Annotated in this window: 57 protein-coding genes, 2 tRNA genes and 2 pseudogenes (2 of these 61 cut by a window edge); 29 read left to right on the plus strand and 32 right to left on the minus strand. The window is 63.8% G+C overall.

Features of this window, described 5'->3' with window-relative positions:
• From ACO1XS_RS16255 to ACO1XS_RS16265, 3 genes are all read right to left on the minus strand, one after another.
• A protein-coding gene (locus ACO1XS_RS16255; protein WP_486391174.1) for a MerR family transcriptional regulator crosses the window boundary here: on the minus strand, positions 1–338 show its 5' portion. Its footprint begins 163 nt before the window's first position; the window shows 338 of its 501 coding nt (coding positions 1–338); its start codon is at positions 336–338; its stop codon lies beyond the left edge, outside the window.
• A 125-nt stretch (positions 339–463) separates the two neighbouring features.
• On the minus strand, positions 464–3,061 hold the full coding sequence (clpB, locus tag ACO1XS_RS16260) for an ATP-dependent chaperone ClpB (protein WP_331569837.1): 2,598 nt from the start codon (positions 3,059–3,061) through the stop codon (positions 464–466).
• A gap of 71 nt (positions 3,062–3,132) precedes the next feature.
• Positions 3,133–3,645 carry an Rrf2 family transcriptional regulator gene (locus ACO1XS_RS16265; protein WP_331569839.1) on the minus strand — a complete coding sequence of 171 codons (513 nt, stop codon included), beginning with the start codon at positions 3,643–3,645 and terminating at the stop codon, positions 3,133–3,135.
• A 209-nt stretch (positions 3,646–3,854) separates the two neighbouring features.
• Between ACO1XS_RS16265 and ACO1XS_RS16270 the strand changes: the two genes are divergently transcribed.
• Positions 3,855–4,436, plus strand: coding sequence for a group III truncated hemoglobin (locus ACO1XS_RS16270; RefSeq protein WP_331569841.1), 582 nt, complete (start codon positions 3,855–3,857; stop codon positions 4,434–4,436).
• Here the strand turns inward: ACO1XS_RS16270 and moaE are convergent.
• From moaE to ACO1XS_RS16300, 6 genes are all read right to left on the minus strand, one after another.
• The gene (gene moaE, locus ACO1XS_RS16275; protein ID WP_486391175.1) at positions 4,433–4,960 is read right to left on the minus strand and encodes a molybdopterin synthase catalytic subunit MoaE; all 528 of its coding nucleotides are present in this window, start codon (positions 4,958–4,960) and stop codon (positions 4,433–4,435) included. The genes ACO1XS_RS16270 and moaE overlap by 4 nt on opposite strands.
• 27 nt (positions 4,961–4,987) lie before the next feature.
• Complete coding sequence (moaD, locus tag ACO1XS_RS16280) at positions 4,988–5,245, minus strand: molybdopterin converting factor subunit 1 (RefSeq protein ID WP_331569845.1); 258 nt, start codon at positions 5,243–5,245, stop codon at positions 4,988–4,990.
• Between the two features lie 31 nt (positions 5,246–5,276).
• Positions 5,277–6,569, minus strand: coding sequence for a molybdopterin molybdotransferase MoeA (locus tag ACO1XS_RS16285; RefSeq protein WP_331569847.1), 1,293 nt, complete (start codon positions 6,567–6,569; stop codon positions 5,277–5,279).
• A gap of 98 nt (positions 6,570–6,667) precedes the next feature.
• Positions 6,668–8,119: a threonine synthase gene (gene thrC / locus ACO1XS_RS16290; protein ID WP_331569849.1), complete on the minus strand. Its 1,452-nt coding sequence runs from the start codon at positions 8,117–8,119 to the stop codon at positions 6,668–6,670.
• An 18-nt stretch (positions 8,120–8,137) separates the two neighbouring features.
• The gene (locus ACO1XS_RS16295) at positions 8,138–9,463 is read right to left on the minus strand and encodes a homoserine dehydrogenase (protein WP_331569851.1); all 1,326 of its coding nucleotides are present in this window, start codon (positions 9,461–9,463) and stop codon (positions 8,138–8,140) included.
• A 65-nt stretch (positions 9,464–9,528) separates the two neighbouring features.
• Positions 9,529–10,767, minus strand: a complete 1,239-nt coding sequence (locus tag ACO1XS_RS16300; RefSeq protein ID WP_331569853.1) for a pyridoxal phosphate-dependent aminotransferase — start codon at positions 10,765–10,767, stop codon at positions 9,529–9,531.
• Positions 10,768–11,064: 297 nt separating this feature from the next.
• On the opposite strand from ACO1XS_RS16300, the gene ACO1XS_RS16305 reads away from it, so the two are divergent.
• The 11 genes from ACO1XS_RS16305 to ACO1XS_RS16355 all read left to right on the plus strand — a co-directional run bounded on the left by ACO1XS_RS16305 (position 11,065) and on the right by ACO1XS_RS16355 (position 22,734).
• Entirely contained in the window at positions 11,065–11,439 is a 375-nt protein-coding gene (locus ACO1XS_RS16305) for an Mth938-like domain-containing protein (protein WP_331569855.1), read from the plus strand.
• A gap of 151 nt (positions 11,440–11,590) precedes the next feature.
• On the plus strand, positions 11,591–13,339 hold the full coding sequence (locus ACO1XS_RS16310) for a glycosyltransferase family 39 protein (protein WP_331569857.1): 1,749 nt from the start codon (positions 11,591–11,593) through the stop codon (positions 13,337–13,339).
• 64 nt (positions 13,340–13,403) lie between these two features.
• The gene (locus ACO1XS_RS16315) at positions 13,404–13,775 is read left to right on the plus strand and encodes an SMR family transporter (protein WP_331569859.1); all 372 of its coding nucleotides are present in this window, start codon (positions 13,404–13,406) and stop codon (positions 13,773–13,775) included.
• Between the two features lie 50 nt (positions 13,776–13,825).
• On the plus strand, positions 13,826–14,980 hold the full coding sequence (locus tag ACO1XS_RS16320; RefSeq protein WP_331569861.1) for a DegT/DnrJ/EryC1/StrS family aminotransferase: 1,155 nt from the start codon (positions 13,826–13,828) through the stop codon (positions 14,978–14,980).
• 6 nt (positions 14,981–14,986) lie between these two features.
• Positions 14,987–16,024: a glycosyltransferase gene (locus tag ACO1XS_RS16325; protein ID WP_331569863.1), complete on the plus strand. Its 1,038-nt coding sequence runs from the start codon at positions 14,987–14,989 to the stop codon at positions 16,022–16,024.
• Entirely contained in the window at positions 16,021–16,977 is a 957-nt protein-coding gene (locus ACO1XS_RS16330) for a formyltransferase (protein ID WP_331569865.1), read from the plus strand. The genes ACO1XS_RS16325 and ACO1XS_RS16330 overlap by 4 nt, the downstream gene beginning before the upstream one ends.
• Positions 16,974–18,041 (plus strand): bifunctional UDP-4-keto-pentose/UDP-xylose synthase, encoded by a 1,068-nt coding sequence (locus ACO1XS_RS16335; RefSeq protein WP_440562362.1) that lies wholly within the window; start codon positions 16,974–16,976, stop codon positions 18,039–18,041. Before ACO1XS_RS16330 ends, ACO1XS_RS16335 begins: the two co-directional genes overlap by 4 nt.
• Positions 18,042–18,056: 15 nt before the next feature.
• Complete coding sequence (locus ACO1XS_RS16340; protein WP_331569870.1) at positions 18,057–18,953, plus strand: polysaccharide deacetylase family protein; 897 nt, start codon at positions 18,057–18,059, stop codon at positions 18,951–18,953.
• Between the two features lie 70 nt (positions 18,954–19,023).
• Positions 19,024–19,515 carry a peroxiredoxin gene (locus tag ACO1XS_RS16345; protein WP_414720242.1) on the plus strand — a complete coding sequence of 164 codons (492 nt, stop codon included), beginning with the start codon at positions 19,024–19,026 and terminating at the stop codon, positions 19,513–19,515.
• Between the two features lie 315 nt (positions 19,516–19,830).
• A complete protein-coding gene (locus ACO1XS_RS16350) occupies positions 19,831–21,657 on the plus strand; it encodes a PhoH family protein (RefSeq protein WP_486391176.1) in 1,827 nt (608 codons plus the stop codon).
• 285 nt (positions 21,658–21,942) lie between these two features.
• Positions 21,943–22,734: a C40 family peptidase gene (locus ACO1XS_RS16355; RefSeq protein ID WP_486391177.1), complete on the plus strand. Its 792-nt coding sequence runs from the start codon at positions 21,943–21,945 to the stop codon at positions 22,732–22,734.
• Positions 22,735–22,755: 21 nt separating this feature from the next.
• On the opposite strand, the gene ACO1XS_RS16360 is transcribed toward ACO1XS_RS16355, so the two are convergent.
• From ACO1XS_RS16360 to ACO1XS_RS16395, 8 genes are all read right to left on the minus strand, one after another.
• Complete coding sequence (locus ACO1XS_RS16360) at positions 22,756–23,766, minus strand: inorganic phosphate transporter (protein ID WP_331569876.1); 1,011 nt, start codon at positions 23,764–23,766, stop codon at positions 22,756–22,758.
• A gap of 22 nt (positions 23,767–23,788) precedes the next feature.
• A complete protein-coding gene (locus ACO1XS_RS16365; RefSeq protein ID WP_331569878.1) occupies positions 23,789–24,415 on the minus strand; it encodes a DUF47 domain-containing protein in 627 nt (208 codons plus the stop codon).
• Positions 24,416–24,547: 132 nt separating this feature from the next.
• The gene (locus ACO1XS_RS16370) at positions 24,548–25,936 is read right to left on the minus strand and encodes a replicative DNA helicase (RefSeq protein WP_440562367.1); all 1,389 of its coding nucleotides are present in this window, start codon (positions 25,934–25,936) and stop codon (positions 24,548–24,550) included.
• Positions 25,937–26,058: 122 nt separating this feature from the next.
• Positions 26,059–26,511, minus strand: coding sequence for a 50S ribosomal protein L9 (gene rplI / locus ACO1XS_RS16375; protein ID WP_331569882.1), 453 nt, complete (start codon positions 26,509–26,511; stop codon positions 26,059–26,061).
• Positions 26,512–26,538: 27 nt separating this feature from the next.
• Positions 26,539–26,814 (minus strand): 30S ribosomal protein S18, encoded by a 276-nt coding sequence (gene rpsR / locus ACO1XS_RS16380; RefSeq protein WP_018442035.1) that lies wholly within the window; start codon positions 26,812–26,814, stop codon positions 26,539–26,541.
• A gap of 2 nt (positions 26,815–26,816) precedes the next feature.
• A complete protein-coding gene (gene priB, locus ACO1XS_RS16385; protein WP_486391178.1) occupies positions 26,817–27,116 on the minus strand; it encodes a primosomal replication protein N in 300 nt (99 codons plus the stop codon).
• 50 nt (positions 27,117–27,166) lie between these two features.
• Positions 27,167–27,544 (minus strand): 30S ribosomal protein S6, encoded by a 378-nt coding sequence (rpsF, locus tag ACO1XS_RS16390; RefSeq protein WP_173256132.1) that lies wholly within the window; start codon positions 27,542–27,544, stop codon positions 27,167–27,169.
• A 159-nt stretch (positions 27,545–27,703) separates the two neighbouring features.
• On the minus strand, positions 27,704–28,633 hold the full coding sequence (locus ACO1XS_RS16395; protein WP_486391179.1) for a LysR family transcriptional regulator: 930 nt from the start codon (positions 28,631–28,633) through the stop codon (positions 27,704–27,706).
• A gap of 179 nt (positions 28,634–28,812) precedes the next feature.
• On the opposite strand from ACO1XS_RS16395, the gene gcl reads away from it, so the two are divergent.
• The 3 genes and pseudogenes from gcl to ACO1XS_RS16410 form a co-directional block, all read left to right on the plus strand.
• A complete protein-coding gene (gcl, locus tag ACO1XS_RS16400; RefSeq protein WP_331569888.1) occupies positions 28,813–30,588 on the plus strand; it encodes a glyoxylate carboligase in 1,776 nt (591 codons plus the stop codon).
• 62 nt (positions 30,589–30,650) lie between these two features.
• Positions 30,651–31,433, plus strand: a complete 783-nt coding sequence (gene hyi / locus ACO1XS_RS16405) for a hydroxypyruvate isomerase (protein WP_331569890.1) — start codon at positions 30,651–30,653, stop codon at positions 31,431–31,433.
• 18 nt (positions 31,434–31,451) lie between these two features.
• Positions 31,452–32,441: pseudogene (locus ACO1XS_RS16410) on the plus strand (2-hydroxy-3-oxopropionate reductase); the annotation flags it as partial.
• Positions 32,442–32,788: 347 nt separating this feature from the next.
• Here the strand turns inward: ACO1XS_RS16410 and ACO1XS_RS16415 are convergent.
• The 6 genes and pseudogenes from ACO1XS_RS16415 to ACO1XS_RS16440 all read right to left on the minus strand — a co-directional run bounded on the left by ACO1XS_RS16415 (position 32,789) and on the right by ACO1XS_RS16440 (position 38,562).
• Positions 32,789–33,820, minus strand: coding sequence for an asparaginase (locus ACO1XS_RS16415; RefSeq protein ID WP_331569892.1), 1,032 nt, complete (start codon positions 33,818–33,820; stop codon positions 32,789–32,791).
• Positions 33,821–33,913: 93 nt separating this feature from the next.
• Positions 33,914–34,840 (minus strand): CysB family HTH-type transcriptional regulator, encoded by a 927-nt coding sequence (locus ACO1XS_RS16420; protein WP_440560356.1) that lies wholly within the window; start codon positions 34,838–34,840, stop codon positions 33,914–33,916.
• Between the two features lie 63 nt (positions 34,841–34,903).
• Positions 34,904–35,623: pseudogene (locus tag ACO1XS_RS16425) on the minus strand (sulfate/molybdate ABC transporter ATP-binding protein); the annotation flags it as partial.
• 10 nt (positions 35,624–35,633) lie between these two features.
• Positions 35,634–36,608 carry a sulfate ABC transporter permease subunit CysW gene (cysW, locus tag ACO1XS_RS16430; protein ID WP_331569896.1) on the minus strand — a complete coding sequence of 325 codons (975 nt, stop codon included), beginning with the start codon at positions 36,606–36,608 and terminating at the stop codon, positions 35,634–35,636.
• Complete coding sequence (cysT, locus tag ACO1XS_RS16435; protein WP_486391180.1) at positions 36,605–37,498, minus strand: sulfate ABC transporter permease subunit CysT; 894 nt, start codon at positions 37,496–37,498, stop codon at positions 36,605–36,607. Before cysT ends, cysW begins: the two co-directional genes overlap by 4 nt.
• Before the next feature lie 26 nt (positions 37,499–37,524).
• The gene (locus ACO1XS_RS16440) at positions 37,525–38,562 is read right to left on the minus strand and encodes a sulfate ABC transporter substrate-binding protein (RefSeq protein ID WP_331569900.1); all 1,038 of its coding nucleotides are present in this window, start codon (positions 38,560–38,562) and stop codon (positions 37,525–37,527) included.
• 211 nt (positions 38,563–38,773) lie between these two features.
• Between ACO1XS_RS16440 and lexA the strand changes: the two genes are divergently transcribed.
• The 3 genes from lexA to ACO1XS_RS16455 all read left to right on the plus strand — a co-directional run bounded on the left by lexA (position 38,774) and on the right by ACO1XS_RS16455 (position 40,559).
• Complete coding sequence (gene lexA / locus ACO1XS_RS16445) at positions 38,774–39,421, plus strand: transcriptional repressor LexA (protein WP_486391181.1); 648 nt, start codon at positions 38,774–38,776, stop codon at positions 39,419–39,421.
• A 23-nt stretch (positions 39,422–39,444) separates the two neighbouring features.
• Positions 39,445–39,789 (plus strand): hypothetical protein, encoded by a 345-nt coding sequence (locus ACO1XS_RS16450; protein WP_331569902.1) that lies wholly within the window; start codon positions 39,445–39,447, stop codon positions 39,787–39,789.
• Positions 39,790–39,926: 137 nt separating this feature from the next.
• Entirely contained in the window at positions 39,927–40,559 is a 633-nt protein-coding gene (locus tag ACO1XS_RS16455) for a DUF2939 domain-containing protein (RefSeq protein WP_486391182.1), read from the plus strand.
• 22 nt (positions 40,560–40,581) lie between these two features.
• On the opposite strand, the gene ACO1XS_RS16460 is transcribed toward ACO1XS_RS16455, so the two are convergent.
• On the minus strand, positions 40,582–41,079 hold the full coding sequence (locus ACO1XS_RS16460) for a universal stress protein (protein WP_440560360.1): 498 nt from the start codon (positions 41,077–41,079) through the stop codon (positions 40,582–40,584).
• Between the two features lie 199 nt (positions 41,080–41,278).
• Between ACO1XS_RS16460 and nodI the strand changes: the two genes are divergently transcribed.
• Positions 41,279–42,193 (plus strand): nodulation factor ABC transporter ATP-binding protein NodI, encoded by a 915-nt coding sequence (gene nodI, locus ACO1XS_RS16465; protein WP_331569908.1) that lies wholly within the window; start codon positions 41,279–41,281, stop codon positions 42,191–42,193.
• Between the two features lie 31 nt (positions 42,194–42,224).
• The gene (locus tag ACO1XS_RS16470) at positions 42,225–43,070 is read left to right on the plus strand and encodes an ABC transporter permease (protein WP_414720243.1); all 846 of its coding nucleotides are present in this window, start codon (positions 42,225–42,227) and stop codon (positions 43,068–43,070) included.
• 17 nt (positions 43,071–43,087) lie between these two features.
• On the opposite strand, the gene ACO1XS_RS16475 is transcribed toward ACO1XS_RS16470, so the two are convergent.
• Positions 43,088–43,513: a hypothetical protein gene (locus ACO1XS_RS16475; RefSeq protein ID WP_173256117.1), complete on the minus strand. Its 426-nt coding sequence runs from the start codon at positions 43,511–43,513 to the stop codon at positions 43,088–43,090.
• A 378-nt stretch (positions 43,514–43,891) separates the two neighbouring features.
• Between ACO1XS_RS16475 and ACO1XS_RS16480 the strand changes: the two genes are divergently transcribed.
• Positions 43,892–44,602, plus strand: a complete 711-nt coding sequence (locus ACO1XS_RS16480; protein ID WP_440560362.1) for a thioesterase family protein — start codon at positions 43,892–43,894, stop codon at positions 44,600–44,602.
• Between the two features lie 107 nt (positions 44,603–44,709).
• On the opposite strand, the gene ACO1XS_RS16485 is transcribed toward ACO1XS_RS16480, so the two are convergent.
• Together ACO1XS_RS16485 and dusA are read right to left on the minus strand one after the other, a co-directional pair.
• Positions 44,710–44,785, minus strand: a tRNA-His gene (locus ACO1XS_RS16485).
• A gap of 89 nt (positions 44,786–44,874) precedes the next feature.
• Positions 44,875–45,894: a tRNA dihydrouridine(20/20a) synthase DusA gene (gene dusA, locus ACO1XS_RS16490; protein ID WP_486391183.1), complete on the minus strand. Its 1,020-nt coding sequence runs from the start codon at positions 45,892–45,894 to the stop codon at positions 44,875–44,877.
• 181 nt (positions 45,895–46,075) lie between these two features.
• Between dusA and ACO1XS_RS16495 the strand changes: the two genes are divergently transcribed.
• The gene (locus ACO1XS_RS16495) at positions 46,076–47,074 is read left to right on the plus strand and encodes a PRC-barrel domain containing protein (RefSeq protein ID WP_331567766.1); all 999 of its coding nucleotides are present in this window, start codon (positions 46,076–46,078) and stop codon (positions 47,072–47,074) included.
• Positions 47,075–47,085: 11 nt separating this feature from the next.
• Positions 47,086–48,342 (plus strand): MFS transporter, encoded by a 1,257-nt coding sequence (locus ACO1XS_RS16500; RefSeq protein ID WP_331567768.1) that lies wholly within the window; start codon positions 47,086–47,088, stop codon positions 48,340–48,342.
• A 32-nt stretch (positions 48,343–48,374) separates the two neighbouring features.
• Here ACO1XS_RS16500 and ACO1XS_RS16505 read toward each other — a convergent pair whose 3' ends face one another.
• Both ACO1XS_RS16505 and ACO1XS_RS16510 read right to left on the minus strand, forming a co-directional pair.
• The gene (locus ACO1XS_RS16505) at positions 48,375–48,617 is read right to left on the minus strand and encodes a DUF6566 family protein (RefSeq protein WP_331567770.1); all 243 of its coding nucleotides are present in this window, start codon (positions 48,615–48,617) and stop codon (positions 48,375–48,377) included.
• A gap of 56 nt (positions 48,618–48,673) precedes the next feature.
• Positions 48,674–48,871, minus strand: coding sequence for a hypothetical protein (locus ACO1XS_RS16510; protein ID WP_486391184.1), 198 nt, complete (start codon positions 48,869–48,871; stop codon positions 48,674–48,676).
• Between the two features lie 227 nt (positions 48,872–49,098).
• Between ACO1XS_RS16510 and ACO1XS_RS16515 the strand changes: the two genes are divergently transcribed.
• Positions 49,099–49,530, plus strand: coding sequence for a hypothetical protein (locus ACO1XS_RS16515; protein ID WP_331567774.1), 432 nt, complete (start codon positions 49,099–49,101; stop codon positions 49,528–49,530).
• Between the two features lie 46 nt (positions 49,531–49,576).
• Here the strand turns inward: ACO1XS_RS16515 and ACO1XS_RS16520 are convergent, their stop codons facing one another.
• The 3 genes from ACO1XS_RS16520 to ACO1XS_RS16530 form a co-directional block, all read right to left on the minus strand.
• A complete protein-coding gene (locus ACO1XS_RS16520; RefSeq protein ID WP_486391185.1) occupies positions 49,577–50,722 on the minus strand; it encodes an enoyl-CoA hydratase/isomerase family protein in 1,146 nt (381 codons plus the stop codon).
• Between the two features lie 79 nt (positions 50,723–50,801).
• The gene (locus tag ACO1XS_RS16525; RefSeq protein ID WP_331567776.1) at positions 50,802–51,149 is read right to left on the minus strand and encodes a DMT family transporter; all 348 of its coding nucleotides are present in this window, start codon (positions 51,147–51,149) and stop codon (positions 50,802–50,804) included.
• Between the two features lie 5 nt (positions 51,150–51,154).
• Positions 51,155–51,652, minus strand: a complete 498-nt coding sequence (locus tag ACO1XS_RS16530; protein ID WP_486391186.1) for a heme-degrading domain-containing protein — start codon at positions 51,650–51,652, stop codon at positions 51,155–51,157.
• Positions 51,653–51,862: 210 nt separating this feature from the next.
• Here ACO1XS_RS16530 and ACO1XS_RS16535 point away from each other — a divergent pair.
• The 5 genes from ACO1XS_RS16535 to aat form a co-directional block, all read left to right on the plus strand.
• Positions 51,863–51,939: transfer RNA gene (locus tag ACO1XS_RS16535), tRNA-Met, on the plus strand.
• 340 nt (positions 51,940–52,279) lie between these two features.
• A complete protein-coding gene (locus tag ACO1XS_RS16540; protein WP_331567780.1) occupies positions 52,280–53,677 on the plus strand; it encodes an L-lactate MFS transporter in 1,398 nt (465 codons plus the stop codon).
• 11 nt (positions 53,678–53,688) lie between these two features.
• A complete protein-coding gene (locus ACO1XS_RS16545; protein ID WP_331567782.1) occupies positions 53,689–53,820 on the plus strand; it encodes an MFS transporter small subunit in 132 nt (43 codons plus the stop codon).
• A gap of 206 nt (positions 53,821–54,026) precedes the next feature.
• Positions 54,027–54,572, plus strand: coding sequence for an NUDIX hydrolase (locus tag ACO1XS_RS16550; protein ID WP_440560678.1), 546 nt, complete (start codon positions 54,027–54,029; stop codon positions 54,570–54,572).
• Positions 54,573–54,588: 16 nt separating this feature from the next.
• Positions 54,589–55,020, plus strand: partial view of a leucyl/phenylalanyl-tRNA--protein transferase gene (aat, locus tag ACO1XS_RS16555; protein WP_331567786.1) — the 5' portion only. Its footprint extends 333 nt past the window's final position; 432 of the gene's 765 nt are visible here — the first part of the coding sequence; the start codon lies at positions 54,589–54,591; its stop codon lies beyond the right edge, outside the window.

Here is a 55,020-nt window from a genome sequence, read left to right on the forward strand (position 1 = left end):
ATCTTCTCGTCGATCGCCGTGAGGTTCGTCTGCAACTGTGCAAGCTGATCGAGCACGCTCTGGCGGTGCTCGATCAGCAGCGCGAGCCGCTCTTGCGCCGTTTCGTCGCCGCGGGCACGCAATGCCGCAAAAGCCTGCATGCCGGCAATCGACATGCCGGTCGCCTTCAGTCGCATCACGAATCGCAGCCAGTCGATATCGGTGCGCGCATAAAGCCTGTGACCCGCGTCGGTACGCGAGACCGGCAACAGCAGGCCGGCCTGCTCGTAGTAGCGCAGCGTATGCGTCGATACGCCGAGCTCGGCGGCCATGCGTCCGATCGTGAGCGCTTCTGACATGACATCCTCAACGTTAAGACTTCGAGTGCACACGAAGTCAAGCACCCGTTACACCGAAACACAATAAAAAAAACGGCCGAGCATCATGGGCTCGGCCGCCGCTGCGCCGCATGATCTGCGGCGAATCAGTGAACGACTCGCTCGAACACGAACTTGCCGTCTTGCAGGTCCACAGGAATCACGTCCTTCGGGCCGAACCTGCCCGCGAGAATCAGCTTGGCGACCGGGTTCTCGATCTCCTGCTGGATCGCGCGCTTCAATGGCCGCGCCCCGAAGAGCGGGTCGTATCCGACCTTCCCGATCTGCTCCAGCGCTTCATCGGAAACGACGAGCTGCATTTCGAGCTTCGCGAGCCGGTCGTGCAACCGCTCCAGCTGGATCTTCGCGATCGATTCGATGTTCTTGCGATCGAGCGCATGGAACACGACGACCTCGTCGATCCGATTCAGGAACTCGGGACGGAAGTGCTGCTTGACCTCGGTCCACACCGCATCCTTGATCGCTTCCTGCGGCTCGCCCGACATCGCTTGAATCATTTGCGAGCCGAGATTCGACGTCATGACGATCACCGTATTCTTGAAGTCCACGGTACGTCCCTGACCGTCGGTCATGCGGCCGTCGTCGAGCACCTGCAACAGCACATTGAAGACATCGGGGTGCGCCTTTTCGATTTCATCGAGCAAGATGACACTGTACGGCTTGCGACGCACGGCCTCGGTCAGATAGCCGCCCTCTTCATAGCCTATATAGCCGGGCGGCGCGCCGATGAGACGGGCGACGCTGTGCTTTTCCATGAACTCGCTCATATCGATGCGAATGAGGTGCTCCTCCGAATCGAACAAGAACGACGCGAGCGCCTTGCACAGTTCGGTCTTGCCGACCCCCGTCGGGCCCAGGAACAGGAACGAGCCGTATGGCCGGTTCGGATCCGCGAGCCCCGCGCGCGAGCGGCGAATCGCGTCCGCCACGGCGCTGATTGCCTCGTCCTGACCCACGACACGCTCGTGCAGCTTGCCCTCGATCTGCAACAGTTTTTCCCGCTCGCCTTGCATCATGCGCGACACCGGAATGCCCGTTGCACGCGATACCACTTCGGCGATTTCCTCGGCGCCCACTTGCGTGCGCAACAGACGCGGACGCTCGGGATTGTGCTGCTCCTTCGCCTCGGCTTGCGTGACTTGCTTCAAGCGCGCCTCGAGCTCCGGCAGCTTGCCGTATTGCAGCTCCGCGACCTTTTCGAGCTTGCCCTCGCGCTGCAATCGCGTGATTTCGGCGCGCGTTTTCTCGATCTCTTCCTTCAGCTGCGCGCTACCTTGAACGGCCGCCTTTTCGGCCGTCCAGATCTGCTCGAGGTCCGAGTACTCGCGGTTGAGCCGCTCGATCTCCTCCTCGATCAATTGCAGCCGCTTTTGCGATGCCTCGTCCTTTTCCTTTTTCACTGCCTCGCGCTCGATCTTGAGCTGGATCAGCCGCCGGTCGAGACGGTCCATCGCTTCGGGCTTCGAATCGATTTCCATCTTGATCTTCGAAGCGGCTTCGTCGATGAGGTCGATGGCCTTGTCAGGCAGGAAGCGATCGGTGATATAGCGGTGCGACAACTCGGCCGCGGCCACGATCGCGGGATCCGTGATCTCCACGCCGTGGTGGAGCTCGTAGCGTTCCTGCAGACCCCGCAATATGGCGATCGTCGCCTCGACGGACGGTTCCTCGACGAGCACTTTCTGAAAGCGCCGCTCGAGCGCGGCATCTTTTTCGATGTACTTGCGATACTCGTCGAGCGTCGTCGCGCCGATGCAGTGCAACTCGCCTCGCGAGAGCGCCGGCTTGAGCATGTTGCCCGCGTCGATCGCACCTTCCGCCTTGCCGGCGCCCACCATCGTATGGATTTCGTCGATGAAGACGATCGTCTGCCCTTCGTCGCGCGCGATATCGTGCAACACCGCCTTGAGGCGCTCCTCGAACTCGCCTCGGTATTTGGCACCGGCAAGCAGGCCGGCCATGTCGAGCGACAGAACGCGCTTGTTCTTGAGCGATTCCGGCACCTCGCCGTTGACGATGCGCTGCGCAAGCCCTTCGACGATCGCGGTCTTCCCGACGCCGGGCTCGCCGATCAGTACCGGGTTGTTCTTGGTGCGGCGCTGAAGAATCTGGATGGAACGGCGAATTTCGTCGTCGCGCCCGATCACCGGGTCGAGCTTGCCGGCGCGCGCGCGCTCGGTCAGGTCGATCGTGTACTTTTTGAGCGCCTCGCGCTGGCTCTCGGCCTCGGCGCTATGCACCTGGGCTCCACCGCGCACAGCGGCGATCGCCGTCTCGAGCGCGCGGCGCGTCAGACCATGCTCGCGCAGCAGCTTGCCGGCCTCGCCCTTGTCGTCGGCCACGGCAAGCAGGAACATCTCGCTCGCGATGAACGTATCGCTCAGTTGCTGCGCTTCCTTGTCGGCCTGATTCAAAAGACCGTTGAGCTCGCGGCTCAGCTGGATGTTGCCATCGGTTCCCTGCACCTGCGGCAGGCGCGCAATCGCTTCGTTGACAGCCGTTTGCAAAGCCTGGATATGCACGCCGGCACGGGAGAGCAGCGAGCGCGAGGAGCCGTCTTCCTGCGCGATCAGGGCCGCCAGGACGTGTACGGGCTCGAGATACTGGTTGCCTCGGCCGACGGCAATGCTTTGCGCGTCGGCCAGCGCTTCCTGAAATTTGGTGGTGAACTTGTCGATTCTCATGAAGAGACCTCCAATTTTGACTACCACCAACATGAGGGGCGAGCCGCGCGTTTCAAGCGTGCCCGATCAAATCAGGTGTCGCCGCCATCGGCGACGGCGATTGGTACGATCGTCCTTCCGCCGGCATCGGGTGCCGCGACGAGCGGCACGCCGAGCAGTGCGGCAAGCGGCGCCCCCTGTCCGACGAGATCGGCGAGCGTGTGCCGGTCCAGCTCCGCAAGGAATGCGCCACGCGCTGCCTCGAAAATGTGTCTGAGCCGGCATTGCGGCTCGATGACGCACTGTCGGGCCTCGCCGCCGCCGCGTTCGAAACAACCGACGAGCGCAAAATCGGTCTCGGTCGCCCGGACCACCTCGCCGATCGTCAGCGCAAGCGACCGGTCATTGAGCCGCAGGCCGCCATGGCGGCCCCGTATCGTGTCGATCCACCCGCGCTCGCCGAGCTGCTGCACGACCTTCATCAAATGGTTCTTCGAGATTCCATAGGCATCCGAGATGTCCTGAATCGTCGACAGGCCGTCGCGGCGGACGGCCAGATACAGCATCACGCGCAACGCGTAGTCGGTGTAGTCGGTCAATCTCATGGCTTGGTTCGCATCGGCATTTGGGGGTACGAGCGCCCGGGCGGGCAAAAACCGTGTCCAGCGAAGGGTTGTCTACACGGCGTGTTGACCATAACATGCGTTGCCGGGATGGGTTCACGCAGTGCGGCATCGGAATTGCCCATCTCGATAAGGAATGAAGTATGGCGCGCCGTTTCGCCGCATGCCAGCGCGCTCCCTCGGAAATTGCGATGACTACCCCACCCCGTCCCGGCGGACAGACGCCCGGCGCCTGCCCCGCAGCCCCCGCTCGCGAGAGCGCACCGACCGAAGCGAACATCCGCGAGCTCGTCTACGCGTTTTACGACCGCGTACGGGCCGATGCGCTGCTCGGGCCGGTTTTCGATGCCGTACTGCACGGCCGCTGGGACGAGCACCTGCCGAAGATGTGCCTCTTCTGGGGCGCGCTGGTGCTTGGCGACAAGCGCTACCGCGGCAACGTCCAGTCGGCGCACCAACCGATCGAGGGGCTCGAACCCGGGCATTTCAGCCGCTGGCTGCACCTTTTTCTCGATACCGTCTGCGATCGCTACGAGCCCGCGGCGGCCGTACGATTCATGGAGCCCGCGCTGCGCATTGCGCAAAGCTTGCAGCTCTCGCGCTTCGGTTGGGACTACGAGGTCCCGCCGGAACAGCAAGCTCTGCTCGAGCGCATCGCGCCGAGGCGGCCCGCCGAAGATACATCGGCGGTTTCGCCCAACGGCAGACGGCGCGCACCGGCGGAGCCATTTCCGGCCAAAATCATCGGCCGCGGCAACGACGAGGTTTCCTAGCGGTCTCCGGGCTCCGTGCCTGCGTCGCTCGACGCAATGGTGGCATTGGGGGCGTTGGTGGCATTGGTGGCCTCGATACCCCAGCGCGCCAGTGCGGCGTCGTCGGTCACGCGCGCATCCACCCAACGCGAACCGGCCGGCGTCGTCTCCTTCTTCCAGAATGGCGCCTGAGTCTTGAGGTAGTCCATCACGAACTCGCACGCCGAGAACGCGTCGCCACGGTGAGCCGCCGTGGCGCCCGCCAGTACGATCTGATCGAGCGGATACAGCTTGCCCACGCGGTGCACGATGAGCACGTCCGAGCCGGGCCAACGCCGCCGGGCTTCGTCGACGATCGACTCCAGCGCTTTTTCGGTCATGCCCGGGTAATGCTCGAGCTCCATGGCGACGACGTCGTCGCCGTCGTTCATATCGCGTACCGTTCCGACGAAGCACGCCACCGCGCCCACTTTGGGGTTATGCGCACGCAGCGCAGCCACCTCGGTGCTCAAATCGAAGTCGGCGGTCTGAACACGCACAGTCATAAGCCCCTCCTCGTTCGCGGCTCGCGCTCACCCACCCGTCACAGGCGGAAAAAACGCGACTTCGCAGCCGTCGGTCAGCCGCGCGGCCGCATCGGTCATCGTCTGATTGCAGGCCATGCGCAAGGCGCGCCCCTCGGCGAGCGCCTCGCTCCAGGCGCCGCCGCGCGCGCGCAGCCACGCTCGCAGGTCGCCGATGGTGCTGATGCCCTCGGGCAATTCGACCGACTCGTGCGCGAGGCCCAGCGATTCCCGCACGCTTGCGAAATACCTCAGTTCGATTTTCATTCGATGCCAATTCGCCGTTCGGTACCGCCCGTCAGCCGAGCAGCTCCGAAAAAGGAAGAAAACGTACGGTCTCCCCCGCGCTGATCGCGTGATTGGGCGGATTGTCGATGAGGCCATCCCCCCATACGGTCGAGGTCAGCACGGCCGAACTCTGATTCGGGAAGAGCTCGAGCCCGCCTGCCGCATTGATGCGCGCGCGCAGGAACTCGTTGCGACGATCGGCCTTTGCTTGCGTAAAGTCCGCGCGCAGCGATATGGCGCGCGGCGCCACGTCGTGAGCGCCCCCGAGCCGCAGCAGGAACGGACGGACGAACAGCAAAAAGGTCACGAAGCTGGAAACCGGGTTGCCGGGCAGACCGACGAAAAAGGTCTCAGCCTCCATCGCGGACGAACCTTCGCTCGGAGCGGACGCCTGAGCGCGGCTCGCCGCCTGGCTGCGCACCGCACCGAACGCGAGCGGCTTGCCGGGCTTCATCGCGATCTGCCAGAGGGAAAGGCGGCCCAGCGCTTCGAGCGCAGGTCTGACGTGATCTTCTTCGCCGACGGATACGCCGCCGGACGTCAGAATCAGATCATGCTCCCGCGCGGCCGTGGCCAGCGCCTCGCGGGTGGCGTCGAGCCGATCCGGTACGATGCCATAGTCGGTGACGGTGCAACCGAGCCGCTCCAGCAGCCCGCGCAACGTGAACCGGTTCGAGTTGTAGATTCGCCCGGGCGCGAGCGGCTCGCCCGGCATCGTCAACTCGTCGCCCGTGAAAAACACCGCGACCTTCACCCGGCGCGTCACCGTCAGCGCGGCGCACCCGATGGAGGCCGCGAGGCCCAGCGCCTGCGGTGTCAAGCGGGTGCCGGCCGGCAATATCACCGCGCCGCGCCGGATATCGGCGCCCTGCATCGTGATCCACTCGCCCGGCCGCGGGGTATGCAAAATTTGCACGCTATCGCCCGACGCCTCGGTCTGCTCCTGCATAACCACCGCATCGGCGCCCGGCGGAACCGGGGCGCCCGTGAAGATGCGCGCCGCGGTCCCGGCCGCAAGCGGAGCAGCCTGTTGACCGGCGGCAATCCGCTGCGAAACCGGCAGCGCCCGTTCTCCATGGAGCAACTCCGCGCTGCGAACGGCGTAGCCGTCCATTGCGCTCGTGTTCATGGGCGGAACGTCGATGGCGGACACCACGTCGGCGGCCAGGACGCGCCCGAGCGCCTCGACGGTCGGCACTGTTTCGGTGCCGGAGACGGGCCGTGCGGCCGCGAGCAGCGCGGCGAGCGCGTCGGCCGTCGACATGAGCGGTGGGCGGGTTGATGTTGCGCTTGGCGTGGACATCGGTCTGACGGGCGAGTCTGAAGGCGAGACTCTCATTGTAGCGACGTGCGCCGCGTACGGTGCGCCGCCGTTGCCGACAGCTCGCCGGGACGCCGGCCTCAAAGCCCGGTATGGGTCGTGATGAACTCCTTCACGCGGCCCGCATCGGCCGGCAGCACCTCGAAGCGCTGCGGCAGCGACTCGATCCCCTCGAACCCGGCCGGCCGTTCGGGGTCGCGTCCGAGCGCCTCGCGAATCGTTTCGCCGAACTTGATGGGCTGCGCCGTCTCCAGCACCACCATCGGCACGCCGGGCTCGAGATGCTCTCGGGCCACCTTGACGCCGTCGGCGGTATGCGTGTCGATCATCGTGCCGTAGCGGGAGAAGACATCGCGGATCGTCGCGACACGGTCCGCATGCGTGCTGCGTCCCGAAACGAAGCCGAATTCGCGCACGCGGGCAAAATCGCCGCTCGCGGCCAGATCGAAGCCGCCCTTTTCCTCGACGTCGCGAAAGAGCTGCAGTACACGCGACGGATCGCGGCCCAGCAGATCGAAGACGAAACGCTCGAAATTCGACGCCTTCGAGATGTCCATGCTCGGGCTGCTCGTATGGAACGTCTGAGCCGCGCCGCGCACGCGATAGACGCCGGTACGGAAGAATTCGTCGAGTACGTCGTTTTCGTTGGTGGCGACGACGAGTTTGGCGATCGGCAACCCCATCATGCGTGCGATGTGCCCCGCGCAGACATTGCCGAAGTTGCCGGAGGGCACCGTGAACGACACGCGCTCGTCGTTCGAGCGTGTCGCCGCGAAATAACCCTTGAAGTAATAGACGACCTGAGCCACCACGCGCGCCCAGTTGATCGAATTGACCGTGCCGATATGCTGCCGCGATTTGAACGCGTGATCGTTCGACACCGCCTTCACGATGTCCTGACAGTCGTCGAAGACGCCTTCGACGGCAATGTTGAAGATGTTCGGCTCTTGCAGGCTGTACATCTGCGCCGTCTGGAACGCACTCATCTTGCGATGCGGCGAAAGCATGAAAACGCGCACGCCGGCCTTGCCTCGCATCGCATATTCAGCCGCGCTGCCCGTGTCGCCCGATGTGGCGCCGAGGATGTTCAGCGTCTGCCCATGCTTCGCGAGCGCATACTCGAACAGATTGCCGAGCAGTTGCATCGCCATGTCCTTGAACGCAAGCGTCGGACCGTTCGACAGCTCGACGAGTGCGAGCGGCGCGCCGTTCTCCACCCCGAGCTGCCTCACTGGCGTGATCGCCTCGGCGTCGTCGCCCGAGCGCGCGTTGCAATAGACGTCGGCGCGGTAGGTGCGCCGCGTCAGCGCGCGCAGATCGTCGGCCGGGATGTCGTCGGTGAACTTCGACAGGACTTCGAAGGCGAGGTCGGCATAAGGCAGAGCGCGCCAGCGCGCGAGTTCCTCGGTCGAGACACGAGGGTATTCAGCCGGCAGGTACAGACCGCCGTCCTTCGCGAGACCACCCAGCAAGATGTCGGAGAACGTATGGCGCTCGCCGATGCCGGCGCCACGCGTCGAAATGTAGTTCATAAGGAATCTCTCTTCGGCTCAGGCAAGCGCTTCGATGCGCAGTTTCGTGACGTTCGAGACGACGGTCGCGAGCGCCTCGATCCGAGCGATGGCCGCATTGACGTTTTTCTCGAGCGTCTCGTGCGTGATGATGACGACGTCCGTCTGCCCGTCCCCGGCGACCTGCTCCGCTTCGCGTTGCAGCATGGCATCGATGGAGATGCCCGCGTCGGCAAGCAGGCGCGTGACATCGGCAAGCACGCCTGTCACATCCGCCACGCGCAGGCGCAGGTAATAGCCGCTCGTGACCTCTTCGATCGGCAGCACCGGCGTGTCCGACAGGCTTTGCGGCTGGAACGCGAGGTGCGGCACGCGATGCTCGGGATCCGCCGTATGCAGGCGGGTCACATCGACGAGATCGGCGACGACGGCCGATGCCGTCGGTTCCGCGCCCGCGCCCTTGCCGTAGTAAAGCGTCGCGCCGACAGCATCGCCATGCACTTCGACCGCGTTCATGGCGCCTTCGACGCTCGCGATGAGGCGCTTGGCCGGAATGAGCGTAGGGTGCACGCGCAACTCGATGCCGCGCGCCGTGCGCCGCGTGATGCCAAGCAGCTTGATGCGATAACCGAGGTCTTCGGCGTACTTGAGATCGGTGGCATCGAGCTTCGAGATGCCTTCGACGTAGGCGCGATCGAATTGCATCGGCACGCCGAACGCGATGGCGCTCATGATCGTGAGTTTATGCGCGGCGTCGATGCCTTCCACATCGAAGGTCGGGTCCGCTTCGGCATAGCCGAGTGCCTGCGCGCCCGCAAGCGCTGTCGCGAAGTCGACCCCGCGTTCGCGCATCTCCGAAAGAATGTAATTCGTCGTTCCGTTGATGATGCCCGCAATGTACTGAATGCGATTGGCCGTCAGGCCCTCGCGCAGTGCCTTGATGATCGGAATACCGCCCGCCACCGCCGCCTCGAACGCCACCATGACGCCTTTCTCGCGCGCCGCCGCGAAAATCTCGGTGCCATGCACGGCCAGGAGCGCCTTGTTCGCAGTGACGACATGTTTGCCGTTGGCGATGGCACGCAGCACGAGTTCGCGTGCGATACCGCTGCCGCCGATCATCTCGGCCACGATGCCGATCGCCGGATCGTCCACGACGGCGTTGAAATCGGCACCGACTTGCACATCGCTCGCGGCCTCGCCCAGGGCGGCAAGCGCCTTGGCCGGGTTGCGCACGGCGATGCGAGCGATTTCGATGCCGCGTCCGGCGCGGCGTTTGATTTCTTCCTGATTGCGCCGCAGCACCGTGAAGGTGCCGCTTCCTACCGTGCCGAAGCCCAACAGGCCAACTTTGATCGGTTCCATGCAGCGTCTGAGTCGATTGGATAATGCGTTGATGAGTGTGTCCTGCGCCCGCGCCTCGCGTAGCGTCACATGCTGTGACGTTTGCGGTAGCCCTCGAGAAACCGCGCGATGCGGTTGATCGAATCGGTCAGATCGTCGGCGTTCGGCAGGAACACGACCCGGAAGTGATCGGGACTCGGCCAGTTGAAACCCGTGCCTTGCACGAGCAACACACGCTCTTCGAGCAGCAGATCGAGCACGAACTGCTGATCGTCCTGGATCGGATAGACCTTCGGGTCGAGCCGCGGAAACATGTACAGCGCGGCCTCGGGCTTCACGCAGCTGACGCCCGGGATCGCATTGAGCATCTCGTAGGCAATCTGGCGCTGCTTGTGCAGCCGCCCGCCCGGCATGATGAGATCGTCGATGCTCTGATAGCCGCCCAGCGCGGTCTGAATGGCGTACTGTCCCGGCACATTGGGGCAAAGGCGCATCGAGGCGAGGATGCCGAGCCCCTCGAAGTAGTCTTTTGCACGCCGGCGGTTCTCGCCTGTCAACCCCGAGACGTACATCCAGCCGGCGCGGTAGCCGCACGAACGGTAGCTCTTCGAGAGGCTGTTGAAGGTAACCGTCAGCACGTCCTCGGACAATGCGGCGACCGACGTGTGCTTCTTGCCGTCGTAGACGATCTTGTCGTAGACCTCGTCGGCGAAAATGACGAGGCCGTGCTGGCGCGCGATCTCAAGCAAATCGAGCAGCAATTCGTCCGAGTAGAGCGCACCCGTCGGATTGTTCGGGTTGATGATGATGAGCGCACGCGTGTTCGGCGTGATTTTCGCGCGCACATCGTCGAGATCGGGCATCCAGCCGTTCGATTCGTCGCACAGATAGTGCACGGGCGTGCCGCCGGACAGACTCACCGCGGCCGTCCACAGCGGATAGTCGGGCGCCGGCAGCAGGACTTCATCGCCGTCGTTGAGCAAGCCCTGCATGGCCATCACGATCAGTTCGGACGCGCCGTTGCCGATGTAAATGTCGTCGAGCTCGACCCCCGCCACGCCCTTTTGCTGCGTGTAGTGCATGATCGCCTTGCGCGCCGCGAACACGCCCTTCGAATCCGAATAACCCGACGAAGCGGGCAGATTGCGGATCATGTCCTGGACGATTTCCTCGGGCGCATCGAAGCCGAACGGGGCGAGATTGCCGATGTTGAGCTTGATGATCTTGTGGCCTTCGTCCTCGAGGCGCTTGGCGTGCTCGAGCACGGGCCCGCGGATGTCGTAGCAGACATTCAACAGCTTGTTCGATTTGAGAATCGGTTTCACGGCGACACTGTTCCTCGGGAAAGGCCTGAAGGGGCGAAAGCGCTGGCAGCCGAGGCGCCGGACGCGCCAGGACGGTGCCGGGCGCGGCGGCGAATTCACCGGGTGGGGGAGCACGCGAGGCGGGCCAACGCGTCAGCGCTTTTGGCGCTCGTTGCCAGACTCCCCGCGCGGCAATCGCGATGCAAAGGGCGCCGCCAGGCGGCTAAAAAGTTATAATTTAGCGGATTTCGGCCAACTTTCGCAATGCACAATCGCTAGGAGCCGAAAGCCAGCCGGGAAACTACGGAAAAAACGGATTTGAAATTACACCAGGATTCGAGCGGCGCCCTGAACACGGTCACCGGTTACGGCGCCCACTATGTGGAGATCAATCTCCAGCGCCACGAAAGCAGCGTCGTCGTGGTGCCGGACGCGCCCGTCGTCGACTGGCCCGTCTCGTCGTTCGACATGCTGAGCGTGGAACACTTCGAGATCGTGCTGGCCACCGAGCCGGAGGTGGTCGTCTTCGGCACGGGCGCACGCCTGCGGTTTGCACATCCGCGTCTGACGGCCGCGCTCACGGCGCGACGCATTGGCGTCGAATCGATGGATTTCATGGCCGCCTGCCGGACTTACAACATTCTGATGGCCGAAGGCCGCCGGGTCGCCGCGGCGCTGCTCATCGAGCGATGACGGTTCGCCGCGCGTGCCGTGCCGCGTCCGGGAGCGCAGTCGTAGCGGCGGCGCTCTCAGCGGTACGAGGAGCCGGCCGTGCGCCGGCGGCGCGCCGTGCCGTCCATACCCATTGGCCGCTTCCGCGGCTTCGCTAAACGGATTCCGACTCATGCCGCTTCAACGTTACTCCCGCTCCGCCGGCGCCAGTCCGGCAGACGGCCATGCCCCGTACGGCGCGGGCCTCGCGCAGCAGTTGCCGGCGGGCCGCGTCGCCATCGCCTTGCTCGTCCTTGCGCTGGCCATCATCTGGTTCGCGCCGCTCGGCTTGCGGCATCTCGTGCCGAGCGACGAAGGCCGCTACGCCGAAATGGCCCGCGAGATGCTCGTCACGGGCGACTGGATCACGCCGCGCTACAACGGCTACAAATACTTCGAAAAGCCGCCGCTGCAGACCTGGGCCAACGCCCTGACGTTCGCCTGGTTCGGCATCGGCGAGTGGCAAGCCCGGCTCTACACGGCATTGACAGGCTTCGCCGGCGTATTGCTGGCCGGCTTCACGGCCCGGCGGCTCGTGAGCCCCGCCGCGGGTTTCGCCACGGCGCTGGTGCTGGCGAGCGCGCCCTACTGGAACCTGATGGGGCACTTCGACACGCTCGACATGGGCCTCTCGTTCTGGATGGAATGCGCGCTGTGCACGTTGCTGCTCGCCCAGCGCGCCGACGCCGCCAAGCGCGAGCGCCGCGCGTGGATGTGGGCATGCTGGGCGGCCATGGCGCTGGCGGTCCTCTCGAAAGGCCTCGTCGGGCTCATCCTGCCCGGTGCCACGCTCGTCTTTTACACGCTGATCGAGCGCGACTGGGCGATCTGGAAGCGCCTTCATCTCGCGAGCGGGCTCGTCGTCTTCTTCGCCATTGCCGCGCCCTGGTTCGTGCTCGTTCAGCTGCGCAACCCGGAATTCTTCAATTTCTTCTTCGTCGTCCAGCAATTCGAGCGCTACCTCACGCCCGACCAGCACCGCCCTGGGCCGATCCACTATTTCGTCTGGGTCGTCCTCGTCGGTTTCCTCCCGTGGCTGTCGATCGCGGCGCAAAGCCTGCGTCACGCGGCACGCGCGCCGCGCGAGGCGAACGGCTTCAGGCCCGCGATGCTGCTGTTCGTCTGGACGGCCTTCATCTTCGTCTTTTTCAGCGTATCGCATTCGAAGCTCGTTTCGTATGTGCTGCCGATCGCCCCTGCGCTGGCCCTCGTCATCGGCGCCTATTTGCCGCATGTTTCGCGCGATGCATGGCGCCGCCATCTGCTCGGCTATCTCGCCCTGCTGGCGATCGTCGCCGTCGGGGCCATCTTCATCGGCCGCTTCGGCGATGCCCGCACGCCGAACGCGCTTTATCTGGAATTTCGCAACTGGGTGTTCGCGGCGGTGGGCGTCGCCGCCGCGCTCACGCTGCTGGCGCTCTGGATCAACCGGCGCGCGCAGGCTTCGGTGCTGCCTTCGGCAACCGCATTCGCCGCGGCGTGGCTGATGCTGGCGACCATCGCGGGCACGGGCCACGAAGCATTCGGCCGGTATAGTTCCGGTGCGCTTCTCGCACCGGCCGTCAAAGCGGCACTTGCGCGGCTGCCGGCCGACGCACCGTTCTACTCCGTCGGCCTGCTCGATCACACGTTGCCGTTTTACGTCGGCCATACGACGATCATGGTCCAGGACGCGAACGAACTGACGTTCGGCGTCCACCAGGAACCGCAAAAATGGGTCCCGACCATCGCCGAATGGATCGAGCGCTGGAAGGCCGCGCCGTACGGGCTGGCGGTCATGACCCTCTCGCGCTACGACGAACTGGCGGCCGCCCATGTGCCGATGCGCGTCATTGCTCGTGACACGCGCCGCGTGGTCGTGGAGAAACCCGGCGCCCCATGAAGCTGCATCTGAATCCGAACCCGAACCTGTCGGCGCCGCGCGTGCGGCGCCTCCGCGATTTCCAATGAACCCAATTTCGCTATTTTGCATTCTGGCTGGCGTGACACTGAACGCCGGCGCGCAGTTGCTGCTCAAGGCCGGCGTGAACGCCGTTGGACACTTCGAATTCACCCGTGCGAACATTGTGCCCATTGGCCTGAAACTCGCCACCCAGGTGCCGATCGTCGGCGGTCTGGCCTGCTACGTCGTCAGCGTGGCTGTCTGGGTCGTCGGGCTATCGCGCGTCGACGTGTCGGTTGCCTATCCGATGCTTTCGCTCGGCTACGTCGTCAACGCATTTGCAGCCTGGTATTTGTTCGGCGAAGCGCTGTCGGTACACCGGCTGGCAGGCATTGCCATTATTCTGGTCGGCGTCGTGGTCCTCGCGCGCAGCTGAGCCTCACCGGCTGCCCCGTTCTTTTTATCCATGCACAGCATTCATCATTCATGACCCAGCAAGCCCTCCCCTTTTTGCCGTTCGTGCGGCCCGAGATCGACGAGGACACGATTCAGGGCGTAGCCGACGTGCTGCGCTCCGGCTGGATCACCACCGGCCCTCAGAACACGGCTTTCGAGAAACAATTGTCCGAGTTCTGTGGGGGCCGTCCCGTGCGCACGTTCAATTCGGGCACGGCCACGCTCGAAATCGGCTTGCGCATCGCGGGGGTCGGCCCCGGCGACGAGGTCATCACGTCGCCCATTTCATGGGTCGCGACAGCGAACGTCATCCTCGAGGTCGGGGCGACACCGGTTTTCGTCGATATCGATCCGCTCACCCGCAATCTCGATCTGAATCTCATCGAACAGGCCATCACGCCGCGCACGAAGGCGATCATTCCGGTCTATCTTGCGGGGCTGCCCGTCGACATGGACCGGCTCTACGAGATCGCGCGCGCCTACAAGCTGCGTGTCGTCGAGGACGCAGCGCAGGCGATCGGCGCCACCTGGGGCGGCGAGCGCATCGGCAAGCTCGGTGACCTCGTCTCGTTCAGCTTTCACGCGAACAAGAATCTGACCTCCATCGAAGGGGGCGCGCTCGTGCTCAACGACGAACACGAAGCCGAGCTCGCGCGCAAGTACCGGTTGCAAGGCATCACCCGCACGGGCTACGACGGCATGGACTGCGATCTGCTTGGCGGCAAGTACAACCTGACCGACGTGGCGGCGCGCGTGGGGCTCGGGCAATTGGCGCGGCTCGAGCGCTTCGTCGCGCAACGCAAGACGCTGGCGCGGGCATATTTCGAAGGGTTCGAAAACGGCGCCGCGAGCGCGCTCGGTACCGGGCTGCCCGTGCGCGACTTCGAAAACGGCAATTGGCACATGTTCCAGATCGCCCTACCGCTCGCGCGGCTCACGATCGATCGCGCCGGCTTCATGCAGAAGATGCATGACACATACGGCATTGGCACGGGCGTGCATTACCCCGCCATCCATCTGTTCACGCTTTATCGCGCGCGCGGCTTCGCACCGGGCATGTTCCCCCACGCCGAGCGCTACGGCGCGTCTACGCTCACGCTGCCGCTTTTCACGCAAATGACCGAAGCCGATGTGGCTCGCGTCACCGCCGCCGTCAATGAAATCTGCGAACATCACGGGAAATAAGCGGACATGACTTATACGGAATATCGTTCGACGCATCCTGAAGTGTCGGTGATCATCCCGGTCTACAACGAAGAAGCCGGCCTCAAGGCGCTTTTCGCGCGTCTGTATCCCGCGCTCGACGCGCTGCGCACAACCTATGAAGTCATCTTCGTCAATGACGGCAGCCGCGACAAATCGGCTGCAATGCTCGCCGAGCAGTTTCGCGCGCGCCCCGACACCACACGCGTCGTTCTGTTGAACGGCAATTACGGGCAGCACATGGCGATTCTCGCGGGTTTCGAGCAATCGCGGGGGGCGATCGTGCTGACGCTCGATGCCGATTTGCAAAACCCGCCCGAGGAGATCGGCAAGCTCGTGGAGAAGATGCGCGAGGGCTATGACTACGTCGGCTCGATCCGGCGCGAGCGGCAAGATACGCTCTGGCGGCGCAAGGCTTCTCGTGCAATGAACCGCCTGCGCGAACGGATCACGCACATCCGCATGACCGACCAAGGCTGCATGCTGCGCGCCTACAGCCGGCAGATCATCGATACGATCAACCGCTGCGGCGAGGTCAACACGTTCATTCCCGCGCTCGCCTATACATTCGCGCAAAACCCGATCGAAATCGAAGTCGCTCACGAGGAACGCTTTGCGGGCGAATCGAAGTACTCGTTTTACAGCCTCATCCGGCTGAATTTCGACCTTGTAACGGGCTTTTCGGTCGTCCCGCTGCAGTGGCTGTCGTTCATCGGTGTGATCCTTTCGATGGGTTCGGCCGGGCTGTTCCTGCTGCTCGTCATTCGCCGCTTCGTCATCGGTGCGGAAGTCCAGGGTGTGTTCACGCTGTTCGCCATCACGTTCTTCATGCTCGGCGTCATCATCTTCGCGCTAGGGCTGCTCGGCGAGTATATCGGCCGGATCTACCAGCAGGTGCGCGACCGCCCGCGCTATCTGATCCAGACCGTGCTCGAGGCACGAGAGGCACTGCCGACGCCCTTCGCAGCGGTCACGACGCCCGCTCCCTCGGGCGAACACATCGCGCAGGGAGACTCGCATCGATGAAACCACGCGCCGTCGTTTTCGCCTACCACAACGTCGGTGCCCGCTGCCTGCGGGTGCTGCTGGCGCGCGGGGTCGATGTCGCACTCGTCGTGACGCACGAGGACAACCCGCTCGAAAACATCTGGTTCGAAAGCGTGGCGGCCGTGGCCGCCGAGTATGGAATCGAGACGATCACGCCGCGCGAGCCGGCCGGCGACATCTTGCGCGACGCGGTACGCCGCGCTCAGCCTGAGTTCATTTTCTCGTTCTACTACCGGCACATGCTGCCGATCGATGTGCTCGCGCTCGCGCCGCGCGGCGCCTACAACATGCACGGATCGCTGCTGCCCAAATATCGCGGGCGAGTGCCGACGAACTGGGCGGTGCTGAACGGAGAGACGGAAACCGGCGCAACGCTGCACGAAATGAGCGTCAAGCCCGATGCAGGCGCCATCGTCGGCCAGACGAGCGTGCCGATCTTGCCCGACGACACGGCGCAGCAGGTGTTCGACAAGGTGACGGTCGCAGCCGAGCAGACGCTTTGGCGCGTGCTTCCCGCGCTGCTTGCCGGCGAGGCCCCGCATCTGCCGAACGACATCGCAAACGGCAGCTACTACGGCGGGCGCAAGCCCGAAGACGGCCGCATCGATTGGTCGTTGCCGGCCGAGCGTGTCTACAACCTCGTGCGAGCCGTCGCGCCGCCCTACCCGGGCGCATTCACCGATATCGGTGGCGAACGCTTCATCGTGGCCCGGGCCCGGCTCGCGCCGATCGGGGACGCACGTGTTGCCGCCCTCGCGAATTTGCCCCCGGGTCTGCACGTAAGCGATAATGCGCTTTTCGGCCTGTGCGGCAATGCACGCGCCATCGCCATCTCGGAGTTGTGGCACGCGCACGACGGCAAAACGGTCGTGGTCACCCCTGCCCAATTCACCCAGCTCACTGAGCTCACTCACCGCATCCGTCATTCATGAAAACCGAAGGTTCCGCTAAAAAAGTCCTGATTCTCGGCGTCAATGGCTTCATCGGCCATCACCTGTCCAAGCGAATCCTCGAAACGACCGACTGGGAAGTCTTCGGCATGGATATGCAGACGGACCGGCTCGGCGAGCTCGCGAACCATGAGAGGATGCACTTCTTCGAAGGCGACATCACGATCAACAAGGAGTGGGTCGAGTATCACGTCAAAAAGTGCGACGTGATCCTGCCCCTCGTTGCGATCGCCACGCCGGCCACCTACGTGCAGCAGCCCCTGCGCGTGTTCGAGCTCGACTTCGAAGCGAATCTTCCGATCGTCCGCTCGGCGGTGAAGTACCGCAAGCACCTCGTTTTCCCGTCGACATCCGAGGTCTACGGCATGTGCGCCGATGAAGAGTTCGATCCGGCCGCCTCGCCGCTCACCTATGGCCCGATCAACAAGCCGCGCTGGATCTACGCCTGCTCGAAGCAGTTGATGGACCGCGTGATCTGGGGTTACGGCATGCAGGAGGGGCTCGATTTCACGCTCTTCAGGCCGTTCAACTGGATCGGGCCGGGCCTCGATTCGATCTACACGCCGAAGGAAGGCAGCTCGCGCGTGGTCACGCAGTTCCTCGGGCACATCGTGCGCGGCGAGAATATCAGCCTCGTCGATGGAGGCTCGCAAAAGCGGGCCTTCACCGATATCGACGACGGCATCAGCGCCCTCATGAAGATCATCGATAATCCGGCCGGCATCGCGTCGGGCAAGATCTACAACATCGGCAACCCGAAGAACAACTTCTCGGTGCGCGAATTGGCGCACAAGATGCTCGCACTGGCGGCGGAGTATCCGGAGTACGCCGAATCGGCAAAAGCGGTGAAGCTCGTCGAGACTTCGTCGGGCGCCTACTACGGCGAGGGCTACCAGGACGTTCAGAACCGTGTGCCCAAGATCGAGAACACGATGGCCGATCTCGGCTGGGCACCGCTGGCCACGTTCGACGACGCCTTGCGCAAGATCTTCGAAGCCTATCGCGGCCATGTCGAGCTGGCACGCGCGCTCGTCGAACAGCAATAACGCGCGGGCGCTCCGTTGGCTCGCATCGTCCTCAAGATCGACGTCGATACGCTGCGCGGCACGCGTGAGGGCGTGCCGAATCTCGCGCGCCTGTTCGATCGCTACAAGGCCCGCGCGACCTTTCTCTTTAGCCTCGGTCCCGATCACACGGGCTGGGCATTGCGGCGCGTCTTCCGCCCCGGGTTTCTGAAAAAGGTGTCGCGCACGTCGGTGGTCGAGCACTACGGCGTGCGGCAACTCATGTATGGCGTGCTGCTGCCCGGGCCGGACATCGGCGTGCGGGCGGCGGCCGAGATGCGGGCCATTCATGAGTCCGGCTTCGAATGCGGCATCCACACCTGGGACCACGTCTACTGGCAGGACAACGTCCGCAACCAGTCGCGCGAGTGGACGCTGCGGGAAATGAACAAGTGCCACGAACGATTCGTGACGATCTTCGGCGCGGCGCCCGCCACGCACGGCGCCGCAGGCTGGCAGATGAACGAGCATGCGTTCGAACAGATCGATGCCTGGGGCATGCGGTATGCATCCGACGGGCGTGGCCACGGGCCGTATCGCCCGGTCGTTGGCGGGCGCGCCCTCGCCCATGTCCAGCTGCCGACGACGCTTTCGACGCTCGACGAATTGATCGGCGTCGATGGGCTCGACGAAACCAGCGTCGCCGCGCGGCTGCTCGCTTCGACCGAGCATAATCCCCACGATCAGGTCTTTACGCTGCATGCGGAACTGGAAGGGCAAAAGCTCGCGCCGGTATTCGAGCAATTGCTCGCGGGGTGGCGCGCACAGGGTCACACGTTTGCGACAATGGGCGACTACCATGCGACGCTGGACCGCGAATCGCTGCCATCGTACCCTGTGACGTGGGGCGAAATTCCGGGACGCTCGGGCGAGCTGATCGTCCAGCCCGACTGAGGCGCGCGTGCGGCGCAGCGCGCCTTCAGGCAAGCGCGCCTCGTTGTCGATGCCCGATAGAAGAATGAGAATGCCTCGCGCAGTAAGAAAGGAGAACCAGGTGCCCATTGCAGTCGACCAACCCGTCCCTGATTTCACGGCCGCCGCGACCGGCGGCGACTTCGCGCTGTCCGCGCTGAGGGGCAAGAAGCTGGTCTTGTATTTCTATCCCAAGGACAACACCCCGGGTTGCACGACCGAGGGTCTGCAGTTCCGCGATCTGTATCCCAAATTCAAGAAAGCCGGCGCGGAGATCGTCGGCGTTTCGCGCGACAGCCTTCGCTCGCACGACAACTTCAAGGCGAAGCTGGAATTGCCGTTTCCGCTGATCTCGGACGCTGACGAAACGCTTTGCAAGCTCTTTGACGTCATCAAGATGAAAAAGATGTACGGCAAAGAGGTGCGCGGCATCGAACGCTCGACCTTTCTCATCGACGCCGAAGGCGTGCTACGGCGCGAATGGCGCGGCGTCAAGGTACCGGGGCATGTCGACGAAATCCTCGAAGCTGTACAAGGACTTTGACGCGCGTTATATTGCGTTGCAATGAGTCCGCATTCACCCAGTTTCCGCCGTTGCCGCGCTGGCGTTGTCGAACGCCGCAGAGGTTTCACTCGCAAGGCGCCGCACGACGCTCGAAGTCGAGCCGCTTGCTCCGTTTCAGCCGGGGCGGCGGCTTTTTTATTTTGCTCTGAAGGAGTCGATCGAAATCTAGGCGAACCGGCGTTTCGAAACTGACAGCGCGCTACCCCGCCGCGGCTCGAATGGCCCCCATTTGCAGCCCGATCGAGCCGCGGCGGGGCAGCGTACGATATGCGACCCGATTCATTGAGGGAAACCATGCCTTTGCCTACCCCGCCCAGCAAACTCGGCAATCTGTTGCCGCCGGATGAATTCAAGGCCAAAGCCCGGCCTGCAAAAAACGCGAAGAAACAGGGCATTGCAGGGGAGCAAGCAGAAGCGGCCGAATTCGGCACGATCAGCGGCTCGACGGACGTCGCCGAGCCGCTGGCGCGCGCGGCCAACTCGGCCACCACGCTGCGACCGGTACAAACGCCCGTGGCCGCTTCGTCCAACGACGATGCCGGCGCACCGGCTGGGCGTACCCGAAAATCGAAGCAGACGGCAGCTTTGCTGCAGCCGGTGCCCCAGCCGCAACCTGTCGCCCGGCAAGAGGAACCCGCCAGCGATGCGCGCTCGGCCGCCAATATTGCGCGCGGCGCCAACGCCAAGCCCAGCCCGACACGTTCTCGCAAGAGCGATGCGGAGACGGAAGTGCGAAAGCTCTTCGTGCTCGACACGAACGTGCTGATGCACGACCCGACCTGCCTCTTCCGGTTCGAGGAACACGACGTCTATCTGCCGATGATGACGCTCGAGGAGCTCGACAACCACAAGAAAGGGATGTCGGAGGTCGCGCGCAACGCACGCCAGGTCAGCCGTACGCTCGACGCGCTCGTCGCGAATGCCGGGCCGATCGCGGAAGGGCTGCCGCTTGCAAGGCTAGGCAGCCGCGAGGCGCTGGGCCAGCTCTATTTCCAGACGACGCTCAACGATATCGCGCCCGTGGAAGGGCTCCCGCAGGGCAAGGCCGACAACCAGATTCTCGGCGTGGTTCGCGCGCTTCAGCGCGATCGCCCGGATCGGCAAGTCGTCCTGGTGTCGAAAGACATCAACATGCGGATCAAGGCGCACGCCCTGGGTTTGCCCGCCGAAGATTACTTCAACGATCAAGTCCTCGAAGACAAGGACCTGCTCTTCTCCGGCATTCGTTCGCTTCCGCAGGATTTCTGGACGAAGCATGCCAAGGGCATGGAAAGCTGGCAGGACAACAAGACCGGCACGACCTACTACCGCGTGACCGGCCCGGCCTGTTCCTCGTTGCTCGTCAACGAATTCGTCTATCTGGAACCCACCAACGGGGAGCCGGCATTCCACGCCATCGTGCGCGAGATCAACGGCAAGACGGCGCTTTTGCAGACCTTGCGCGACTACAGCCACCACAAGAACAACGTGTGGGGTATCACGGCGCGCAACCGCGAGCAGAACTTCGCGCTCAATCTGCTGATGAATCCCGATATCGACTTCGTGACGCTGCTTGGCCAGGCCGGTACCGGCAAGACGCTCGTCGCACTGGCAGCGGGGCTCGCACAGGTGCTGGACGAGAAGCGCTACAACGAGATCATCGTCACGCGCGCCACGGTGCCCGTCGGCGAGGACATCGGCTTTCTGCCCGGTACCGAGGAAGAGAAGATGCAGCCGTGGATGGGCGCTTTCGACGATAACCTCGAAGTTCTGCAAAAAACGGACGACAACGCGGGCGAATGGGGACGCGCCGCTACGCAAGAGCTGATCCGCTCGCGGCTGAAAGTGAAGAGCATGAACTTCATGCGTGGGCGCACCTTCGTCGACAAGTACCTGATCATCGACGAAGCGCAGAACCTGACGCCGAAACAGATGAAGACGCTGGTCACGCGCGCGGGCCCCGGCACGAAGATCGTCTGCCTCGGTAACATCGCGCAGATCGATACGCCCTATCTGACCGAAGGCAGCTCGGGCCTCACCTATGTGGTCGACCGCTTCAAGGGCTGGGCTCACAGCGGCCACGTCACGCTCGCGCGCGGCGAACGTTCGCGGCTCGCCGACTACGCGTCCGACATTCTCTGACAGGCACGCGACACGCGAGCGCTCGCGTCGGATATCGCGTCAAAGCCCGGCTCCGGCCGGGCTTTTTCTTGGGGCTGCCCCGACCGGGCCGTCACTGGCTGCACCGCCTACGAAAATCCGTGGATCGAAGCGAAAACGTCCATCGATTGCAACGCTTCTCATGCAAACTTCAAGTGATTTCTCAGGAAATCTTGCCGCACGCCCGTCCAACGGGCTACTATCGGTCGCACCTGTCCATTCCTCTGCCTTGCGTTCGAGAAATCGACGCCGCTTAGCCGCTGCGCCATGCGACGACTTGCCCTTCTCGCTTCCGTCTCACTGCTTCTGGCCGCGTGTTCGAGCGTCCCGACGAATACCGCGCGCTCCAACGCGCCTGGAGAGGCGTGGCGCACGAAGCCGCGCGGCTTGCCGAATTTCGTCGATCATTCGATCGGCCGCGAGGAAATTTCCGTCCAGGCGATGAGCCTCGTAGGCGTGCCCTATCGCTGGGCCGGCAATACGCCGGCGAGCGGGTTCGACTGCAGCGGGCTCGTGCAATATGTGTTCGGCCGTGCCGCGGACGTCAAACTGCCGCGCACGACAGCGGCGATGAGCGAGCGCGGCGAGCCGATCGACCCCGACGAAATCGCAGCCGGCGATCTGGTTTTTTTCAATACGTCGGGCAGGCCCCACTCGCACGTGGGCATCTATGTCGGCAAACTGCGTTTCGTCAATGCCCCTTCGACGGGCGGCACGGTGCGGATCGATTATTTGACGAATCCCTACTGGGCGAAGCGCTTCGACGGCATCCGGCGCATGGCGCCGCCGGTTGGTCAGCCGGCTCCCTTCGACGCGCCGACTTATCTTGCCGCGCCCCGGCAGCCGACGGCTCCCGTTTCCACCGCCCGAACCGAAGCCGGACCCGCGGAGGACGTCGAGACGCCGGCGCAGGCACTGGCAAGGATGCAGCATTACAAGCCGCTTTCCGAACGCGACGACCCGTGGGCCGATACTAGCGCGCCCACCGCCGCAGCCGCTGATGCGGACGCGGCCTCGGCGAACGACGACCCTATCGCCCGTTTCGCGACCAGCAAGTAACCTGCGCCGACGCGCCGCAGTCTAGAGCAGACGCTGCCCGACCCACCAGGCCGCCGCGGCCAGGACCGCTGAGGCGGGAATCGTCAGCACCCATGCCCACACGATATTGCCCGCCACGCCCCACCGCACGGCCGAAAGCTTTTGCGTCGCGCCCACACCGACGATTGCGCCCGTGATCGTGTGTGTCGTCGAAACGGGCACGCCGAGCGCCGAGGCGGTGAACAGCGTAATCGCACCGCCTGCTTCGGCACAGAAGCCTCCGACCGGCTTGAGCTTGGTGATCTTTTGCCCCATCGTGCGCACGATCCGCCAGCCCCCGAAAAGCGTACCGAGGCCCATCGACAGGTAGCACAGGCCGATCACCCAGACCGGTGGCGCATCGGCTGTGGCCGAGGCAAAGCCGGTCGCGATCAGCAGCATCCAGATGATGCCGATCGTTTTCTGCGCGTCGTTGCCGCCGTGGCCCAGGCTGTAGAGTCCCGCGGAAATGAATTGCAGGCGCCGGAAACGACGGTCCACCTTGCTCGGCGGGGTGCGAAAGTAGATCCACGAAACCGCGAGCATGAAAAACGAGCCAAGCACGAAGCCGAGCAGCGGCGAAATGAAAATGAAGGCGACCGTCTTGATGAGTCCGTTGAGGTTCAGCGCCCACCACCCCGACTTCGCCAGCGCCGCACCGACGAGGCCGCCGATCAATGCATGCGACGAACTCGACGGAATGCCGAAACGCCAGGTCAAAATGTTCCAGATGATGGCGCCGACGAGAGCGCCGAAGACGACGTAATGGTCGACGATCTGTGGATCGATCGTTCCTTTACCGACTGTTTGGGCGACCTTCAGGTGGAAGATGAAATAGGCAATGACGTTGCAGGCCGCCGCGAATGCCACCGCTTGTTGAGGCTTGAGCACCCCGGTCGACACGACGGTGGCGATCGAGTTCGCCGCATCGTGAAAGCCGTTCATGAAATCGAAAACAAGGGCAACGGCGATCAGCGTCGCAAGCGCCCACAGCGCAATCTGTATCGAATGCATCGGTCAGGTCCGGTCGGCTCGTTCAGGCGTTTTCCAGCACGATGCCTTCGATGATGTTCGCGACGTCCTCGCACTTGTCGGTGACCGCTTCGAGCAGTTCGTAGACCGCCTTCACCTTGATCAGCGTCTTGACGTCGTCCTCCTCGCGAAAGAGCTTCGACATAGCCGAGCGCAGGACCCTGTCAGCCTCCGACTCCAGACGATCGATCTCTTCGCAAGCCGTCAGAATGGCACGCGCCTGACTCATGTCCGACAGCATGTTGACAGCCTGCTGTACATGCTTGGACGTGCCCGTGCAGATGTGCGCAAGTTCACGCGCCTCGGAGCTCAACGCCTGGACATCGTAGAGCGAGATGGCCGTGGCGACGTCCTCCATGAGATCGAGGATGTCATCCATCGTCGTGATCAACTTATGGATTTCGTCGCGATCGAGCGGCGTAATGAAGGTCTTGTGCAGCAGGTCGATGGTTTCGTGCGTGAGCTTGTCCGCCGCTTTTTCGTTGACCTGTACGCGCTGCTTGTGCACTTCGGCTTCGCCGAGGTTATCGATCAGGCGTTCGAGCTCTTCGCTCGCAGCAACGATGCACTTCGCGTGCTCATTGAAGATTTCAAAGAATTTGCCCTCGGTGGGCATGAAACGACCGAACATGGCTATCCCGGGAGAGAGACGTCTGTGACTGACACAAAATCGCAACATTGTACCGGGTAGCGCCGCTTCCCCCAATGGTTGCAACCGTTTATGACAGGCAATTCGTCGTCGTCGGGCCGCACTTGGCTGCCCTCACTCGCCGCCGTGGAAAGTCTGTGCGCCGGCGAAGTTGTCGAACTTCGTGTATTGGCCCAGGAATGTCAGTCTGACGGGCCCGATCGGGCCGTTACGCTGCTTGCCGATGATGACCTCGGCCGTACCTTTGTCGGGACTGTCGGGGTTGTAAACTTCGTCCCGGTAAATGAACAGAATGACGTCCGCGTCTTGTTCGATTGCACCGGATTCGCGCAGGTCGGACATCACGGGCCGTTTGTTCGGCCGCTGTTCGAGGCTTCGGTTCAACTGCGACAGCGCAATCACCGGTACATCGAGTTCCTTCGCCAGGCCCTTGAGCGAACGCGATATTTCGGAGATTTCGGTCGCACGGTTTTCGCCGGGCGAACTGCCCGACATCAGTTGCAGATAATCGACGATGATGAGCCCGAGCTTGCCGCATTGACGCGCGAGCCGCCGCGCGCGCGAGCGCAGCTCCATCGGATTGAGGCCGCCCGTCTCGTCGATGAACAGTTGCGCCTCGCTCATCTTTTGCACGGCATGCGTGAGCTTGGGCCAATCTTCATCGGTAAGCCGCCCGGTGCGCATGCGGTGCTGATCGAGCCGCCCGACCGAGCCCAGCATCCGCATGACGAGCTGCGTGCCCGGCATTTCCATCGAAAAGACCGCTACCGGCAAACCGTATTCCACCGCCACGTACTCGCCGATGTTCATCGAGAGCGCGGTCTTACCCATCGACGGTCTGCCGGCGACGATGATCAACTCGCCGCCATGCATGCCCGATGTCATGCGATCGAGATCGACGAAGCCCGTCGGTGTGCCCGTGACGTCGCTCGGATTGGCCGTGTGATAGAGCGTGTCGATACGCTCGACGACCTGCGTCAGCAGCGGACCGATTTCGAGGAAGCCCTGCGTGCCGCGCGCGCCGTCTTCCGCAATCGAAAAAACTTTCGATTCGGCTTCGTCGAGCAGCTGCCGAACTTCCTTGCCCTGTGGATTGAAAGCGTCCGCCGAAATTTCATCCGCCACCGAGACGAGGCGGCGCAACACGGCGCGGTCCCGCACGATCTCCGCGTAACGGCGAATATTCGCCGCGCTCGGCGTGTTCTGCGCCAGTGCGTTCAGATAGGACAGCCCGCCAACCTCGTCCGCTTTGCCCGCGCTCGTCAGCGCTTCGTAGACGGTCACGACGTCGGCGGGACGCGTGGACGCGATGAGCCGGCCGATGTGCTCGTAAATGAGGCGGTGGTCGTAGCGGTAAAAATCGCTCTGGGAGAGGAAATCCGCGATGCGGTCCCACGCCGCGTTGTCGAGCAGCAACCCGCCCAATACGGACTGCTCGGCCTCGATCGAATGCGGCGGGACTTTGAGCGACTCGAGCTGGGGGTCTTTGGACGGTGCGTTCATGGGGAGGAATTATCGCGAAATGGCGAGCCGTCCGCCACAGAAACGAAAAAGGGCAGTAGCCGAAAACCGGCTCCTGCCCTCGTTCGCTTGGCGCCGCAGCATGTGCGGCGTTCAAGCATGCGTCAGGCGTGCTCGCCGAGCACCGAGACGTTGACGTCGACAACGACGTCCGTATGCAGCGAAACCTGCACCGGGTGGTCGCCCACCATCTTCAGCGGCCCCGTCGGCATGCGCACTTGCGCCTTCTCGACAGCGAAGCCTTGCTTCGTCAGCGTTGCGGCGATGTCCGCGTTCGTGACCGAACCGAACAGGCGACCGTCGACGCCGGCCTTCTGCGCGATCTGGACCGTCAGGCCCGACATCTTTTCACCGAGTGCTTGCGCGGCGACAAGCTTTTCACCGGCGATTTTTTCGAGCTCGGCGCGACGGACTTCGAACTCGGCGATCGCGTCCTTCGTGGCACGGCGGGCCAATTTCTGCGGGATCAGGAAGTTACGGGCGTAACCGTCCTTCACCTTGACGATGTCGCCGAGGTTGCCCACGTTGACGACTTTTTCCAAAAGAATGATTTGCATTCGAATTCTCCTTGTGCCGTCGTCCGCTTAGGCCTTGTGCAGATCGGTGTACGGCAGCAGCGCGAGAAAGCGCGCGCGCTTGATTGCCGTATCGAGCTGGCGTTGATAGTGGGCCTTCGTACCCGTCAGACGAGCCGGCGTGATCTTGCCGTTTTCGCCGATGAAGTCCTTCAGCGTTTCGATGTCCTTGTAGTCGATGTACTCGACGCCAGCAGCCGTGAAGCGGCAGAACTTCTTGCGCTTGAAGAGCGGGTTTTGTTGCTGACGGCGCTTGTCGAACTTCTTACCAGTAGGGCGGGGCATGTTCAGTCCTTTCCAATGTCCTGCAATTCTGTGATGTGAAACACCAAGGTTCTCGCGTTACGGCTTTTCTTGGCCAGAAAGCCCGTGAAGAGCGCCTCTACGCCCATCTCGCAGCTTTCGAGCTGTCCGCTCGCGGCGCCTGCGGCCACCGCGGGCATCGTCAATTCGACTTGCCGGGCGATACCGGCTTCGACGACTTCCGCGTGGTGCTGCAATGTGCAGCTTGCGATCGGCACGCCAGCCGGCGTGTAGCGCAGCGGTTCGCGCTCGATCACACGGGCCGTGAGTTGCAGCCTGTTCACGAAAGCGGTAAAGAGCCTGAAAAACCTTGGCGGCTTCTAACGTGAATCCGTTAAGCCTGCGCTTCGGACGGCTGCGACGAGACGGCCGCCTTCTTGGCTTCTTCGCGCTGCACTTCCTTCATCATCGGCGACGGGCCGGTTTCGGCCTTCTTCATCTTGACGATGAGGTGGCGCAGCACGGCGTCGTTGAACTTGAATGCGTGCTCGAGCTCTTCGAGCGTTGCCTGATCGCATTCGATGTTCATGCAGACGTAGTGAGCCTTCGCGAGTTTCTCGATCATGTAGGCCAGTTGGCGACGGCCCCAGTCTTCGATGCGGTGGATCTGACCGCCACGCGTGGTGATCGTGGACTTGTACCGCTCGATCATGGCGGGCACCTGCTCGCTCTGATCGGGGTGCACGACGAATACGATTTCGTAATGACGCATACACACTCCTTGTGGATTGAAGCCACCCGGGCGTCGATGGTAAAAAACCCAACCGGTGTGGCAAGTGAGAAGCCCGAAAGTGTAACCCAATTGTGTGGGAGACGCAATTGCATTTGCCCTTCGGCCGGCGATTGCCGTGATATTTCAATGACTTGGCGCTCAGCCTAGCCGGTCATCGCCTGCGCCGCCCATCCAGTAGCCGGGCCGTGCGTAGACGGCCTTCAGGTAATCCATGAAGTACCGGACCTTCGCCGGCACGTATCGCTGCTGCGGGTAGACCGCCAGGATGTCGTAATCCGGTAGCGCAAACTCGTCGAGGACGGTTTCGAGCTCGCCGCGTTCGAGGTCTTCCGCGATCTCCCACGTCGAGCGCCAGCCGAGCCCGAGCCCCTCGCGCGCCCAACGGTGCAGCAGTTCGCCGTCGTTGCAGTCGAGCGTGCCGGTGACGCGCATCGTCACGAGCTTGCCGGCGCGCCGAAAGTTCCACCCGCGGTTTTGCCCCCCTTGAAGGTTGAACGCCAGGCAATTGTGCTGAAGCAGGTCCTCGAGTGTCTTCGGCCGGCCATGTTTCTCGAAATAGGCGGGCGTGCCGCAGACCACGCGGCGATTCGAGGCGAGCTTGATGGCCACGAAAGACGGATCGACCGCCCCGCCGATCCGGATCGACAAGTCGTAGCCCTCGCGCACGAGATCGACGACTCTGTCGGTCAGGTTGAAGGAGATTTTCAGCTCGGGCTTGTCCGCGAGGAACGCCGGCGCGAGCGGCGCGACATGCTTGCGCCCGAAACCCGCCGGCGCGGAGACGATCAGATGGCCGCCGACGGCGCGCAGCCCCGCGGCCAGCTCGTTTTCGGCCTGCTCCCATTCCGTCAGGAGCCCTCTGCACCGTTCGAGGAACGATGCCCCTTCCTCGCTCACGACGAGCCGGCGCGTGGAACGGTACATCAGCTTCACGCCGAGCCGTTTTTCGAGCGCATCGATGCGTCGGCCGAGAATGACCGGCGATACGCCCTCTTCCAGCGCCGCCGCCGCGAGGCTGCCCGCGTCGGCCACGCGTACGAACGTCTCGATCTGCTTGAAGCGATCCATTTTCAGTCTCCCTGTCACGCCGGGCTGGCCGAGCAGCCAGCCAGCGATCCCCCACCTTAATTCAATACTTTTTGTATCGGATCAATCGACACGAAGCGATCTTATCAAACCTTTCTCGGCCACTTACAGTGATTGCAACGAAGTACTCAACTATCAGGAACAGGAACCAGGAGACACTCATGCCGAAAATGAGAGCTATCGACGCCGCCGTGCTCGTGCTGGAGAAAGAAGGCATCGATACCGCCTTCGGTGTGCCCGGCGCCGCGATCAATCCGCTTTATTCGGCACTGAAAAAGGCCGGCGGCATCAGTCATGTGCTGGCGCGTCACGTCGAAGGCGCTTCGCACATGGCCGAGGGATATACGCGCGCCGCGCCGGGCAACATCGGCGTGTGCATCGGCACCTCGGGGCCGGCCGGCACGGACATGATCACCGGGCTCTACTCCGCGTCGGCCGATTCGATTCCGATTCTCGCCATCACGGGCCAGGCGCCGCGCTCGCGGCTTTACAAGGAAGACTTCCAGGCCGTCGATATCGAATCGATCGCCAAGCCCGTCACGAAGTGGGCCGTGACCGTTCGCGAGCCGGCGCTCGTGCCGCGCGTGTTTCAGCAGGCGTTTCACCTCATGCGCTCGGGCCGCCCGGGCCCCGTGCTCGTCGATTTGCCGATCGACGTGCAACTGGCCGAAATCGAATTCGACATCGCGACCTACGAGCCGCTGCCGGTCTACAAGCCGCGGGCCACACGCGGCCAGATCGAGGCCGCGCTCACCATGCTCAATGACGCCGAGCGCCCGCTCATCGTGTCCGGCGGCGGCGTCATCAACGCGGCAGCCGAGGCCTTGCTCGTGGAATTCGCCGAGACGCTCGGCGTGCCCGTCATCCCGACGCTGATGTCGTGGGGCGCGATCGCCGACGACCATCCGCTCATGGCCGGCATGGTGGGTCTGCAAACGTCGCACCGCTATGGCAATGCCACCCTGCTCGCCTCGGATTTCGTGCTCGGGATCGGCAACCGGTGGGCCAATCGGCATACCGGCAGTGTGGAGGTCTATACGAAGGGCCGCAAGTTCGTGCACGTCGACATCGAGCCCACGCAGATCGGGCGCGTGTTCGGCCCGGATCTGGGCATCGTTTCGGACGCCAAAGCCGCGCTCGAACTCTTCGTGGAAGTGGCGCGCGAGTGGCGTGCCGAAGGCCGCCTGAAGGATCGCGCCGAATGGGCCGAGGCCTGCCGCGAACGCAAGCGCACGCTGCACCGCAAGACGCATTTCGATAACGTGCCGATCAAGCCGCAGCGCGTCTACGAGGAGATGAACAAGGCGTTCGGCCGCGACACCTGCTACGTCAGCACGATCGGACTCTCGCAGATCGCCGCCGCGCAATTCCTCCATGTCTACCAGGCTCGCAACTGGATCAACTGCGGTCAGGCCGGACCGCTCGGCTGGACGATTCCCGCGGCGCTCGGCGTGCGCGCGGCGGACCCGCAGCGTCCGATCGTCGCGCTCTCGGGCGACTACGACTTCCAGTTCATGATCGAGGAGCTCGCCGTCGGCGCGCAGTTCAACCTGCCCTATGTGCACGTGGTGGTCAACAACTCGTATCTGGGCCTGATCCGGCAAGCGCAGCGCGCTTTCGACATGGACTACTGCGTGCAGCTCGCTTTCGAGAACATCAACGCTCCGGAGCTCAACGGATATGGCGTCGATCATGTCGCCGTGGCCGAGGGCCTCGGCTGCAAGGCACTGCGCGTATTCAAACCCGAGGACATCCAGCCCGCGCTGAAAAAAGCGCAGGCGATGCTCTCGGAGTTCAAGGTGCCGGTCGTCGTGGAAGTGATTCTCGAGCGGGTGACGAATATCGCCATGGGCGCGGAGATCGATGCGGTCAACGAATTCGAACCGCTCGCCGAAACGCTCGAAGACGCGCCGACGGCCATCGCCGCGTTCGAATGACACCGCTTTTCGCATCCTGACCTGACTTACCTGACTGACTGACCGACCGACGAGTCACCACCATGCCGAAATTCGCAGCCAACCTGACCATGCTGTTCAACGAAGTGCCGTTTCTCGAGCGCTTCGCGGCAGCCGCGAAGGCGGGTTTCACCGCCGTCGAATTCCTGTTCCCGTATCCGTATCCCGCCGCCGAACTGGCTGAGCGGCTTGCCTCCAACCAGCTACGGCTGGTGCTGCATAACCTGCCGGCCGGCAACTGGGATGCGGGCGAGCGCGGCATCGCCTGCCTGCCCGAGCGCGTCTCCGAGTTTCAGGACGGTGTCGGGCGCGCGATCGACTACGCCAAAGCGCTCGGCGTGCCGCAGTTGAACTGCCTCGTCGGCATCCGGCCGCAGCAGGTGGACGCCCGGCGCAGCTTCGACACCCTCGTCGAAAACCTACGATTCGCCGCCGCGGCGCTCAAGCGCGAAGGCATCCGGCTGCTCGTCGAGCCCTGCAACGCGTTCGACATCCCCGGGTTCGCGCTCAACCGTTCGAAGGAAGCGCTCGATGTCATTGCGGCGGTCGATTCCGACAACCTCTACCTGCAATACGACATCTATCATATGCAGCGGATGGAGGGCGAGCTCGCGGCCACCATCGAACGCAATTTGCCGCGCATCGCGCACATCCAGCTTGCCGACAACCCGGGCCGGCATGAACCGGGCACGGGCGAGATCAACTACCCGTTCCTGTTCGCCTGGCTCGATAAACTGGGCTACGACGGCTACATCGGCTGCGAGTACAAGCCGCTCACGACGACGCAAGCCGGACTCGGCTGGCTCGAACGCGCGATACGCGAGTAGGCCGGCTGCAGGCCGGCACGCACTGCCAATCGACGGCAACGGCTCGGGAAACGGCATACCCCATCCGCCCCGCAACATCAGATCAACGGAACTACGGAAATGGCAAAGATCGGTTTCATCGGACTCGGCATCATGGGCGCGCACATGGCGCGCAACCTGCTCAAGGGCGGGCATACGCTCGTCGTCAACGGCAAGTACCCGGTACCTGAGGATCTACGCGGCAACACGACCGTGGTCGAGGATTCCACCGCGGTCGCCCGCGCATCGGACATCGTCATCTCGATGGTCCCGGACACGCCCGACGTGGACAATGTGCTCTTCGCCGATGACGGCGTCGCAGCGGGCCTGGCCCCCGGCAAGCTCGTCATCGACATGAGTTCCATTTCGCCGCTCGACACGCAAGCCTTCGCCAAACGCATCAACGCACTCGGCTGCGACTATCTCGACGCGCCTGTCTCGGGCGGCGAGGTCGGAGCCCGCGACGCCACGCTGACGATCATGGTCGGCGGCCCCGACGCCGCTTTCGAGCGCGCCAAGCCGCTGTTCGAGCTGATGGGCAAGAACATTTCGCTCATCGGGGACAACGGTGCCGGCCAGACTTGCAAGGTCGCGAACCAGATCATCGTGGCGCTCAATATCGAAGCGGTGGCCGAAGCGCTGCTGTTCGCCGCACGCTCGGGTGCCGATCCCGAGCGCGTGCGCCGTGCACTGATGGGCGGCTTCGCCTCGTCGCGCATTCTCGAAGTGCATGGCGAACGGATGACGAAGCGTACGTTCAAGCCGGGCTTTCGCATCGAACTCCATCGCAAGGATCTGAACCTCGCGCTCGACGGCGCGCGCAAGCTCGGCATTTCGCTGCCGCATACGGCCAGCGCGCAACAGCTGTTCAGCGTATGCGCGGCGCACGGCGGCAATGCCTGGGACCACTCCGCCATGCTGCGCGCGCTCGAGATCATGGCGGGCTTCGAGATCGCCCAGGCCGACGACGGCACCGCGCCCGCGGCCTGAAAACGGGAGACGCACGCCAAGACACGCCGCGTGCGGCCGTCGCGCCGCCCGGATGCTGCGCAAGTCACGGCAAAGCGGGATATCGGCCGCGCCTCGCGTGCGGGGGCGGCCGGCTTGTGGGGCGCTACGCCCGGCGTTTGCGTTCGTCGTGCCGTTTGCGGCCGGCGTCGCGCGCCGTGGCGGGCAAAACGCCGCTTTCGGGCTGAGAGCGGCGAGCGGGGTCCGTCAGCGGCACCCGGCGACGTCGGGGAAGCCTTGGTCGGTCAGACGTCGTCGTCGGGTGTCCGCCTGCCGGATGTCGAGCATACGGCGCAACGCCGGCGTCCTACCGGGCGTGGCGCCCGGATTCAGTAAGTATCGAAGGCGAGCTGCAGCACTGTGCGCTCCTTCATACCCGCTGCCAGCGCGAGCATCAGCAGTACGCGCGCCTTGTACGGGTTGAGCGAGCCGGCGCTCACGAATCCCAGCGCATCGTCGGGCGCCGCGCCGTTGTGCATGACATGGCCGGAGCCGACCCGCGACGCGCGCACGACCGCGACGCCCTGCTCCGCGGCTTGCGCGAGCGCCGCTTGCAACGTGGCGTGGATCGAACCGTTGCCGGTCCCGGCCACGACGATGCCGCGCACCCCGGCAGCAACCAACGCATCGACGGCCGTACGCGACGCCCCGGCGTAGCTCGCGACGATCTCGACGGCGGGCCACCCGTTCGCTGCGTCGAACGGTGTCGCCGCCGTATGCGGCCGCACGACGGTGCGCTGAAACTCGACGCGCCCATCCTGTACCCACCCGAGCACGCCGACTTCATGCGATTGGAACGCATCGACGGCGTAAGTGCTCGTCTTGACGATATCGCGCGCGCTGTGAATCCGGTTGTTGAATGCGACGAGCACCCCTTGGCCATGGGCGGCACGCGCGGCCGCCACCGTCACCGCACCCAGCAGGTTCAGCGGCCCATCGGCGGAAAGCGACGAGGACGGCCGCATTGCGGCCGTAAGCACGACCGGCTTGGCCGTTTTGACCGTCAGATGCAGCAGATAGGCGGTTTCTTCGAGCGTATCCGTGCCGTGCGTGATGACGATACCGTCGATGTCTTCGCGTGCGGCGAGCGTGTGAATGCGCTCGAGCAGCGTATTCCAGAGCGGAAAATCGAGATCCTTGCTGTCGATGCTGGCGACCTGTTCGGCCTGGACGGCTGCGACGCCGGCGAGCGCGGGCACGGCGGCCAGCAGCTTGTCGACGCCGACGACGCCGGCCTGATAGCCGGCCGTTTGCGCCGCGTCGGGCGCGGAGCCGGCAATCGTGCCGCCCGTCGCCAGCACGGCGACACGGGGCAACGGCAAGGAGGATGCGGAGGTAGCGGTCGTGTTCATGGCCGCCATTCTATACGCGCGAAAGCCGCTCGCCGAGCCTGTTGCCGCTGCGGCGGGCGGGTGCTTCGCAATCGGTGGGCACGGGGCGCCGCGACTTGCGGCTCAGGCCGCTTCACGCAGCTTGCCGGTGATGTCCGTGCCGGCGAGCTCAGGGGCGAACATTTCGATGAGCCGATACGCATAGGCCCGCAAAATGGCGCCCTTGCGGACCCCGACGCGCGTCGTGCTCGCCGCGAACAGATGCTGCGAATCGAGTGCAACGAGGCCGGTGTCGCGCTTGGAGTCGTACGCCATCGCCGCCACGATGCCGACGCCCATGCCAAGCTCGACGTAGGTCTTGATCACGTCCGCGTCGATGGCCGTCAGCACGACGTCGGGCAATTGGCCCGTTTTCTCGAATGCTTCATCGATATGCGAGCGGCCGGTGATATCGCGCTCATACGTAATGATCGGGAAATCGGCGACCTCCTCGAGCGTCACGTTGGTCCGCGTGGCCAGCGGATGGTCTTTCGGCACCACGATCACGTGATGCCACGTGTAGCACGGGAACGTGAGGATGTCGGCATAGCTGTCGAGGCCTTCCGTCGCAATCGCGATATCGGCCTCGCCGTCGACGAGCATCTGCCCGATCTGACGTGGACTACCCTGGCGCAAGGCGAGATGGACCTTCGGAAACGCCTCTTTGAACTGGCGAATGACGGGCGGCAGCGCATAGCGCGCCTGCGTATGCGTCGTGGCCACGACGAGATGGCCCGTGTCCTCGTCCGCGTACTGGCGCGCGACGCGGCGCAGGTTCTCGGCATCGAGCAGCATTCGCTCGATCAGGCGATGCACCGCCTTGCCCGGCTCCGTCAGGCCGGTGAGGCGTTTGCCGCGCCGCACGAAGATGTCGACGCCGAGCTCGTCCTCGAGATCCTTGATCTGCTTGGAGACGCCCGATTGCGAGGCGAACAGCACATTCGCGACCTCGGTGAGGTTCAGATTGCGGCGCACCGCTTCGCGTACGTATCGCAGTTGTTGGAAGTTCATGCAAGTCTCGCTGGTTCGGGAGTACGGCGGTCGATTCGGTAAGGCGCGATGCACTCAGTATGCGGCGACATCGAGAAACTCGCTGACGAACGGTGTGCCCGGACGCTCATAGACTTCCTCCGGGGTGCCCTGCTGCTCGACGCGCCCATGATTGAGCACGACGATACGATCCGCCACATCGCGCGCTTCCTCCTGATCATGTGTGACGAAGAGCGTCGTGATCGCAAGCTCGTCGTGCAGCCGTCGCAGCCAATTGCGCAGCTCTTTACGCACCTTGGCGTCGAGCGCGCCGAACGGCTCGTCTAGCAACAGCACGGACGGGTCGACGGCCAACGCGCGCGCCAGTGCCACGCGCTGCCGCTGCCCGCCCGAGAGTTCGGCGGGATAGCGCTGGCCGAGCTGCGCGAGCTGCACGCGTTCGAGCAGCTCCCGCACTTTGGCGTCGATCGCCGCGGCCGCGGGTCGCTCGCGACGCGGCTTGACGCGCAGTCCGAACGCAACGTTCTCGAAGACCGTCATATGACGAAAGAGCGCGTAATGCTGGAACACGAACCCGACACGCCGATCGCGCGGGTCGAGGATGGTGACGTCGCGGCCGTTCAATACGATTTCGCCGGCATCGGCCGACTCGAGCCCGGCCACCACGCGCAAAAGAGTCGTCTTGCCGCAGCCCGACGGTCCGATCAAGGCCGCCAGCTCGCCGCGGCCGAACTCGAGCGATACGTCGTCGAGCGCCTTGAAGTCGCCGAAATGTTTTTCCAGATTGCGAACGGTGATGCTCATGACGATCCTTTCATCGATGATGCGTGCGGCCCACGCCGGCGGCGGCCATCCGGCGCTCCGCGACGAGCTTCGCCACCAGCGTCGCGAGCGCGATCAACGCGAGCAGCGACGCAACTGCGAAGGCGGCCGCGAAGTTGTAGTCGTTGTAGAGAATCTCGACGTGCAGCGGCATGGTGTCGGTCAGACCGCGGATATGGCCCGAGACCACCGATACCGCACCGAACTCGCCCATTGCCCGTGCGTTGCAGAGGATCACGCCGTAGAGCAAGCCCCACTTCACGTTCGGCAGCGTGACCCGGCGCCAGATTTGCCAGCCCGACGCGCCGAGCACCCGCGCCGCTTCCTCCTGCTCCTTACCCTGCGCCTGCATGAGCGGAATCAGCTCGCGCGCGACGAACGGAAACGTCACGAATAGCGTCGCGAGCACGATGCCCGGCACCGCGAACACGATCTGAAGGTCGTGCCGCTCGAGCCACGGACCGAGCCAGCCTTGGGCGCCGAACAGCAGCACGTATATGACGCCCGAAATCACGGGGGACACCGAGAACGGCAGATCGATCAGCGTCGTGAGCAGTGCGCGGCCTCGAAACTCGAACTTCGCGATCGCCCACGAAGCGGCGAGCCCGAACACGAGATTGAGCGGCACGGCAATCGCGGCGACACCGAGCGTCAGCGCGATCGCCGCGCGTGCATCGGGCTCGACGAGCGACTCGAAATAAAAGCGCACACCTTTGCTGAACGCCTCGGTGAAGACGGCGGCCAACGGCACGACGAGAAACAGCGAGAGAAAAACGAGCGCGATGCCGATGAGCGTCCAGCGCGGCACCCACTGGGCCGCAGGCGCGAACCGGCGCGCCGATGCGGCCGGTCGGCGGACGCCGGCGGTCTGAGCACGCTCCCGATTTTCATGCGTATCGGCTCGCGCCCGCACGCCATCCGCTGCCGGCGCGCGAGCCGAACGGGCGGTCGCAGCAAGTTGGTTCATGTGAGCGCTCCCGAGATCGTCGTACCGCTCGTCGGACCCGACCGGCGGCGCCCACGCGGACTCGTGCGCCGCTGCCAATGCCATTGCAGCGCGTTGATCGCGAAAAGCATCAGGAACGAAGCGACGAGCATCGCGGTGGCGAGCGCAGTTGCACCGGCATAGTCGTACTGTTCCAGTTTGGTGATGATGATGAGCGAGGTGACTTCGGACTTCATCGGAATGTTGCCGGCGATGAAGATGACCGAACCGTATTCGCCGAGTGCGCGCGCGAACGCGAGCGCGACCCCCGTGGACCAGGCGGGCACGAGCGCGGGCAGCACGACGCGCACGAACGTCTGGGCGCGCGAGGCGCCAAGGCAGGCGGCGGCTTCTTCCTGCGCGCGCTCGAAATCGGCAAGGACCGGCTCCACTGTTCGCACGACGAACGGCAGGCCGATGAAGGTCAACGCGACCAGCACGCCAAGCGGCGTAAATGCCACTTTGAGGCCGAGCGGCGCGAGCCACCGGCCGATCCATCCGTGCTCGGAGTAGACCGTCGCGAGTGCGATACCGGCCACCGCGGTCGGCAGCGCGAACGGCAGATCGACGATGGCATCGACGAACCGTTTGCCGGGAAACCGATAGCGCACGAGCACCCACGCGACGAGCAGGCCGAACGCGCCGTTGATGAGTGCCCCAACCGCCGCGGCGCCGATCGTCAAACGGTACGAGGCAACGACGCGTGGCGAAGCGACAGCCGCGAAGAACGGCGCGGGTCCGAGCGTCGCCGCCTTCAAAAAGGCCATGGCGAGCGGTATGAGCACGACGAGACCCAGGTAGGTCAGCGTGAGACCGAGTGTCAGACCGAAGCCGGGCAAGGCGCCGGGTTTGCGAAAAGCGAATTTCGTCATGCTTTCGACCGATAGGCGGGCACCGCTCAATGCGGCTGATAAATCGAATCGAACACTCCACCGTCGGCAAAGTGCGTCTTTTGCGCGTTGGTCCAGCCGCCGAATGTGGCATCGACCGTGTAGAGCTTGAGTTTCGGGAACTGCGCGGTCAGATCGGCCGGCAAATTGGTGGCGCGCGGCCGATAGTAGTTGCGCGCCGCGATCCGCTGTCCTTCGTCGGTATAGAGAAAGCGCAGATACGCTTCGGCGAGCTTGCGCGTGCCGCGCCGCTCGACGACGCGGTCCACGACCGCCACCGGGGGCTCCGCCAGGATGCTGGCCGACGGCACCACGATCTCGAACTTGTCCGCGCCGAATTCCTTGCGTGCGAGAAACGCCTCGTTCTCCCACGCGATCAGCACATCGCCGAGACCGCGTTGCACGAAGCTCGTCGTCGCGCCGCGCGCTCCGGAATCGAGCACGCCCGCATTGCGATAGAGCGCAGTGACGAACGCGCGGGCCTTGGCGGCGTCGCCGCCCGGCCGGTTGAGCGCATAGGCCCAGGCCGCCAGGTAATTCCAGCGCGCCCCGCCCGAAGTCTTGGGGTTCGGCGTCACGATCGAAACCCCCGGTTTCACCAGATCGTCCCAATCCTTGATGTGCTTGGGGTTGCCGCTGCGCACGAGGAACACGATCGTCGACGTATAGGGTGAGGCGTTGTCCGGCAACCGCTTTTGCCAGTCTTGTGCCACGAGGCCCCGGTCGGCCAGCGCCTGGATGTCGTAGGCCAGCGCGAGTGTCACGACGTCGGCCTGCAGGCCGTCGAGCACCGAGCGCGCCTGCGCACCGGAGCCGCCGTGCGACTGACGGATCGAAAGCGTCTCGCCCGTCTGGGCTTTCCATTGCGCGGCGAAAGCCTTGTCGACGTCTTGATAGAGCTCGCGCGTCGGGTCGTAGGAAACATTGAGCAGCGTCGTTTGCGCGAATGCGCTCGGCGATCCAAGAATCAGCGCCGCCGTGCCGGCGGCCATCCCCGCCAACCAGCGTCTGCGCGCGCCGGAACGCGCCGTTCCCCGTGTGCTCATGCGTTTCCCCTCTGCCTGCCGGCGTTTGTATGAAGTCGGGCCAGTCTAGACGGTCGCCCTTATGAGCGGAACGAATGGATTTTCATTTTTTTATACGAAAAAATGCTAAAGGCGGCACTGGAGCCTTCGCCGCGGGGTCGCAACGTTTTGCTTGAAATCCGCACGATACTGTATAAAAATACAGCAACCTGTTCATACATACAGTGACCCTATGACCAAACTCACCGCACGGCAGCAGCAGGTATTCGATCTGATCCGGCAATCGATCGAGCACAGTGGTTTTCCGCCCACCCGCGCCGAAATCGCCGCGGCGCTGGGTTTCAGCTCGGCAAACTCAGCTGAAGAGCACTTGCGCGCGCTGGCGCGAAAGGGTGTCATCGAACTGGCCGCGGGTGCATCGCGCGGCATCCGGCTGCTCGGTCTGGACGATGCGCCGCGTCAGCTTTCGCTGCCCCATGCGGCGCTCATGCAGTTGTCGCTGCCGCTGGTCGGACGAGTCGCAGCGGGCAGCCCCATCCTGGCGCAGGAGCATATCTCGCAGCATTACGTCTGTGACCCGGCGCTCTTTTCGAGCAAACCGGATTACCTGCTCAAGGTGCGGGGCCTGTCGATGCGCGACGCCGGCATTCTCGATGGCGACCTGCTGGCGGTGCAAAAGCGCACCGAAGCGAATGACGGTCAAATCATCGTGGCGCGTCTTGGGGACGACGTCACGGTCAAGCGCTTGAAGCGCCGCCCCGACGGTCTCGAACTGATCGCCGAAAACCCCGATTACGAGAACATCTTCGTGCACGCCGGCAGCGCGGAGTTCGCGCTCGAGGGGATTGCCGTCGGCTTGATTCGTCCCACCGAATTCTGAATTACGAACATCACGGAGACGCCATGGACCGCCTTGCCCGCCTTATTCCGTTTCGCGCCTTCGGCCGCCTGCGTCGTTTGCGCGGCCTCATTCCCTGCCCGCCGCTCGAAGCAACTCCGTTGCGCACCGCCGGGCGCGAATCGACGTTTGCGTCGTCTTCAGGCCTCCAGCCGTCGACACAGCCCGCGTTTGCCCGTGTGTCACTCAACAGCGGCCTGCACGCGGAGCCCGCGCGCCGCGCTCCTGTCCGGGTTTATCACGGCGCGTCGCGCGTAATCCTTGTCGGCACGATCGACGCTGTGTGCCGCATGATCGATCGGTGCATCGACGAGGAGCGCGCCGGGCTGCGCTCAGCCAGTTTGGGTTGAATCCGAGGGGGCAACGCCGGGGCGCATGGGTCCCATCGCCCGCTGAAACAGGTTGTTACCGCTGGTGATGACGGCCGGGATCGTTTCGCGTCGGAAGCAGTCCATCATGAATTCCATCCGAATGAGCTGACTATCGAATGATGAACGATCAAAGGAGTCCCGGCCGCCGCCATCGGCTCGTCACCGCTGTCGCCGTCCTCATTGCCGTTATCGTCCTCGGGGTGGCCGCCTTGGCGTACGCCTCGCCGTATCTTGTGCTGGATCGGCTCAAGCGCGCGGCGGACGCTCGGAATGCCGAAATCGTCAATCGCTACGTCGACTATCCGGCGCTGCGCACGAGCCTGAAGCAGCAGGTGACCGAGATGCTGGCTCGCCGCATCGATGAGCAAAAACGGGAGCATCCGTTCGCGGCGCTCGGTGCGCTGGTCGGTATGGCGCTGATTGGCCCGCTCGTTGACGCTTATGCCACGCCGGACGGCGTCGCGGCGCTATTGAACGGCTTGCCGCCCCGCGGCGAACCGGGCGAAACGCCGCCGCAGCCGGGCGCACAACCCGACGAGGACTCTGCCGCGTCGGGCCAGGGGCAATCCAACGCGCCCGCGCCTGCGCCTGCGCCTACTCAACCGCCGCGAGCGAGCGCGGGATATGACGGCATCGATCAATTCGTCGTCACCTATCGGCGCGATGCGCAAAGCCGGCCCTACAGCGTGCTGCTGCGGCGCGACGGCTGGTTCTCGTGGAAGCTCTTCGCGGTCAACCTGAACCAGTAGCGTGCGCGCTGCCTGTCGGCGCTCAGGTTTCCGTTCCCGCGCCAGCCTTGGCGGGCGCTGCAGTCACGGGCTCTTGCTCATGCGCCGTCGAGACGGCCACGAGAATGCTGCACGACACGCGATCGAGCAATAGCGTGTTACCTGCCCCCATCCACCAGCGGGACAAACCGCTCCGTGCGCGATGCCCGACCACGACGAGGTCCACTTTCAAATCGGCGGCGAGCCGGGCGATTTCATCGATCGGATGACCGAACGCGAAATGCCCCTGTGATTTGACACCCCGCTCTGTGAGCCAATCGACGCCTTCCTGCAGGATTTCCCGGGCGGCGTCCTCGAAGCGGCCGCACGCGACGTCGGTCAATAGCCCAGCGCTTTGGGCGATGCTCGTGCGCATGTCGACAACCGACAATAGATGCGTTTCCGCCTTCAGGTCGAGCGCGAGATCGGCGCCGCAGCGCAATGCTTTGCGGCCTTCGCGCGTGCCGTCGTAACAGAGCAGAATTTTGTTGTAGCTTGCCATCGTGGCCTCCCTTCCTGCGTTAACCGCAGACGTTTGGTTCAATCATGGTGCGGCGCACCCGCGCTTGCAAGAGATGGAAAACGCCTAGTTCGCTGCCGCCCACGCGTCCTTTTATGCTCCCTTGCACGACGCTTTCAGACGATGCAATAGAATGGAGCGCCGACGGACCTATTTTCGTATCAGCCACATTCGACTCCCGATGCCGCAAAACGCGATCGAATTTTCTGACGTGCAAAAACACTACGGCGATAAGACGGTCGTCGATGGACTGAGTTTTCATGTCCGCACGGGTGAATGCTTTGGACTGCTAGGGCCGAACGGGGCCGGCAAGACCACGACACTGAAGATGCTGCTCGGCATCGCGAACCCCGACGCGGGGACGATCATGCTTGCCGGCGAATCCATCCCAGCACGCTCGCGCATCGCCCGGCAGCGCGTCGGCGTAGTCCCCCAATTCGACAATCTCGATCCCGATTTCACCGTGCGCGAAAACCTGCTCATATTCGGCCGTTACTTCGGCCTGTCTGCGAGCAAGACCCGGGCCAAGGTGGATCCGCTGTTGGAATTCGCGCGCCTCGAAAACAAGGCCGATGCTCGCGTGGCCGAACTTTCGGGCGGCATGAAGCGACGTTTGACGCTTGCACGGGCACTGATCAACGACCCGGACGTGCTGGTCATGGACGAACCCACAACCGGGCTCGATCCGCAAGCGAGGCACCTGATTTGGGAACGGTTGCGCTCGTTGTTGTCTCGCGGCAAGACCATCATGCTCACGACACACTTCATGGAGGAAGCGGAGCGGCTCTGCGACAGGCTTTGCATCATCGAGGAAGGCCGAAAGATCGCGGAAGGCGCACCGCGCGCATTGATCGCCAAGGAGATCGGCTGCGATGTCATTGAAGTCTATGGCGCGGCGCCCGAAGCCCTGCGCGAGGAATTGTCGCCTTTTGCGGTGCGCACCGAGATCAGCGGCGAAACGCTTTTTTGCTATGTCGACGATCCGGGGCCCGTCAATGCTCGTCTCGCAGGCCGCCAGGGATTACGCTACCTTCACCGACCGGCGAACCTCGAGGACGTCTTCCTGCGCCTGACCGGGCGAGAAATGCAGGAATGAGCCACGGGCAACGTCAACCGGAAAAGCTTTGATGGATACGTCTTCTTCCCATCGCACCGAAACTGGGCAGCGCCGCACGCGCGAGCGGCATGCCGTGCGCGTGCGATTCGCGTGGCCGTCCAATGCAACGCACTGGATTGCCGTATGGCGGCGCAATTACCTGGTCTGGCGCAAGCTGGCGTTGGCGTCGATGTTCGGCAATCTGGCCGACCCGATGATCTATCTCTTCGGACTGGGCTTCGGGCTCGGGCTGATGGTGGGACACGTCGCCGGTGTCCCGTATATCGACTTTCTGGCGGCGGGCACGGTTGCGTCGAGCGTCATGATGTCCGCCACGTTCGAAGCGATGTACTCTGGATTTTCCCGGATGCACGTGCAGCGTACGTGGGAGGCGATCATGCACACGCCGCTCACGCTCGGCGACATTGTCGTAGGCGAAATCGCGTGGGCGGCCAGCAAGGCAGTGTTGTCGGGCGCCGCGATCATGCTCGTGGCCGGCGCGCTGGGCTATGCGCACTTCCCATCGATGCTGCTCGCCCTGCCCGTCGTTGCGCTGGCCGGGCTCGCTTTCGCGAGCCTCGCGATGATCGTGACGGCGATGGCGCCTTCATACGACTTCTTCATGTTCTACCAGACGCTTGTGATCACGCCGATGCTGCTGCTTTCCGGTGTGTTCTTTCCACTCGGTCAGCTTCCGCCTGCCGTGCAGCACGCCGCGCTCGCGCTGCCGCTTGCGCACGCGGTGGAGCTGATCCGGCCCGCCATGCTCGGGCGCCCCATGGTCGATGCGCCGCTGCACGTGGCCGTGCTCGCGGCGTATGCCGTTACGTCGTTTCTGGTCTGCTCGGCGCTGTTTTCCCGCCGCATGATGCGTTAGGGCGACCCAAACAACCCTCACTGTTCATCGTCGTCCCAGGGGATTTCGACATCCGTGATGAACGCGACCATCGAAAACGGCTGCGCCTCGTGCCGCCCCATCTTGCCATCGGCTCGATGCCATTCGACGCGGAATCTGACCTCAGGCGTGTCCGCGAGCAGCCGTACCGTGCGCAGTTCTTCGGGATCCGACGTCTCGACGGGGCCGTCGAGCGAAACGAGCAGCTTTTGAGGCCACACGCCGTTGACGGGATCGTAGACGCGGTCACCGTCGGGAATGGAGGTATGCGCCTCGACGCCGATCGTCGCGCAGGCGTCCACCACCATCTTCGCAAGGGCTCGAAGTACGGCAGTTGCGCGCGCCGAGTTCGCTTGACGAATAGCGAGGTCGCCGCGAGTCAATGCTTGTTCGAGTTTCGGATCGGTCTTCTTTTGCTTGCTCATTTCGTCTTCCAATGAATTCGATACACGACGACCGCCACCGCCGTGCGGGGCATGCGTGGCCGTCGAACGCATCGTACCACCGGTGGGCATGCATCCGGCCCCAACGCATATTCGCCGTGCACCTCGATGTCGCGCAAGCGGCATTCCCGTTTCAAACGCGCTCATCGAGGCCGCGCGACGATCCCGTAAATTTTGATTCGTCTGGAATACGGGACCTACAGGTTTCGGATGACGGCCGATAAAGCCGTGCTTCTATACTGGCCTTGTGCCCGCGTAACGAGACGTAACCGAAAAACGGAAAGCGGCTCGCGTGCTCCCTGTAAAAATAACGACTCAATATATTGGCCAATAAACGGGACGCTTTCATCGAGGGATAAATTGAAACTGCTCGCCCGCCTTGCATTCGTTTCGATTCGCGCAATGCTACGTCCCAACCTCGCGGCGCTCGATGCCTCGGAATGTCATTTCCGCGTGCTGCCGACCGACCTGGACGTGCAGCTGCATATGAACAACGGCCGTTTCCTGCAGATCATGGACCTGGGACGCATCGATCTGCTGCTTCGCAATGGGGTACTGCAGAACGCCATGTCGAAAGGTTGGCGAATGTTGCTGAGCGGCGTCATGATTCGGTATGTTCACGAGCTTCGTCCATTCGAGCGCTATGCGTTGCGCACCCGCATACTCGGATGGGACCGGCGCTTTTTCTATATCGAACATCGCTTTGAAAACAGCAAGGGCCGGCTCGTTGCGCTCGGAACCGCAAGAGCGGCGATTGCCGACCGGGCGAGCAGATCGCTCGTTCCGGCGGACCACGTCGCGGCGGATCATGGCCACGCCAAGTCGCCGGCCCTGCCATTTTTCGTGCGGACGTGGAATGAATCGGACAGCCAGATGCGCAAGGAGGCGAGCGCGATCGAGCGACAGCAGGATGCGGCTCAGCGCTCCGACGAACTCGACTGGCGCCGCTGGGGGCTGCACCCGGCGATGAACGAACGGGTGCCGATGCCCGGAGAGGCGCCGTCGCTGCATGAGGAAATTGGGAATGTGCCGGTGCCGCTCAATTCATTCGAAGGCACCGCATCGACATAGACATAGACATAGACGCAAGCGCCCCACGACTCGATGGGCCGGTTCCGGCGTCAGCTCGAGCGCTGCGGCTCATCGACGGCAAAAAGGGGAAGACTTGAAAATCTGGATGGGGTGGCTGATGGGACTCGAACCCACGACGACAGGAATCACAATCCTGGACTCTACCAACTGAGCTACAGCCACCACTGGGATCTGCAGTTCGGTGCGTCAAGACCAGCCGCACCGACGAAGAAGCGAGATTATACAAATACCATCGCGACTTGCCTAGCCCCTCAATCGACAATTTCTACCGCGGATTCGAGGGGCTCGCGCAATTGCGCGCGCGCTTCGTTGAATATCGACAGATCGGCGGCCGCGAGCCGCTTGTTGTCAGACAGCACCCGCCGCCAGCCGCGCGCGCCCGCCATCCCGCGATACAAGCCCAACGCGTGACGCGTGATCGCACCGAGGAACGTCCCGCGCGCCAGCTCGGTACCGCAGTATTCGATGAGACCCGCCTCGATCTGCTCGCGACTCGGCACGGGTGCCGCCGCACCGTAGAATCGCGTGTCGACTTCCGCGAGCACGTAGGGGTTGTGATAGGCCTCGCGCCCCAGCATCACCCCGTCCACATGAGCGAGATGCGACTCGACTTCGTCCAGCGTCTTGACACCGCCGTTGAGGATGATTTCCAGCGCCGGGAAATCGCGCTTGAGGCGATAGGCGTAGTCGTATTTGAGCGGCGGTATCTCGCGATTCTCCTTCGGCGACAAGCCCTTGAGGACGGCATTGCGCGCATGGACGATGAAGACTTCGCAGCCGGCATCGGCCACCGTGCCAACGAAATCGCGCACGAAGGAATAATCCTCGACGGCGTCGACGCCAATCCGATGCTTGACCGTCACCGGTATGCCCACCGCGTCGCGCATCGCCTTCACGCACTCGGCCACGAGTGCCGGCTCGTTCATCAGGCACGCGCCGAACGCGCCGCGCTGCACGCGCTCGGAAGGACAGCCGCAGTTGAGGTTGATTTCGTCGTAGCCCCACTGCTCGCCCAGTTTGGCCGCTCGTGCCAGATCGCCGGGCTCGCTGCCGCCCAGTTGCAACGCGACCGGCGCTTCTTGCGCCGTGAATGCAAGATGTCGAGCGACATCGCCGAACAGCAACGCGCCCGTCGTCACCATTTCCGTGTACAGCCACGTATCACGCGAAATGAGCCGATGGAAGTACCGGCAGTGACGATCGGTCCAATCCATCATGGGAGCGACACTGACGCGGCGCGGGCGGGAAAGGGAAACAGCAGAAGACGACATAGAAAGGCCAACGACAGAATAGACCGCGATTTTACCGCAGCGGGCAGGCGAAAGCCCCGTCGAAGCGCCCGCAAAGCAGCAATCGGTCTCGCCCGAGGCAGCCGACCCGCTAGAATGTAGCCCGCGCGTCGCGGCACGGCCGGCTTTCGCGCGCCCAACCGATTCGAAGGAGCGTTGATCGATGAGCGGCGGATTCTACCGTCATGGCGTGAGCCGGTGCATCCTGGTCTGGGTGCTGCTGACGATGCTCGCTGGATGCAGCGCGCTGTTCGGCCCCAAACCGCCGCCCGTTACTGAACAGCCGGCGCCCGAGCCGCAACCCGAACCGGAGCCTCCGGCGCCGCCGGAACCGGAAGCCTCGGCGCCCGCGCCGGCGTCCGCCCCCGCCGCTCCCGAAGTCAAACGGGCACCGCCAAAACCGGTCCATCGGCACCCCGCGCCTCATCGCCCCGCGCCGCCCGAAACGCCGCCAGCGCCTGCGCCCGTCGTGCCGGCGCCGATCATCAGCACGCGACTGCTGTCGTCCAACGATACCCGCGGGCTGCTGGACGCCCGCGTACAGCGGCCCGACGGCAAGGCGCTGGGGCGTGCCATCGACATGTTCGTGGACAAGGATGGCAGGCCGCAGGAAATGCTCGTCAATCTGTCGGGCTTCCTCGGCATCGGCGACCGCAAGGTCCGCTTCCCCTGGAATGCGTTCACTTTCAATATGAACGCGAAAAAAGCCGCTATCACGCTGGCTGTCAAGGAAGGCCAGCCGCCTGCCGCGCAGGCGTTGCAGAAAAAGGGGGCTCGTCCCGCGGGCATCGCTTCGAAACCCGAACTCACGCGCATGATCGATGCGACGGTCGAGCGCGGCGATGGCGCGCGAGTGGGGCGCGTCGTCGATGTACTCATCGATAATCATGCCGCGCCCCAAGCCGCGGTGGTCGACGTCAGCCGGCTCATGCAGGATCGGCGCAGCATCGCGGTCGACTGGTCGGCGCTGCGCTTCGTCCACAAAGACGATGCCCTTCGGGTCGAGTCGGATCTGACCGATGCGCAAGTCGACGCTGCGCCGAATTACGAGCCCGATCGCCCGGTGCGCGCCGTGTCGCCTGCGCCCAAGCCCCCGGTCGCCGCTCAGCCGGCCCCAGCGGGGGCCAAGCCTGCGGCCTCCGGCAACGACGCTTCACGGTGACGAACGCGCAGATGGCAAACCTACGCAGTCTCCGCGCGCTCGATTGGCTCAACTTCTTCCTCGCCAACGTCCAGACAGGTTTTGGCCCGTTCATCGCGTCGTACCTGACGTCGCATAAATGGACACAGGGCGAGATCGGCATTGCGCTCAGCGTCGGCACGGCAACCGCCATGCTGAGCCAGGTGCCCGCCGGCGCGTTGATCGACGCGCTGCGCAACAAGAAAGGCGCCGCCGCGCTCGCGATCGTCGCCATCGCGGCATGTGCGCTCTTGCTCGCCGCCAGTCCGACGACCGTCCCGGTGCTCGCCGCCGAGGTGTTTCATGGTTTCGCGAGCTGCATGCTGACGCCTGCCATCGCGGCCATTTCGTTCGCGCTCGTCGGCCGCCATGCCCTCGGCGACCGGCTCGGGCGCAACGCACGCTTCGCATCGATCGGCAGTGCCGTCGCCGCCGCGCTCATGGGTGCGTTCGGCGAGTATTCGTCGGCGCGGGCTGTCTTCTGGTTGACCGCGGCATTGAACGTTCCCGCGCTCATCGCCCTTTCGATGATCGAGCATACGGGGCGCGCCGCGGCGAAGGCAGCGGGCGCGGCCACGGTTGCTTCCCCCGCCCCGCCGGTCGCCACGCATCGCCGTGCGGGCATGAGCGAGTTGCTGCGCGATCGGCGGGTACTCGTATTCGCCGCGTGCATCGCGCTGTTCCATTTGTCGAACGCGGCCATGCTCAATCTGGCCGCCGGCGAAGTCACCACGCATATGAGCGATAACGTGCAGCTCGTGATCGCGGCGTGCATCATCGTGCCGCAAATGGTGGTCGCGGCGCTCTCGCCATGGGTGGGACGATCGGCCGAACGTTGGGGCCGGCGTCCGCTCCTCTTGTTCGGCTTTGCCGCGCTACCCGTTCGCGCGCTGCTCTTCGCGGGCGTGTCGAGCCCTTATCTGCTCGTCCCTGTGCAGTTGTTCGACGGCATCAGCGCGGCAGTCTTCGGCGTGATGCTGCCGCTCATCGCGGCGGACGTGGCCGGAGACAAAGGACATTACAACCTCTGTATCGGCCTGTTCGGACTCACGGCAGGTATCGGCGCAACGCTATCGACGCTGCTCGCGGGGTTTATCGCCGATCATTTCGGCAATACGGTCAGCTTTTTCGGTCTCGCCGCGGCGGGCGTGCTGGCCGTGCTGCTCGTTTGGATGGCGCTGCCCGAGACACGCGATGCGGTCGACTCACCGGCCGAAGACGGGCAAGGCCCCACACCGGCTGCGCATTGAAACCGGCAGCCCCGCGCCCGCGGGGCGAACGATCAACCGTCAAGCCGGTCGTCGACGATCGCTCGCGCCGCGTCGAGCGCGGCGCGAGCCGCCTGCCGTTCGGTCGGCCACAGCTTGTCGACATGAACGAGCTGCCAGTCCTGCACCACCATGCCGTCCTTCAATACGCGAAAGTGCGATTTCACGCCCGTCATCACCTGTTCCACGGCGACTTCCAGTGCAAAGCCGCGGTAAGGCTCCTCGTAATCGCCCATGTCGATGCCAGTCGGTTTCATCGCACTCCCCCAACGATCATTGCAGGTAGGCCTACAACCGGGACCGCAATCCTCGACTAATCGCAATCGCCCGACAAATACTTTCGGCCCTCGCAGGTGATTTCGATCGCGCCATCGGTATTCTCGTCGACAAGCCCGGCGCCAAGCAGTTCGGCGGCGACCGACATCGAGACGAGCGGCAGCGCCTGGCCGATTCCCACGTCGTTCAGGCGCCTCAGCGCCTCTACCGCCTCGGGGCTCAAGGGTTTGGACATGGCCGGCTCCTTGTCAGTGATAGCGCTTGCGCGCAGATGTCGATTCCGATCGACTCCGGTGCCATGCAACGCTCGCGTGAGCATCGTCAATCCATCCTAGCACTTCCTCCGCGCGAAGCAGATGCGCAAATACGCGTGCGCCGGGAGACGCCCTCGCCTCTATAATGACGCTCGTTCCGTTAGACGAACGGGCGCATCGCGTCATGCCCGCGCCGCCCGCGCACTACATGCAAAAAATCATCCTGCCTCTGGTGTCGGGCTTTCTCGCCGCGCTCTTTTTCCATGAAGCGACGCTCGCGCTCCTGCATACCGCGGGGCTCATCGACATGACGGGCTTTTCCACGACCCCGTTCGCGCCGCTCGACATCCCCGAGTTCGTCGCCAACGCGCTCTGGGGCGCCGTGTGGGCCGTACTGATGGCCTGGCTGCTGCGCGTTTCGCCCGAGCGCGTAGCGCCGTGGGTTCAGGCGTTGGTATTCGGAGGTATCGTTCTCACGGCGGCACGAATCTTCGTCGTCGATCCCATACGCGGCATTTGGCCGAGCGGCAACATGCTGCCGCGCCTTGCCATCGGTTTCGCTGCCAACGCCATGTGGGGCTGGGGCGCTCTCGTCTTCATGCGCGCTTTCATGGCTGAAAGCGCCGAGGAATCGGCCTGAAGTCTCTTCCGAAGCAGCGCCGGATAACGCGCGACGCGGCGCCGACTCAGCCGTGAAGCGCGCGCAGCGGGTGCTCGTCCGGGCGCCACGGGCTCATGAACATGCGCTCGACATCTTGCGCCGTCACGTCCCCGATGCGCCCGATTCGCCAGATAGGGTGATTGTCCTTGTCGATGATCCGCGCACGCACCCCTTCGAGCACATCGCCAAACGCGAACATCGTATGGGTGAGATCGAGGTCGCGGCGCAGGCATTCAGCCATCGTGCTGTCGCCGCGCGCCACGACCTCCAGCGAGACGGCCATCGATAGCGGCGAACGTTCATGCATCATGCCGAGCGTATCCTCCGCCCAATCGCATGCGCCCTCTTCCCTTTCGGCTGCGAGCGAAGCGGCGATGGCCGCGGCATCGGGCTGCCCGAAATGCCTGTCGATCCATGCGCGCGTGGCGGCAAGCGACGTGTCGGCGTGTTCATCGCCGTTGGCGCAGATAGCCTCGTGCGCAATGCGCTTCACGCAGGCGATCACGTCGGTGCCTGTGGCAAACGATTCATGACCCAGCGCTTCGAGAAGCGTCGGAATGGCGCTGGCATTCATGCAGATATCGGCCAGCCCGGCGTAGAGCGCATCGGCCGCGCCGATCGTTACACCGGTGACGGCAAGATACCGACCGATCGCGCCAGGCGTACGGGCGAGGAACCATCCGGCGCCGACATCGGGGAAAAACCCGATACGCGTCTCGGGCATCGCCATTCGCGTCGTGCTCGTCACGACGCGCAGGCCGCCGGTCCGGTGCGCCCCTTGCGAAATGCCCATTCCGCCGCCCATGACGATGCCGCTCATCAACGCGATATAAGGCTTGGGGTAAATAAAAATCGCGTGATCGAGCGAATACTCCTCGATGAAGAAACGCTCGCGTGAGGCGACGTCGTTGCGCTGCGACATCTCGTAGAAGGACCGGACGTCGCCGCCCGCGCAAAAAGCGCGCTCGTGCGGCGAATAAACGACGACGGCAAGCACGCCGGGATCCGTGCGCCATTCGTCGAGCCGGGCGTGCATCGTGCGGATCATGCCCAGCGAAAGCGCATTGAGCGCCTTGGGGCGGTTGAGTTCGATAAAACCGATTCGATTGGCGATAAAGGTGCGCACCTCGGCCGAGGTGTCAGCTAAAGCCGAATCATCAGTCGTAGTCATGGCTGGACGTCGAAACCGAAGAAGCGACACACGAAACGGTAGCACGCGCGGGCATCGACAGCGAGCGAGGCCGTCCGAATCAATGCGCCTGCATCCCGGAAAAGAGGTTGAGGACGACGACACCGGCCACGATCAGCGACAGGCCGATGACCGCGCCGACATCGGGAACCTGCCGGTAAAGCACGATGGCCACGAGCGTGATGAGCACGATGCCAACGCCCGACCATATTGCGTAGACGATGCCCACCGGCATCGACTTGAGCGTCAGCGAAAGGCAGTAGAACGCCACGCCATAGCCACCGACCACGACGAGCGAAGGCGCGAGACGCGTGAAGCCGGCCGAAGCACGCAGCGCCGAAGTGCCAATGACCTCCGCGACGATCGCGATGGCAAGCCAGAGATAGCCGAGACTGCTCGATCCGCGCATCGGTTTCAACCCTTGGCCAGCGCAAGCTGCGCGTAGTCGTGGCCGAGCTCCGCGCTGAGCGCCTCGACGACCAGTTCGTGATCGGCGCGTTGAGCGAGTCCCGACACCGTCACCGACCCGATGACTCCGACACCGGTCACCGTGATCGGGAATGAGCCGCCGTGCGCGGCGTACTCGGCGCCGGGCAATCCGTGCTTGTCGGCAAGCGTCGTTCCGGCCTGCTGCATGCGCAGTCCGATCGCATACGAACTGCGGCGGAATTGGGCGACGACGTTGCGCTTACGGCGCACCCAAGCTGCGTGATCGGGCGTGGCCCCCTCCAGCGAGCAGAAAAAAAGCGACTGGCCGAAGGTCGAAACATCGATGGCGAGCGCGAGCGAACGCGCCGTCGCAATTTCATGCAGATAAGCGCCGAGCTGCCAGGCGCGAGCGGCGTCGAAGCGAGGGAACACCAGCGTGTGCTCCTGGGCTGCGATGGTACGCAGATCGTGATCGATATCCATGAGAGAACAAAATGCCGTTGGGTAATGCGCGTGAACCGGGACAACCCGATCGTGCTGCGGCGCGGCACCCGATTCTAGCGCAGGTGTATGCGGCCGCGCCCAAGTGCCGGCGAGCAATCGGGCATCCGAGCAAACCCGCGATCGATAGATAAAAGCGAATCCATCCTTGCGTCGACTTTGGGATTTATCTATAATCTTCTTTTCGACGGACGCGGGGTGGAGCAGTCTGGCAGCTCGTCGGGCTCATAACCCGAAGGTCGTAGGTTCAAATCCTACCCCCGCAACCAATACAAGCACGTCCGCAAGCACTTCCAAGCGATGTGCCGCCGTCCAGGAACATTGAAGCTCGATCGTCAGATCGGGCTTTTTTTATGTGCGCGCCGCGGAGGTTGGCGCGATAACGAGGGCCCGGCGAACCGGGAAAAACCCGCATCGACGAGCGAAGCGGCTGCGACCGTCCAGCCGATGGGCCGAGTCCATGACAACGTTTTCTTTATGTAGTCTCGGCTCCTATTGCGCATAATCCGGCGCGCCCCTATCGTTGTCGAAGCAACATCAACGGCTGCGCAAAAAAACAGAAAGACCGCGCGAAAGGCCGACACTCTGAGACAGGTACGGAGACCACCGATGACAAGCATGTCCGAACCCGCACACGCCGGGCCCCCCACATTTTTTTCGAAGCAGGCCACGGTCGCCCGCCCCGGTTTCACTCGCTGGATGGTGCCGCCCGCGGCACTCGCCGTGCATCTGTGCATCGGCCAGGCCTATGCGTTCTCCGTCTTCAACGGCCCGCTGACGAAAGTCATCGGCATTACCCAATCGGCGCCGGAAGACTGGTCGCTGACCACGCTCGGCTGGATTTTTTCGCTCGCCATCGTGTTCCTCGGGCTCTCCGCGGCCTTCGCAGGCAAGTGGCTCGAGCACGTCGGCCCGCGACGCACGATGTTCACGGCGGCCTGCTGTTTCGGCGGCGGCTTCCTCGTTTCCGCGCTCGGGGTCTGGCTGCATCAGATCGTGCTGCTCTATCTCGGCTATGGCGTGATCGGCGGTATCGGGCTGGGGCTTGGCTACGTCTCGCCCGTGTCGACGCTGATCCGCTGGTTCCCGGACCGCCGCGGCATGGCAACCGGTATGGCCATCATGGGTTTCGGCGGCGGCGCGATGATCGCGGCGCCGTTGTCGGTCGCGCTGATGAACCACTTCAAGAGCGCCACGAGCGTCGGCGTGGCCGAAACGTTCATCGTTCTCGGCATCGCCTATTTCATCTCGATGTCGATCGGTGCCCTCGCCATCCGTGTGCCGCCCGCGGACTGGAAGCCGGCGGGATGGACGCCGCCCGACACGTCGCACAAATTGATCACGCGCAACCACGTCCATATCGACGAAGCCTTGAAAACGCCGCAGTTCTATCTGATCTGGCTGGTGCTGTTCCTGAACGTCACCGCGGGCATCGGCATTCTCGGACAGGCCTCGGTCATGATCCAGGAGAGCTTCAAGAACACCGTTACGCCGGCCGCCGCCGCGGGCTTCGTCGGACTTCTCTCCCTGTTCAACATGGGCGGGCGCTTCGTCTGGGCATCGGCATCGGACTGGGTCGGCCGCAAAAACACCTACTTCATCTTCTTCGCGCTCGGCGCCGTGCTCTACTACTTCGTTCCGAGCTTCGCGACGACGGGCAACATTGCACTTTTCGTGCTGGCTTACTGCGTGATTCTTTCGATGTACGGCGGTGGCTTTTCGACCGTGCCGGCCTATCTCGCGGATATGTTCGGAACAGCCTTCGTCGGCGGCATCCATGGGCGCCTGTTGACCGCCTGGGCCGCCGCGGGCGTGGCGGGCCCGGTGCTCGTCAACTACATCCGTGCATACGAGGTAGCGCACGGCGTGGCCAAGGCCGACGCTTACACGATGACTGTCCACATCATGGCAGCGCTGCTCGTCGTCGGCTTCATCTGCAACCTGCTCGTTTCGCGCGTGAACGAGAAACATCATATGAGCGAGCTTCAGCTCGCCAACGAACAGTGAGGAGAGGCGCAATGAACGAGACATCCACCGCGGTCACGCCGTCGAGCCGCATCGGCCTGATCGTCTTCTGGGCGTACGTGCTGATCCCGCTCGCCTGGGGCGTCATCAACACGCTGCGCCAGGCGCTCAAGCTGTTCGTCTGAGGCGCACCGACGAGCCGACCGGAAGCCGGGCCATGCGCCCGGCTTCGTTTTTTGGGTGCGCGATCCGAAACGTCGAGCGACCCGCGGCGAGCCGGCAGCCAGTGATAAACTCGCATCACTTTCACGCGCGCGTTTTTTGCCGGCTTGCGCGAGCGCCGAGTACGCAGCAGCGCTGCACCGCGCCCGCGCCGTCCCTCACGATATCTATGAAATTCTGCTCAGCCTGCGGCCACTCGGTCAGCTTACGGATTCCAGCCGGAGACAATCGCGAGCGCTTCGTCTGCGAGCGCTGCGGCGCCGTGCATTACCAGAACCCCCGCAATGTCGTCGGGACGGTGCCGGTGTGGGAGGACAAAGTCCTGCTCTGCCGCCGCGCGATCGAACCGCGCTATGGCTATTGGACGCTGCCGGCCGGTTTCATGGAAATGGGCGAGACCACCTCGGAGGCCGCCGCGCGCGAAACACTCGAGGAAGCGGGCGCGCGCGTCGAAGTCCAGCACTTGTTCTCGCTGCTCAATGTGCCGCACGTCCACCAGGTGCACATTTTCTATCTGGCGCGGCTGCTCGATATCGATATCGAAGCCGGCGAGGAAAGCCTCGAGGTGCGGCTTTTCGACGAAAGCGAAATCCCCTGGGACGACATCGCGTTTCCCACCGTCTGCCAAACGTTGCGTTTTTTCTTTGCCGATCGTTCGGCCGGCAACTATGGGCTGCACACGGGCGACATCTTCCGCTCGCTGCGCGAAGGCTGATCGAACCCGCGCGCCGATGGTCCCCTGGCTCGGTCCTGACGATCCGTTCCCGCCTGTCGAGCAGGCGCTCGGCGCAACGAGCGGTGCGCCGGGCCTGTTGGCCGCGAGCTCGGACCTGCTGCCCTGGAGACTCGTCGATGCCTACCGGCGCGGCATTTTCCCCTGGTACTCGGACGGTCAGCCGGTACTCTGGTGGTGTCCGCATCCGCGCATGATCCTCGTGCCGGCGGAATTCAAGGTATCCCCTTCGCTGAGAAAGACGCTCAAGCGCGTGCTGCGCGATCCGCGCTGGGAGGTCCGCGTCGATTGCGATTTCCCCGGCGTGATGCGCGCCTGCGCGCAAGCGCCGCGCCAAGGGCAGCGCGGCACCTGGATCACGGCCGAAATCATCGACGCCTATTCGATGCTGCATCGCGCCGGCGAAGCGCACAGCGTGGAAACCTGGTAC

This window comes from Trinickia sp., assembly GCF_057351765.1.

Coding starts and splice junctions, on each gene's coding strand:
- ACO1XS_RS16540 (WP_331567780.1), top strand. CDS start 52,280: ATGACAAGCATGTCCGAACCCGCACACGCCGGGCCCCCCACATTTTTT.
- ACO1XS_RS16365 (WP_331569878.1), bottom strand. CDS start 24,415: ATGTTCGGTCGTTTCATGCCCACCGAGGGCAAATTCTTTGAAATCTTC.
- ACO1XS_RS16545 (WP_331567782.1), top strand. CDS start 53,689: ATGAACGAGACATCCACCGCGGTCACGCCGTCGAGCCGCATCGGCCTG.
- moaE (WP_486391175.1), bottom strand. CDS start 4,960: ATGACTGTGCGTGTTCAGACCGCCGACTTCGATTTGAGCACCGAGGTG.
- ACO1XS_RS16295 (WP_331569851.1), bottom strand. CDS start 9,463: ATGGAACCGATCAAAGTTGGCCTGTTGGGCTTCGGCACGGTAGGAAGC.
- ACO1XS_RS16370 (WP_440562367.1), bottom strand. CDS start 25,936: ATGAACGCACCGTCCAAAGACCCCCAGCTCGAGTCGCTCAAAGTCCCG.
- ACO1XS_RS16520 (WP_486391185.1), bottom strand. CDS start 50,722: ATGACTACGACTGATGATTCGGCTTTAGCTGACACCTCGGCCGAGGTG.
- ACO1XS_RS16355 (WP_486391177.1), top strand. CDS start 21,943: ATGCGACGACTTGCCCTTCTCGCTTCCGTCTCACTGCTTCTGGCCGCG.
- ACO1XS_RS16330 (WP_331569865.1), top strand. CDS start 16,021: ATGAAACCACGCGCCGTCGTTTTCGCCTACCACAACGTCGGTGCCCGC.
- ACO1XS_RS16440 (WP_331569900.1), bottom strand. CDS start 38,562: ATGAGCACACGGGGAACGGCGCGTTCCGGCGCGCGCAGACGCTGGTTG.
- ACO1XS_RS16395 (WP_486391179.1), bottom strand. CDS start 28,633: ATGGATCGCTTCAAGCAGATCGAGACGTTCGTACGCGTGGCCGACGCG.
- thrC (WP_331569849.1), bottom strand. CDS start 8,119: ATGAACTACATTTCGACGCGTGGCGCCGGCATCGGCGAGCGCCATACG.
- ACO1XS_RS16515 (WP_331567774.1), top strand. CDS start 49,099: ATGCAAAAAATCATCCTGCCTCTGGTGTCGGGCTTTCTCGCCGCGCTC.
- ACO1XS_RS16460 (WP_440560360.1), bottom strand. CDS start 41,079: ATGGCAAGCTACAACAAAATTCTGCTCTGTTACGACGGCACGCGCGAA.
- gcl (WP_331569888.1), top strand. CDS start 28,813: ATGCCGAAAATGAGAGCTATCGACGCCGCCGTGCTCGTGCTGGAGAAA.
- cysW (WP_331569896.1), bottom strand. CDS start 36,608: ATGAACCAACTTGCTGCGACCGCCCGTTCGGCTCGCGCGCCGGCAGCG.
- ACO1XS_RS16505 (WP_331567770.1), bottom strand. CDS start 48,617: ATGAAACCGACTGGCATCGACATGGGCGATTACGAGGAGCCTTACCGC.
- ACO1XS_RS16510 (WP_486391184.1), bottom strand. CDS start 48,871: ATGTCCAAACCCTTGAGCCCCGAGGCGGTAGAGGCGCTGAGGCGCCTG.
- rpsR (WP_018442035.1), bottom strand. CDS start 26,814: ATGCCCCGCCCTACTGGTAAGAAGTTCGACAAGCGCCGTCAGCAACAA.
- ACO1XS_RS16420 (WP_440560356.1), bottom strand. CDS start 34,840: ATGAACTTCCAACAACTGCGATACGTACGCGAAGCGGTGCGCCGCAAT.
- ACO1XS_RS16475 (WP_173256117.1), bottom strand. CDS start 43,513: ATGAGCAAGCAAAAGAAGACCGATCCGAAACTCGAACAAGCATTGACT.
- ACO1XS_RS16285 (WP_331569847.1), bottom strand. CDS start 6,569: ATGTCCACGCCAAGCGCAACATCAACCCGCCCACCGCTCATGTCGACG.
- ACO1XS_RS16325 (WP_331569863.1), top strand. CDS start 14,987: ATGACTTATACGGAATATCGTTCGACGCATCCTGAAGTGTCGGTGATC.
- ACO1XS_RS16455 (WP_486391182.1), top strand. CDS start 39,927: ATGATGAACGATCAAAGGAGTCCCGGCCGCCGCCATCGGCTCGTCACC.
- ACO1XS_RS16315 (WP_331569859.1), top strand. CDS start 13,404: ATGAACCCAATTTCGCTATTTTGCATTCTGGCTGGCGTGACACTGAAC.
- ACO1XS_RS16345 (WP_414720242.1), top strand. CDS start 19,024: ATGCCTCGCGCAGTAAGAAAGGAGAACCAGGTGCCCATTGCAGTCGAC.
- ACO1XS_RS16550 (WP_440560678.1), top strand. CDS start 54,027: ATGAAATTCTGCTCAGCCTGCGGCCACTCGGTCAGCTTACGGATTCCA.
- ACO1XS_RS16470 (WP_414720243.1), top strand. CDS start 42,225: ATGGATACGTCTTCTTCCCATCGCACCGAAACTGGGCAGCGCCGCACG.
- ACO1XS_RS16525 (WP_331567776.1), bottom strand. CDS start 51,149: ATGCGCGGATCGAGCAGTCTCGGCTATCTCTGGCTTGCCATCGCGATC.
- nodI (WP_331569908.1), top strand. CDS start 41,279: ATGCCGCAAAACGCGATCGAATTTTCTGACGTGCAAAAACACTACGGC.
- ACO1XS_RS16335 (WP_440562362.1), top strand. CDS start 16,974: ATGAAAACCGAAGGTTCCGCTAAAAAAGTCCTGATTCTCGGCGTCAAT.
- lexA (WP_486391181.1), top strand. CDS start 38,774: ATGACCAAACTCACCGCACGGCAGCAGCAGGTATTCGATCTGATCCGG.
- ACO1XS_RS16415 (WP_331569892.1), bottom strand. CDS start 33,820: ATGGCGGCCATGAACACGACCGCTACCTCCGCATCCTCCTTGCCGTTG.
- dusA (WP_486391183.1), bottom strand. CDS start 45,894: ATGTCGTCTTCTGCTGTTTCCCTTTCCCGCCCGCGCCGCGTCAGTGTC.
- moaD (WP_331569845.1), bottom strand. CDS start 5,245: ATGAAAATCGAACTGAGGTATTTCGCAAGCGTGCGGGAATCGCTGGGC.
- ACO1XS_RS16500 (WP_331567768.1), top strand. CDS start 47,086: ATGGCAAACCTACGCAGTCTCCGCGCGCTCGATTGGCTCAACTTCTTC.
- clpB (WP_331569837.1), bottom strand. CDS start 3,061: ATGAGAATCGACAAGTTCACCACCAAATTTCAGGAAGCGCTGGCCGAC.
- ACO1XS_RS16350 (WP_486391176.1), top strand. CDS start 19,831: ATGCCTTTGCCTACCCCGCCCAGCAAACTCGGCAATCTGTTGCCGCCG.
- ACO1XS_RS16495 (WP_331567766.1), top strand. CDS start 46,076: ATGAGCGGCGGATTCTACCGTCATGGCGTGAGCCGGTGCATCCTGGTC.
- ACO1XS_RS16270 (WP_331569841.1), top strand. CDS start 3,855: ATGACTACCCCACCCCGTCCCGGCGGACAGACGCCCGGCGCCTGCCCC.
- ACO1XS_RS16265 (WP_331569839.1), bottom strand. CDS start 3,645: ATGAGATTGACCGACTACACCGACTACGCGTTGCGCGTGATGCTGTAT.
- ACO1XS_RS16320 (WP_331569861.1), top strand. CDS start 13,826: ATGACCCAGCAAGCCCTCCCCTTTTTGCCGTTCGTGCGGCCCGAGATC.
- ACO1XS_RS16310 (WP_331569857.1), top strand. CDS start 11,591: ATGCCGCTTCAACGTTACTCCCGCTCCGCCGGCGCCAGTCCGGCAGAC.
- hyi (WP_331569890.1), top strand. CDS start 30,651: ATGCCGAAATTCGCAGCCAACCTGACCATGCTGTTCAACGAAGTGCCG.
- rplI (WP_331569882.1), bottom strand. CDS start 26,511: ATGCAAATCATTCTTTTGGAAAAAGTCGTCAACGTGGGCAACCTCGGC.
- ACO1XS_RS16530 (WP_486391186.1), bottom strand. CDS start 51,652: ATGGATATCGATCACGATCTGCGTACCATCGCAGCCCAGGAGCACACG.
- ACO1XS_RS16360 (WP_331569876.1), bottom strand. CDS start 23,766: ATGCATTCGATACAGATTGCGCTGTGGGCGCTTGCGACGCTGATCGCC.
- cysT (WP_486391180.1), bottom strand. CDS start 37,498: ATGACGAAATTCGCTTTTCGCAAACCCGGCGCCTTGCCCGGCTTCGGT.
- ACO1XS_RS16450 (WP_331569902.1), top strand. CDS start 39,445: ATGGACCGCCTTGCCCGCCTTATTCCGTTTCGCGCCTTCGGCCGCCTG.
- rpsF (WP_173256132.1), bottom strand. CDS start 27,544: ATGCGTCATTACGAAATCGTATTCGTCGTGCACCCCGATCAGAGCGAG.